Source organism: Coriobacteriia bacterium (genome assembly GCA_041658765.1).
In the GTDB taxonomy this organism is placed as follows: domain Bacteria; phylum Actinomycetota; class Coriobacteriia; order Anaerosomatales; family JBAZZO01; genus JBAZZO01.
In genome coordinates, this window is the sequence record JBAZZO010000003.1 from 110,247 (window position 1) to 167,917 (window position 57,671).

Sequence of the window (57,671 nt, forward strand, 5' to 3'; positions counted from 1 at the left end):
GGCCACGAGCGAGACTCTGCGTTTCACCGTCACTCCCCTCTCCACTCGCCGAATGCCGCGACCGACTGGCGGGGTCGGGTGAGGGCGGCCGGACGCCGATTCATGGTACTATATCCCGGTTGTCCCACGACCGCCCCGCACGAGGCCGCGGTCGCGTGCCGGAAGAGAGGCCCCACCCGGATGATCCGCCGAATCGCCCTCGTGACGCCCCCTTACCACAGCGGCGTCGTTGAGACCGCCGGCACGTGGCCGAACGTCGCGTTCGTTTACATCGCGGGCGCTCTGCGCGCGGCCGGTCTCGATCCCGTCATCTACGACGCGATGGCCGCGAACGACGACCTGGAGACGATCGTCGCCAAGCTGGGTGACATGAAGCCCGACATGGTGCTCACCTCGGCGTACACGTCGAGCTACCCGAAGGCGGCCGCACTGCTGCGACGGGTCAAGGAGACCCTCCCGGGCACGGTCACCGGTATCGGCGGCGTGCACGCGCACTTCATGTACGACGAGGTACTGTCGAGGGACGGTGACGCCATCGACTTCGTCCTTCGCGGCGAGGGCGAGATCACCGCTCCCGATCTGGTGCGGTGCCTGAACGCAGGCGACGACCCCTCGAAGGTCGATGGGATCGCGTTCAACCGGGACGGTGGCGTCGTGGCGACGCCGGCGCGACCCTACATGCACGGTCTCGACGGCCTTCCGACCGCTTGGGACCTCCTCGACTGGGATCTGTACAACTACTACCCGATCCCGGGTTCAAGACTCGCCATCGTGTCGTCGTCCCGCGGCTGCGACCAGGCGTGCTCGTTCTGCAGTCAGCAGGCGTTCTGGCAGCGTACCTGGCGTGCGCGCAGCGCAGAGGACGTCGTCGACGAGCTCCAGATGCTCCGCGACCGATTCGGCGTCGGGGTCATGATGTTCTCCGACGAGACTCCCACACTCGACGCCGCCAGATGGTCGCGCATCCTCGACCTGCTCATCGAGCGCGATCTCGGGCTGCACCTCCTGATGGAGACCCGTGTCGACGACGTCATACGCGACGAGGCCATCATGCCCCGTTACCGTGCCGCCGGGATCCAGCACCTCTACGTGGGCGTCGAGCGCACCGACCAAGCGACGCTCGACCTGTTTAAGAAGAACACCGAGGTGCAGATGGGCAAGAAAGCCCTCGACCTCATCAACTCACACGACATCATCTCGGAGACGAGCCTCGTCCTGGGTCTTCCTAACGACACCGCCGAGTCGATCCGCGCCACATTCGACCTCGCCGTGCACTACAACCCGGACCTGGCGTTCTTCCTCACCATCGCGCCGTGGCCGTACGCGGACATCTACCAGGACCTCAAGCCGCACATCATCTCCTACGACTACGAGGACTACAACCTCGTCGCGCCGGTCGTGAAGCCGACGGCGATGACCGTCGACGAGCTCATGAAGGAGATCATCGACTGCTACCGCCGGTTCTACATGGGCAAGCTGAAGCAGGTCCCGAAGATGTCGAAGGTCAAGAGGGACTACTTCGTGGTGACGATGAAGCTGCTCATGGAGAACAGCTACTTGAAGCAGTTCATGGGCGGTCTCGGCACGATGCCCAAGGACGTCGACACCCTCATGAAGAAGTGGCTCTAGCTAGTAGATGCCGCTCTCAGCCGCTTCCTGCGGCGTGACGCCGAGCTGTCGCACCTTGATCTTGAAGTCGTGCGAGTTCGTCGACATCGCGACGGCGTCATCCATCGTTATCCGGCCGTCCTGATAGAGCGCGACCAGAGCCTTGTCGAAGGACTGCATCCCGTAGAACTCGCCTTCCTCGATGGCGTCCCGCAACTTGTAGGTCTGCTCCGAGTCGAGGATGTACTCGCGCACCGTGCCCGTCATCACCAGGACCTCTACCGCCGGGACGAGTCCTCCGTTGATCGCCGGCAGCAACCGCATCGACACGATGCCCTTGAGTGTCGATGCGAGCATGAGTCTCACCTGCTTCTGCTGGTAGGGCGGGAAGAAGTCGATTATCCGGTTGACGGTCTCCGTCGCGTCGATGGTATGCAGCGTCGAGAGGACGAGGTTGCCTATCTCGGCCGCTGTCAGAGCCGCGGAGACGGTCTCGTGGTCGCGCATCTCACCGATGAGCACGACGTCGGGGTCCTGACGGACGACGTGGCGTAGCGCGTCGGCGTAACTCTCGGTGTCGATGCCGATCTCGCGCTGGTTGATGATGCACCGGTCGTCCTCGTGGAGCACCTCGATAGGGTCTTCGATCGTGACGATGTGCCCATCCCGAGTGTGATTGATGTGATCGATCATCGCGGCGAGGGTCGTCGTCTTGCCCGAACCGGCGGTGCCGGTGACGAGCACGAGGCCACGCGGCTCGTCGGCGAGGCCGCGGATGACCGTGGGCAGACCGAGTTCCTCGATCGTGGAACGCTCCATGGAGACGCGCCGCATGCTGATGCCGACGCTGCCCCGCTGGCGAAAGACGTTCACGCGGAAACGGGCGGTGCCCGGTGCCGAGTACGCGAAGTCGAGCTCCCTATGGGACTCGAAGATCTGCCTCTGGCGACCATCCATCATCTCCAGCGCGAGCGCCTGGGTCGCCTCGGATGTGAGCGCGGGGAGTTCCCGCATGACCACGAGCTTCCCGTTGAGGCGCACCGCGGGCGGAGAACCTACCTTGATGTGAAGGTCGGAACTGCCGCGCTCGGCCATCATCTTCAGCAGGCCGTCGACCTGGGCCATCGGTGCCGCCCCCTTGGGATCGCGTACCGGTCTTCACCCTCCTACTATAGCGCAGCCACCCGCGCTATCCTCGGCTCCCGATCTCGGTCACTCTTCGCGCAGACCCGGCATGCCGAGCCCCACCAGACCCGCCCCGAACACGATCGCCCCCACCGCGGCGACGGCGACCGGGATGCCGACCCGCTGCGCGAGCGCCCCCGCGCCCACGAACCCCACGACCGTGAAGACACGGCTGATCGCCGTCCGAGCGGAGAGCACCCGGCCGAGCAGGGCCGTTTTCGCCGCCCTCTGGACGAGGGTGATGAGCGGCACGTGGTACCACATGTTCGCTATCCCCGCGAGGAACAGCAGTGCCATGGCCACCTCGAGACGCGGCGCCATCGCGATCGAACCGAAGAGCAGCCCGAACGCGATCATGCCCTGGATGAACTTCCGGCCCACCCGGGCCGACCCGCTGCGTCCGACAGCGATGCTGCCCAGGAGCACCCCTCCCGTCGCGGCGATATCGAGCAACGCGAGACCCACCGCCCCGGCATCGAAGTGGCTCAACGCCAGTGCGTAGCAGAGGGTGACGGATGCCGCCACGCCGGCGGCCGCGACGCAGTAGAGGGCCATCGCCTCGCGCAGAGCGGGGACGTCTCGGATGTGGCGCAGTCCCTCTCCGACGTCAGCCCATACCCCGCCTACGTGCTCCGCGGTCGAACGACTCCGGCGCGGGAGCCGGATCGAGGCGACGAACACCGCCGAGACCAGGTAGGTCACGGCATCTAAGGCGAAAGCGCGGACATACCCGACCCCGGCGACCAATCCGCCCGCCAAGAGAAGGCCCACGATCTCCGCTGCGGCGCTGGTGGTCCCGTCGAGGGAGTTGGCCGCCATGAGTTCCTCGGAGGGCACGAGTTCGGGTATCGACGCGAGCTTCGCCGGCTCGAAGAAGAGCGAGACCGTCGAGACGGCGAAAGCGACGACGTAGGCCGCAGCGACGTTGAGGCGCGCCGCGAACGGGATGACGAGAACGAGGCCCGCGCGAAGCAGGTCGGAGCCGACCATCGTCCGTCGGCGGTCCCAGCGATCGACGTACGCTCCGGCCACGAGGCCGAAGAGCGCGGCGGGTAAGGTCGTCACCGCCAGCATCACGCCCATCTGGAGCATGGAGCCCGTGAGGCGATATACCATGACGGCCATGGCGATCTGGTCGACCTTGTCGCCGAAGACCGAGACCGTCTGCCCGATCCAAAGACGCCGATAGCCTGGATGGCGCAACGGCGCCAGGAGAGACTCCCCCATCATCACGACGCCCCCAGAAGGGCGCGCGGCGCTCAGGGCCGCGCGGCGCCCGCGTAATCGCCGCGGTCCATCGGGGAGATGCGAACGACGTCCCCGCTGTGCGGCGCGTGGATGTACTGACCGTTCCCAACGTAGATGCCCACGTGATGGATCCGGCTTCCGCCGAAGAAGACCAGGTCTCCTGGGGCAAGATCATCGCGTCCGACGCGCTCTCCGCAGCCGATCTGAGCCCGCGAGCTATGAGGCAGCGAGACGCCGACCTGTGCGTACACGAACATGGTGAACCCGCTGCAGTCGAACGAGCCGGGACCGGATGCTCCCCAGGAGTACGGACGTCCGAGATAGCGCTTGGCTACGTCCACGATGCCCGCTCGCGGTTCGCGGACCGGACTCCCCCAGTCCCAGCCGCCGCTCTCGCCTCTGGAGGAGATCGTCGAGGAAGCGTGACGCCGTGCCGCTGCGCGAGCCTCTTCGGCACGCTCGAGAGCGGCCACCTCGGCCTCGAGTCCGTGAAGGAGCCGGGTGCGCTGCGCAAGGCTGCTTCGGATCGCCTTCTTCCGCCGAGCCATGTAGCTCAACTCGGCCCGCGCTTTGGACGTCGCCCGGACGACATCGCTCTTCGCCGCGCTCGCCTCGGCGCGAGCGGTCTCGAGTCGCCGTACGGCGCCCGCGTCGGTGTCGCTCATGTCGGTGAGAACGTCCCACGTGGTCGCGAAGTCCTCGAAGCTCTTCGCCCCGAACAGCACCTCGACGAATCCGAGAGGGCCGGTGCGATACATCTTCCCGACCCGCGTGTTCAGGTGACCCTGGAGAGTGTCCATCCGCGCGCGGATACGGCCGAGACGCTTCGTAGCGGTCCGAGTCCGTGCGTCGAGACGCACGTAACGCTCGCGGGCAGCATCGTAGTCCTCGACCGCGTTCTCGAGGCGCACATCGAGTGCGTCGACCTGAGCCTTGACGCGGCGAGCCTGCTCCCGTCGAGAAGATGACGGAAGCGCGCACGCCACGGCGGGCATGTATGTGGGGAATGCGAGCGATGCGGCCAAGACGAGGGCCGCTATCCTCGTACGCGGGGTCGTCAGGGTCGTTTCCTCCCTCTGGCGATCTCGTCGAAGGGCGCTGTGCAACCCGGTTATGGTAGCACGGAGCCCGAGGCCTCGGCCAGCCACGCGCACACGCCGTCCAACAGCCCGACCGCGATACGCTGCAGCGCGCGTTCGTCATCGTCGGCCGTCCCGTCCACATCGACGGCGATCCGCAGCGGAGCACCCTTCGCGGCGGCAAGGGCGGTGACCACCCTCGCCGCGAGGCCTGGGCCGACCTCAGAACGGGCACTTGCGAGGGGGATGGGAGCAGCCACGCCGACTCGCGACATGCCCGATGCGATGTGGACCACGAGGTCCGCTTCGACGGCTTCGCCCGGTAGCGCGACACCCACTCTAGCGGCCTCGCAAGCGGCGGTAGCCACGCTGACGAAACGCCGCGCGACGTCACCCCCGACGTCGTCCTCGGCCAAGACGACGATGCGCAGGGTCGCAAGCACCTCGGCCGCGCGCGCTGGCGCCACCATGAGTGCGACAGGCGCGGTCGGGTCCTTGTCGGCCCAGACGTGACGCAGACCCGAGAGGGCGTGGACGGTCTCCATTCCCGCGATCCCGTCCGGCGGCAACCCGACGTTTTGCTGGAACTCTCTCACCGCGCGCTCGGCGAACGTGCCGAAGATGCCGTCCGGGACTCCCGACGCGAAACCGAGGGCGTTCAGCGCGCCTTGCAGAACACGGACATCGCGACCGTGGAAGTGCGGGACCTTCAGGTACAGCAGCCGATCGCCGAGCATGAACGTCTCGTCGACGAGTGCTGACCACGTGTCGTGACCTATGAGACCGTCCTGCGCGAGTCCATGCCCTTCTTGGAAAGCCCGCACAGCACGCAGCGTCTCGCCCAGGAACACGCCGTCGACGCCAGTGGGACCAAGATCGTGCCCGAGAGAGAGCAGCCTTCGCTGGACGTCCTCGACGGCCGGCCCTCGATCCCCCTCTCGGATGATCGGGAAAGCGGCTGCGTGGGCCACGGTCGCGCTCACCTCGACGCGAGAACGACGCGGTTCTTGCCCGCCCGCTTCGCCTCGTACATCGCGCGGTCGACGGTCTCGATCAGACGCGCTTGAGTCACCGCGTCGTCGGGATAGACGGCGACGCCCACCGAGACCGTCTTGTGCACCGGCGGCAGCCCCTCACCTCCGACGAACGCGCAAGCCGCCACGCCCGCCCTGATCCGCTCGCCCACCGCACGGGCCCCTTCGGCGTCGGTCTCAGGCAAGACGACGACGAACTCCTCACCACCGTAGCGAGCGGCCACATCGATGTCGCGCAGGTTCTCCCGGATGATGGCACTCACAGCCTGCAGGACCCGGTCGCCCCGCGGATGGCCATATGTATCGTTGAACTCCTTGAATCCGTCGATGTCGAGCATGATCACACCCAGACGGTGACGGAACCGCTCCGCGCGCCCGATCTCCTCCTCTAGACGCTGCATGAGGTACCCGTGGTTGTACATCTCCGTGAGCCCGTCGGTGACGGAGAGTCGCTCGAGTTCCTCGTGCAGCAGCGCGTTCTGCAACGCAAGCGCCGACTGGTTGCCGATGACCACGAACCTGTCGACCTCGGTCGCGTCCAGCTCGCGCGGCATATTGCCGGCAACCGCAAGTACGCCCACGATCGCGTCTCCCGAACGCAGCGGTAGCGCCGCATGCGATCGGATCTCCCCGGAGGCGCAGAACCATTCCGCGGACTCCGCCCCATCGGCAACGTCCTCCTCCTGCACGAACCCATCCCGGAAGGCCCGACCTAGGATCGTCTCCGAGACCGGCACGCCCGGCCGGAACAGATCCTCCGGCCGTCCTTGGCTCGCGCGCAGGCGCAGCGTCCACTCGGACTGATCGAACAGGTAGACGCAGGCAATCTCCGCTCCGAGGATGCCGTTGGCCCCGTCGACGATGAGACTCGTCACGTCGTCGACGGACGAGTAGCTCGTGAGCGCCTTGAAGAACTCGTGGTTGAAGAAGATCTCGGCCAGCCTGCCCTCGAGCTCCCGATTCGCCGTCTCCAGGGCCTCCTTGCCGGTCTGGAGACGGCGCTCATGGCTGCGGATCTTGTCGTATGCGACCTGGAGCTCGACGAAGAGCTTCTCCTGCTCCTCGCCGCGCTTCTTCGCGATCAGGAGGTCCCACACGAGTTCGGAGCCGCGAGCGCCGATGACCTCGACGGTTTCCGGCTTCTGCGAGAGGAGATGCTCCCGCAGCACGGGATCCTCGGCCATATCGATGATGACGTCGAGGCCCGGCAACTGGTACAGCTCGCTCACGTCCGTCGTCGTGAAGACGCCGACCTCATCGGCGAGGCGTAGCGCCGGAGCGGAGCGAGCCGCGGCGAGACCGACGACGACGAGGCTCTCGACCTCGTTCAGGAGGCGCAGCATCGACGCCGCGCGAAGCCCCCCGCCGGCGATGGCCACGCGCAGCGGAGACTGGCGCTGTCCGTCTCCGCGACCCGCTCCCCGTTCGTCACGCGCGTCCCGCTCCACCTCGACTCACAGCTCCCTGATGCCATGGAGGTAACTGCGGACGACGAGGACGCCGGTCCGCAGGTGCAATTCTACGGTACGCGCGTGACTCCCGCCCGTATCCTGCGCGACGACCGGCACTCTGAGGTCGGAGAGACGTTCCAGGACCTCCTCGAGATTCCGCTGCCCGATGGAGGCCAGCACGGAATCCCCCCCGCGGAACATCGCCGCGCCACCCGCGAGCTTCGCCTGCAGCCGCCGCCGCTTACCCCCGCGCTCCTCGATCCCTTCGACGAGCGCGGGCACCGCGAACGATGCGAAACGCGCGGGCTCACCCATCACGACTGTGTCCAGAGGACTCGGCAGCATGACATGCGCGAGCCCGCCTACCTCCGCCTTCGAGTCCCACAGAGCGACACCGACGCAGGAGCCTAGGGCCTCGGTCAGAAGCACCGCCGGCGCGTCGGCGACGGCAAGACGTCCGGCACCGACCTCGATGACGTGCTCGCCAGCGAGCGTCCGCGCGTGCGACATGGTCACCTCCGCGGTCTGCGGAGACGGGTCGTTCACGATCACACGACCCCCAGTCTGCCCAGCAGGACGTCGAGGCTGTCGGGGTCCGGCAGGAAGAGCAGCACCGCGTCCACGGAGACCTCAGCGTCGTGGAAACGAGTGCGCACGACGAGCGCGTCGCTCGCCTTCGTCCCGAGATCCAGCATCGCCACCTCGAGGATCGCACCAGCCATGTCGAGCGCGAAGGCGGGAGACGACGGCAGGAGGCTCAAGTCGGCCAATCGCGCGACCGCCGAGAGGTACGCGGAGACCACGATCGCGGCCGCGTGTCCGAACAGCGACTCCTCCTCGGGCCTGAACGACTTGTAAGTGCCGAGCGGACGACCGCGCAGCAGATCGAGCAAGGCGAGCGAAGCGGTCCGCGAGGCGACGAAGAGTATCGACCCCCCTATGTCCCCGAGCAGCCTGCAGTACACGCCCGCTACGAGCTGCTCGGGCCCGCCGAAGATGTGCGGGACCTCCCCGATGGGGAGCAGACCGATAGTCGGCACGTCGAGCGAGATGGGACGGTCCACGAGTTGCGAGAGCGCGGTCGCGGCATGACCCGCGCCGATCCCGCCGACTTCGCGCAGGGCGTCCATCTGCATCTCCGAAAGATGTTCCGGCCTCATGCGCCCTCCTCCATCGCGAACAGACCCCGGGGGTCGAGGATCATGGCGACCCTTCCGTCTCCCAACACGGTCGCGCCACCGAGGCCCTTGATCTGCTTGAACATCGCCGACAGCGGCTTGATGACCACCTCGCGACGGCCGAGAAGATGGCCGACGGCGAGTGCACGGACCTCTCCGGAGACCTCGAGGAGGACGATGTGGTTCCCCGTGAGCGGAGTAGCGGCACCCTCTTCGATACCCAGCACGGAATCGAGGCGGTGCAGCGGCACCACCTGCCTATCGCGCAACACGACGACCGGACTCCCGTCGACCGTCTTGACCTCGACCTCGTCGAGACTGAGCACCTCTCCTACCGATCCGAGAGGGATGGCGAAGACCCGATCGGAGATGGCGACGAGCAGCGACTGGATTATCGCGAGGGTGAGGGGCAAGGTCAGCACGAACTCGGTTCCTTGGCCCAAGCCCGTGCGGATGGCGAGGGAGCCGCCCAGATACTCGATCTTCCCCTTCACCACATCCATCCCCACGCCGCGTCCCGAGACCCGGGTGGCCTTCTCGGCCATGGAGAATCCGGGGATGCACGTCAGGAGGAGTACGTCCTTCTCCGAGTAGTTCTCCCGATGCGTGGGATCGACAAGGCCGATCTGGCACGCCTTCGCCCAGATGCGGTCGAGGTCGATGCCGCGCCCGTCGTCGGAGACGACGATCACGACCTGGTCCCGCTCGCGACTCGCCTCGAGACGCACCGTCCCCTTCGAGGGCTTCCCCGCGGCCTTGCGCTCCTCCGCCGTCTCGACGCCATGGTCGACACTGTTGCGCAGGAGATGGACGACAGGGTCGCCGATCTCGTCGAGCACGGTCCGATCGAGTTCGATCTCGAGCCCTTCCATCTCGAAGCGGATCTCCTTGCCGAGGTCGCGAGCGAGGTCGCGGACCATGCGAGGGAACCGGTTGAAGATATTGCTCACGGGGACCATGCGCGTCTGCATGACCTCGTGCTGCAACTCGGACGAGACGCTGTACAGGTCCTCGAGCGCCTCGTCGAGCTCGCGTGACTCGAAAGCGCGCGCCACGGACTCCATCCTGGACCGCAGAATCACGAGCTCGCCGACGAGGTTGACCATGGTGTCGAGGTGGCCGATGGATATCCGCACCGTCTGCGTCTCGGAGAGCTTGGGTATCGGGCGCCGGTCCTCACGCGAGCCGGTCTGGATCGCCGGGGCGGCCTGCGCCTCGGTGACAGCGATGTCCTCGACCTCGGAGATGGAGGCGAGCGAGCGGGAGATATCTTCGGGTGTGCCTCTGGTGCTCACGACCGCCTGGAAGCTGCGACCGAAGGCCTCGTCCTCGATCTCGCGCGCCGACGGGACGGTCTCCAGCACGGTCCCCATGTGGCTGAGGCGCTTGAGCGCCATGTACGCGCGGACGGCCTTGAGCACGCACGTCTCCTCGAGGGTGACGGAGATGCGGTAGACGGTCTCGCCCACTCCGACGGCGATGACGGGCTCCTCCGTTTCCGGATTCCCGTCCTCCTCGGCAGTGGTGACGGCAGCCTTCTTCTCGGCTGCCGCGCGGTCGATGTCGGTGAGCAGCTCGGTCACATCCGCAGGAGCGCCTCCGCCTGATTCGGCCTCTATGAGGAGCTTCACGGCGTCGGCCGCGCGGAGCATGAGGTCGACGAGCGACGCGTCGATCGTATGCTCGCCACGGCGTACGGCATCCATGAGCCCCTCCATGCGATGCGTGAGGTCGGCCGTGCGCTCGTACCCCATCGCCGCAGCCATGCCCTTCAAGCTGTGGGCGCCCCGGAACACGACCTCGATAGGCTCGCGATCATGCGGATCGGCCTCGAGCGAGAGGAGCCCGTCCACGACGGCCTGAACGTATTCGGCGCTCTCGCTGAGGAAGACCTCCCGATACGCACCCATCTCATCCCCGGTCATGCGCCACCACCCCCTCGGATCGCGCGTCGGACTTCCGCAGCGACGAGTCCGACGGGCACGACACGACGGGCCGCACCGCTTCGAACGGCGGCTCCGGGCATCCCCCAGACCACACTCGTCTCCTCATCCTGGGCGATGGTGACTCCTCCCGCCCGCATGATGCTCTCGAGTCCTGCGGCGCCATCTGCGCCCATCCCCGACAGCACCACGCCCACACCGCGTCGGCCGAACCGCTCGGCGATACTGAAGAAGAGCGGGTCGGCGGCGGGCTTCACCCCGTGCTGGGAAGGACCGTCCTCCAGGGAGATCCTCGGTTCGCCCCCGAACTCGGCGACCCGCATGTGCATGCCGTGCGGGGCGAGGAACGCGTGGGCGGGTTCGAAGGACATCCCGTCCGCCGCTTCCGTCACCTCGATATCTGTCACCTTCGAGAGACGCCGAGCGAGGGATGCGGTGAACCCCGGTGGCAGATGCTGCACGATGAGATAGGTCGCCGGGAGTCCGGAGTCGAGACCGGAGAACATGCGCTCGAGTGCGGGCGGCCCTCCGGTCGACGCCGCGACCGCCACGATCCGCCGAAGCGTCCTGGCGGCGCGTCTCGCCCCGGCGCTGCGGACACGCGGCGCCACCTCGCCCCCCACGGCGAGTCGCTTGGCCGGGTCGATCCGGTATGCGATCTTGATCTTCTTTATCAGATCCTCCGAGAGCTCTGTCAGCGACGTCGCGACGCCGGCACGCGGTTTGGGGATGAAGTCGACGGCGCCCGCGGAGAGCGCCTGGTAGGTCGTGTCGGGGTCGTCGATGGAGCTGAGCATGACGATCCTCGCCTGAGTCGCCTTCAGCAGGTGCGGCAGAGCCTCGAGTCCGGTCAGGTCCGGCATCTCGATGTCGAGCGTGATCACGTCGGGGGCTAGATCGCGAGCCTTCTCGATGGCTTCGACGCCGGTCCGCGCGACGCCGACGATCTCCATCCGGGGATCCAGACGAAGCGCACCGACGAGCATCTGCCTGATGAGGGCGGAATCGTCTACGACGAGGACTTTGATCGTCGAGGGCATCGAGGCCGCCCTAGGGTACGGCCTGCAGGCACTTCTTGACGGTCTCGAGCACCTTGGTCGGCTGGAACGGCTTGACGAGGAAGTCCATCGCACCATACTCGAGCGCGTCGACGATCATCTTCTGCTGGCCCATCGCGCTCACCATGAGGACCCGCGCGCCCGCGTCCTTCGCGCGGATCTCGCGCAGTGCCTCGATGCCGCCCATCTCCGGCATCGTGATGTCGAGAGTCACGAGGTCGGGGCGCAGCTCGACGTACTTCTCTACAGCATCCCGACCGTTGACCGCCTCGTGGATGACGAACCCCTCCTTCGAGAGGATGTCCCGGATCATCATCCGCATGAACGCGGCGTCATCGACGACGAGGATCGAGCTAGACATTCAGGCCGCCTTCCTGTGCCGCGATGCCGACGTAGTCGCTGCGCGGCAGGGCCTTGTCGAGATTCAGGATGATGATGAGCCGTCCGTTCGTGTCGGCGACCCCTTCGAACGCATCCGCTGTCTCGGCGACGAGGGCCGTCTCGGGCGCCGGGCGTATGTCGGCAGCCGGGATGGTCGCCACCTCCAGCGTCGCGTCGACCGAGAGTCCCACCGTCCCCGCTTCTCCCTCCGCGACGATGATCCTCGATGCGGAGTCCCGCTCGCCGGTCGTCCCGAGGAGACGCGATCCGAGGTCGACGACGGGGATGACCTTTCCCCTCAGGTTGATGACCCCCTCGACGAACGCTGGCGCGCGCGGCACCGGCGTCGACTCCTCATACCGGATGATGCTGCGCACCTTCTCGATGGGCAGCCCGTAGTGTTCGGCCGAGAGCCTGAAGATCACGAACTGGCGCTCGCCGGCGCGCTCGGCGGGTTCCATGCGCGCCTCCTAGCCCACTTCGAACATGTGCACGGAGTCCTCTAGGCGCCGGGACATGTCGGCGAGTTCTTGCGCGGAAGACGATATCTCCTGCATGCAGGCGGTCTGCTGTTCCGCGGCGGCCGCAGTCTCCTCGGCGGACGCGGCGTTCTGCTCGACGACGGCCGCGATGTCGTGCATCGCCCTGTCGACCGAAGACGTCTTGCCGGCCTGCTCGGACATCATACCCGCGATCTGATCGGCGAGAGCGGAGGTGCGAGAGACGGCGTCCGTGATCTGACGCAGCGCGTCGCCGGTGCGGCCGACGACCTCCGTGCCGCGCTGGACCTCCGCTGTCCCGATCTGCATGTACTTGAGCGCCTTGTCCGTCTCCTCCTGGACTTCCTTTATGAGTTCGCCGATCTGCTCGGCTGCCTTCCCTGAGCCCTCCGCGAGCTTGCGGACCTCCTCGGCGACGACCGAGAAACCGCGCCCGGACTCACCCGCGCGAGCGGCCTCGATCGCCGCGTTCAGCGAGAGGAGGTTCGTCTGATCCGCGATGTTCGTTATGACGTCCACGATCTTGCCGATCTCGTGGCTCCGGAAGCCGAGTAGCTCGACCGAGGTCGCGAGGGTCTCGATCGCGTCGCGTATCTCGGCGATCTTCGCGACGGCCTGTCCCGTCGCCTCCTCACCCTGCATCGAGAGGCGGGCTGCCTCCTCGCTGGTACGCGCCGTCTCCTCCGCCGTGCGCGAGACATCCGTCACGGTGGCGGTGATCGACTCCATCGCCGAGGAGGTCTCCTCCACCTTGCGCGACTGCAGTTCCGCACCGTGCGCGATCTGCTGCACCGATGACGAGATCTCCATCGTCGACGAGTTGATCTCCTCAGAGGAGGCGGACAGCTGCGAAGCGGCGGCCGAGACGGCCTCGGCGGAACGTCGCACACCCGACGCTATACGCTGGAGCGACGCGACGAGACTGTTGCACTCCTGCGCGAGCACGCCGATCTCGTCGTCGCGGACGATGTCCGTTCTCACCGTGAGGTCGCCCTTGCCGGCCTCTAGCATGACGTATCCGAGGTCGCGCAGCGGTCGCAGTATGTGCTGCTTGAACTGATTGCGCCAGATGAGGGTACCGGGGACTGCGCACACAGCCATCGCGATGCCGCCGACGATGACCACCGGCACGACGTGGGACGAGTCGATGCCGCGGCTGAAGATGGCGTAGAATGCGGTCGCGCCAAGTCCGACGGCCACAGCGGGGGCTATGGACAGCCAGGTGACGACGGTGAACCGGAACGACAGGCCGCCGCGCATGGCGCTGTGGCGGTGCTCGTTCGGCATATCAGGCCCTCCTCGGGGACGTGCGCCGCACCCGCGATCCCGGTAGCGACGCCTCACAACGGCTTGCCGGTCGGCTTCCTATAGATGCGCTCCCGTGAATCGACGAGCTCCAAGCGTCCCGCGAGCGACGGGGCCAGCTTCTCGCTGCGTCCGAGGATGAGATAGCCTCCCCGAGACAACGCCGACCAGAACCGCTCGAGTATCTGTTCCTGTTGCGAACGCCCGAAGTAGATGAACACGTTCCTGCAGAAGAGCATGTCCACCATGCGCACCGGTTCGTCGTCGAACAGGTTCAGACGCCGGAACTTGACGTGCCGCGTCACGACCGGCAGGAAAGTGAACGTCCCGTCGGCGACATCAATGTATCGCATGCGGTCCCGTCTCGGAATACGTCCGATGTCACTCATCTCATATGTGGCCGATTCGGCGACGGCCAGGGCGACCGGATCGATGTCGGTAGCCGTCATCGAGACGGTGAAGTCGTCGATACGCGGACCGAGCAGGTCGAGGAAGGCCATCATCACCGAATACGGTTCCTCGCCGGTCGCGCAGCCGGCCGACCACAGCCGGATCACGCGATGACGCTGCGCGGACTTCGCGGCGATGACCTGCGGGAATACGCGGTTGCGCAACACGTCGTAGAGTCCCGGGTCGCGGAAGAAGTCCGTCACGTTGATGGTAAGGGTGTCGAGAAGCTGCTCGTACTCGCCGGGATGCGCGTCGATGAACGCGACGTACTGGCGATACGTATGTAGACCGAGCGAGCGCAGTCTCGCGGCGACCCGGCGTTCGACATATGGCCGCCGGAACTGATGCAGATCGAGACCCCGCTCCTCGAGCACCTTCGCGAGGAGCTTGTCAAGGTTCCCGCGGTAGGTGTCTGTGCTCTTGGGCTCCATCAGACGTCCAGGGCTGTGGTGTCGCTCGGCTCCATAGTAAGATAGTATGCACCCGCCGACCGGCGGACGCCGCATCGCCCGCGCGGAAGGCCTTTAGAGTATGGATCGCGCGCACTCTTCGCTCCGTATCCTCGCCGTCATCGGCGCGGTCCTGGTCATGTCCCTCTCCATGGGATCGGCCTGGGCGGTCGTGGACGACTACACCCGGCGCGATGTCGCCCCTCTCGGCGTCACGGTCGAGGGCCATGACGTCGGCGGACTGCAGCGTATCGCCGTTCGCGACGTGATCGAGGACACCGTCGCCCGACCCTACCTCGAGCCCCTCGCCGCGACGTACCGCGGCCGCACGTTCGTTCTTCCGGCGGCGGACTACGTCCGGGTCGACGTGGATGGGATGATCGGCGAGGCCCTCGCGCCCCAGACCGGCGCCTCGATCGCACGGCGCCTCTACCTGCGCGTGACCGGGCGACCGGTGACCACAGACGTCGCCATCCGGGTATCGGCGGACGAGACCGCCCTCCGGCGCTGGGTCACGGAGACCGCATCCGCCATAGACACGAGGGCCGTCGACGCGACGCTGACCATGAACGGAGACCGACTCGTGGTCAAGCGGGACCGACTCGGACACCGGGTCCGCGTCGACGACAGCGTCACCGTGCTCTCGGACGCGCTCGAGCATGGAGTCAAGACGGTCGAGCTGCGCGCCGACCTCATCACGGCCTCCGTGGAGGCCTCGTCGTTCGGGCAGACCCTCCTCGTGCGCAAAAGCGAGCGGCGGGTCTACCTCTACGACGTCGACCGCATGGTGAAGTCCTACCCCTGCGCGATCGGGACGCCGGGCTGGCCGACACCGAACGGATGGTTCCGCATCGTGAACAAGCGGAAGAACCCTTCGTGGAGCAACCCGCACAGCTCGTGGGCGACCGGCATGCCCGACTACATCCCCCCGGGCCCCGGGAACCCGCTCGGAACGCGCGCGCTCGACCTGAGCGCCGCGGGGATCCGCATCCACGGCACGACGAAGGACTGGTCGATCGGTCAGGCGGCCTCACACGGCTGCATGCGGATGCACCGCTGGGACATCGAGGACCTCTTCGACCGCGTCCGGGTCGGGGCACGCGTCATCATCGTGCGCTGACCCGCGACGCGCGGCCTCTTCTAGCGCACCGTCACGTAGCGGAACGCAGACGAACCCGCCAAGAAGGCCGGCTCTGCCGCATGGTACGCGCGCACTCGCCAATACCCGCGCCCCAGGGTCACCGCGGCGCTGTAGCGGCCACTCGCCACCCGTGCCGGTACCGACCGGCGCAGCACCCAAGTAGTACCGACCCGCTGCCAGCATTGCACCGCGACACCGGTCACCCGAGCCGGCGAGACCGCCCCGGCGACCGACACCGCGCGCCACGCGCGAGGCGTCGAAGCGAAAGCGGGAGTCCCGAAGGACACCCGCACGGCGACCGGCTGCGTGCCGTACGCGACCTGCCTCGGAACGCCGTATCCGGTCCCGGATCCCGAGTCCCAAGCCTGGACGATGTACATGTACGCGCTGCGCGGGTTTGCTGCAACGTCGACGTAGACCGCATCATCGCCCACGGCGGCGACACGTCCGGTCGCGGTGAGCTCGCTCCACGCGTAGGAGAGCGCCGGGCGGCGCCACAACCGGTAGGTGATGGCGCGTTCCTCGGTCGCGGTCGCTCCGACGGCCCGCAGGGGCCGCGCCCAGGACACCACGACCCCCGGCGATGCCTCCGAAGCCGCGAGAGACCGCACGGGGCCGTAGCGATAGCCGGTCACCGCCACGTCGTCCACCGCGGGACCACGGGCGGTGATCGGCCTCTGGAGCGGGCCCTCGGCGAAGTCATGCCACCGGAAGAGGACACTCCCCGGCGAGCGCGAGAGTCGGGCCTGCGACGACGCGGCCATATCGAAGCTGCGGGTCGACCACGCCCCTGCCGCCGTCAGCGGGAACGGATAGTGGACGTCGAGACCGCTGCCATCGGTGCCGGTCCTTCGCCAGCCGACGATGAAGGAGGATGCATCGGCCGCACCGACACTCGGCATCGAATACGCGAACGACAGGCTGGCGTTGTAGTAGCCCGCGAGTTGCGGAAGGTCGATGAACATGTCTCCAGCGGAGTTGCGAGTGTACGTCGGCCAAGCGGCGGTATTCGACCCGGCGCACCACAGGGAGTAGCCTCCCGTGCGGGCGAGCGCGGACGTGCGCCCCCACCAGACGGGCGCCGAGGGGTAGGCCGAGATGCGCACGTCGGATGCGAGTGAGGCCTCGAACCCTTCGCGCCGAACGGTCATCGGTCCCGTCGTCGGCGCCGCAAGGGTCCGCATCGGGACGACAAGGAGCGCTGCGAGAGCCATCGAGAACACGAGCTTCTGACTTGCGTGCCGCATGGCCGGTCTCCTTCTCATGGCATGCTGGTCGGGAAAGCCCCGCCGATGGCGACAGCGGTCGAACGCAGGGCGGCCGGCCTGCCGCCCGCAGTGGCGATCACGACCTCGAACGCATACCTTCCACGAGCGAAGGCGAGCGTCGCGAGAGCGCGACCGTCGGTTCCGAAGTACGCCTCCGTCCCGCGAACGGTGACGGCGGCGGCATCGCGCCCATAGACGCGACGGCTCACGGTGGAGATGAAACGAGCCGCGGACGCTGTCGAGCCTCGGTCATGTATCGAGACAAGCACGCGAGATGCCACTCCATCGTATATGCCTCCCGGCGCGGGGTCGAACGGCTGCAGGGCCTCCGCTCCACCGCCGGTGCGCTGACCGGCGACGAGTCCGGGCACGGATCGCGGCAGCAGGACGGCGACGTCGGACAGGGCGCGCACGAACGCCGCGTCAGGATCGGGCGCAGCCGCCCCGGAGGCTGGAGCCCCGTCTCCGGGATCCGGCTCCACCGCAGGCGCGACCGTCACGACGAGCGAGGCGAGAAGTCGCCGAGCCTCATCGTTCGTGGGATCCGCGACGAGCGCGGCACGCAACGCCTCGCGGGCACGGTCGACGTCGCCGCTGTCGATCGCGGCCCTCGCGGCGGAGACATCGGCACGAGACACGTCGGCGAGCAAGGAGACGTCCTCGGTCGGGAGTGCCGACTTGCGGGGAGCCGAGAGGGACGACGCGACGAGGATGACGGCGGCGAGCACGACCACGCCGAACGCGGCGCCGACCCACGCGCCTATCCGTCGCCGGCCGAGCCTCTTCGCACCCGCGCGAGCCTGTGTCCGCTCACCCACGTCCATCCCTGCTCTCACGGCCTCGTGTAGGTCTTGCTCGTACCGTCGTGGCACGCGTTCAGGCACGACCCGCCGTTCGCTCCATGCGTGAAGCCGGAGTCCGGTCGGAGCAGATGCGGTAGCGTCTGCGAGCCGTGGCTCACGTGACAGACCTCGCACCCGAACCCCATCTGGGATCCTGTCTCCCCGGAGTGGAAGGCATGCAGAGCGGGGTGGAGCAGGTCGCCATCGTAGAAACGGCTGAGCGAGCCGGCGAACGTGGATGCATACACATCCGCCTTGTGACAGCGGAAGCACAGCCCCGCGGGGTTGGAGGACCGCACGCCGAGGTACGCGCCCCTCAGCAGTGGTCCGGCGGTGGATGCGTGCGAACCGCGAACGAGCGAGTCGTCCGTGGCGCCATGACAGTCGCCGCAGTACAGCGTCGACCCGTTCGTCCAGCTCGCCTCGAACGACCCCTCGAGCGCCTCGCTGCCCGTCGCCGTCGGCTCGACCGCATGCACCGACGCGTTGCGGGTGTTCAGCTCCGACGCGATGTCCCGGGCGCCATCGAGCCTCGCCCACGGGGAGTGGCACTTGAGACACAACTCGTACTCGGCCGCGACGCCGCGCGTCTCGACGTACGTTACTAGAGAGCCCACGCCGTCATTCGTCACGGCGACGCCCCAGGCCCCGGATAGCGCACCGGGGACCGCGGGTGCGGCGGCGACCGTGGATGTGGCGAGGTGCGGATCGTGGCAGTCGACGCACTCGACGTGACGCTCGAAGAGCGCGACCTCGGTGGAGACATGCGCGCGCGGCACCCCGCCCACCGGATGCCTCGATGGCCCCACGGCACCGAAGTCCGCGACGGTGAGCGCGGGCGGCGTGCCCGCGATCTCCACTCCGCCGCCCCACAGGACGGTGACCCCGGACGGGTCGAGCGCGGTGCCCCCGCCGTTGGCGTGGAGCACCCTCAGACTCGGCGGGACCGCGGTCGGCTGGTAGCCCGCGTCACCGACGACGAGTTCGGCGTCACCGTCACCGTCGAGGTCGCCCGCCGCCAGACTCCCGCTCCCCGTGCCCGTCGCATAGTAGAGCCGGTCACCGGCGTCGAAACCGCCGCCGACGCGCTGCGGGAGCACGTTCACCGCGCTCGAGCCGGACTGATCCGACATCACGACGACGACCTCGTCACCCGACGTACCGGACCTCGTCACACCGGGCAAGACATCGGCGACGAGCGCAGCATAGGGGATCGCACCGCCGGGGTTGGTGAGCGCCGAGCTCGCGAGAAGGGATCCGTCCCCAGCGTGGACCTCCAGGATATCCGTGGGCTCGTCCTGCGCGACGAGGACGACCTCATCGCGCCCGCCCGGGTACGCGTCACCGATCGCCGGTCCGCGCGGCCCCCCGCCCGTTCCGTACGGCCCGTGGACATCGATCGCCCCCGAGACCGACATGGACTCGGAGAGGATGCGTAGTTCCGCCCCGGTCTCGGCCGTGACCGCGATGTCGCCGGCTCCCGAGCCCGTCACATCCCCTACTGCGAGACCTGATACTCCGGTACCGACGGAGATCGGCCCGACCGCGGTCGCGAGGACGCCGCCCTGATGCGCGCCCGAGTAGCGGTAGATCCACAGCTTCCCGGCAACACGGTTCGCCACGATGATCTCGGGACGCCCTGAAGCGTCGGGGAAGACGTCCGTCACCGCGAGATAGTCCGCCGCGAACCCTGCGGGGATGGCGAGCACCCCCGGACCCGAAGCGATGGACAGCCCCTTGAGCGGGTCGGGGGAGAGTACGCTCAGCTGCGCGACACCCGGATCCCCGGCCACGAGGTCGACGGAACCGTCGTCATCGAGATCACCCGCGGCCAGCGCCCCGGCGCGTCCGCCTGCGGCATACTCGCGCGGACCGACCAACGGGCGCGGTACGGAAGTCGCCGCTTGAGCGTAGACGGCCACACGGCCGAACGAGGCGGTGGCGGTGGCCGGAGCCCAGCCCGCAGCGACCTCGAGCCACCCTGCGGCTCCAGACGGATAGCCTGTCGCACTGACGTCGGCCGACGCAGGCCCGTCAGAGTCGTGACAGCCGTCGCACAGCTTCCTGCCCTCTCGGCTGACGATCTTCGGGAGTGCGCTTCCCGACCCGTCGGAACTCCCCATGGGGTCGTGACACGACTGACACTCCCCGACGGCGCGGCTCGACTCGGCGGACGCATACTCGGCGCCGATCGACGCGGTCTTCGTCGACAGCGCGTGCGCGGATCCGGCGTACGCCGGCCCGCTCGGGTATGTCTCCGAAGCAGCCATGTGACACACGAGGCAGAATGTCCGGTCGTTCGCCGTGACGGAGACGGTCGCCGGCGCGGCGGGCGGATACAGAGCGCCGACGATGAGCGGAGCCGCCGGCGAGCCGTGCGGGTCGTGGCATGTGGAGCACACGATGCCGGTCCCAGACACGGGAGCCGGCACATCCCGCGCATGCGCCGTCGTCCCCCACACGCCGATCCCCGCCCATAGCGATACCGGCCGCGCCTCGTGACACGTGGCGCACAATGCGTCACCGGAGAAGACCTGCGCATTCGAGGCGTTGTAGGCGCGGAGCAGGGCCGGGTACGGCGTGCCGCTCGCCGTGCGGGCGGTCCCGTGGCTATCGTGACAACTGCTGCACTGCTTCTGGACCGGCCCGAAGGCCGACTCGGTCGGAGCGAGACTGTGGGTCGACGTGGACCCGAAGGCGGTCCCCACATCCGTACCCGAACCTAGCGCCTCTGTCCCATGACAGGCGAAACACAGAGCACTGTCACCCGGTGTCGACGGATCGGCGATGATCAGCGCGCTCCCCACGAGCGCCGACGAGTCGAGGCTCCTATACCGTGTCTGGGCAGGGGCAGAATGGCCGCGATGGCACATCGCGCACACGGCCGTCTCGGGCTGGTCGGTGACGTGAGGTGCCGTCAGCCCCGTCGCCGGACCCGGGACCGCTAGCGCGCACGCCAGTACGAGCGCCGCGAGGAGCGGTGCACAGGTATCGAGGCGAGCGTCGCGTGTCCGGCGCGGCATCGTCGATCGCGGCCTATCCGTCCCGGACCGCAAGACCGGCGTCCACGGCCGCACCGTCGATACGGCCGACACGACGTTGGGCGGCGTCGCCGATCGCCGCCGACGCCATCCGGACGAACACCTCCAGGCTTCCTCCGCAAGCCGCCGCCAGCCTCTCGAGCTCCGGTGAACCGGCTAGGGACTTCGCACCGGGTATCGTCCCGTCGGCGAGCCAGGCGCCCACGACCCCGGCGTCGTAGCGCGGGTCGGCACCCTCGATGCTCTCGAGTTCGGCGAAGTCCCATGCGACTCTCACGCTGGCGGCGAACTGCTCCTCGACCTCCGGAGCCTGACCCGGCGAAAGGGAGAGCACGATCGAGCCGCCCGCATCGGCCAGCGACCAGCGCAACTCGCTCAGAGTGCCGACCACCTTGGAGCGAAGGTCCTGCGGCATCGTCGTCCACATGTCGAATCGGTCGTAGAGCAGAGCGACCCGGCGGTACCTCGCCGTCGCGAAGCGCACGAGAGCGGCGAGCGTCTTCTTCGGAGCCTTCGTGATCTTGAGTTCCTGTGCTACCGCGGACGTCCCGCGCGATCGATACGCACGCACCGCGCGCGCGACGACAGGAGAGAGGTGCTCCTTGATGTGTGCCGCTACGTATGCGGCGATGAGGTCCGCGGGCGTGGGCCCCGAAACCAGCTCCCGGTCCGCGGTCTCACCCGCGAGCGCTTCGGCGAGAGGATCGTCGACGAGATCCTCCGGGAGGGTGTCGTCTTCGAGTGGGTCCGTCTCGAGGCGGTCCTGACGTAGGGAGGAGACTCGCATGAGCGTCTCGGTGTCGTCCGACCCCTCGCGCTCAGGCTCGCACACCCCATAGACGCCTGCCAGCGCCTCACGCGCGTCGTCGGCAAGAGCCGCGAGGAAGACCGGGACGTGCTCGCGCACGCTCTCCCATTCCGGAAGCGAGGCGTCCGGCGCTTCTAGCGCCCCACGCACGTACGCGGCGAGCGTCAGGTCGAAGGTCGCGTTCGCGACATGCTCCGAAAGGGAGGACAGAGCGCTGCGGACACGACCGAGCGCGAGCATGTCGAGCGGGATGTAGACGATGAGCACCCCGATGCCGTCCCCTTCGGAGAGGACCTCCATCACTTCGGCAAGAGCGCCCAGGTGATAGTAGCGCGGGATCGCGCCGTCCTTCTCGATGAGGATGGGCTGAGTGTGGTCCTGCCCGGCGACGGCGTCGAGCGCCGCCAACAGACGGACCGCGGCGTGATGGATCGCGAGGCGCACGCCGACCGGGTCGGCGTCGTCCGGCGATGCAGGTGGTACCTGGAACGGGTCGGCGACCAACCCAAGGGCCCGGTATCCCGGATCGCCAGGCGCCGGCCGAGTCGTGACAGTCATGTAACGCGCCGCCTTCCAAGGGGCCGTGTCATCGCAGCCGCATACGATGGATACGCAGCGACTCCAGTGCCAGTATAGTCGGTCGGAGCGCTCGAGGGACGCGAGCGAGCGGGAGCCCCGGACCGAGGTGCGGTCCGAGGCTCCCGTCGAAGTGCTCACGCGTAGCGCTTCCCGTGGCTGGGTTCTACCTCACGCTACTTGTTGTGGCACCGCTCGCATACGCCGCGATTATCCGCGCGCAGCAGAGCGCTCGAGTTGTTCGGGTTGACCCCGCCGGTGACCGGCTGCACACGCAGCTCGGGGTACCACGTCACCACAGCCCCACCCGAAGAGACGAGGCTCGCCTCGGCCCAACCGGTCATGTCGACCGAGGTGCCGTGGGCACGGTGGCAGGTCAGGCAACCCAGGTAGTCGGTGTAGTCCCACTGACCGCCGCGGATGGTGCCCACGCCGCCGACCCTGTCGGGATCGGCTTCCAGCGGGAGCACGGCGTCCGTGACGACCTCGGCGGTGAGCGCACGACCTGCGCCGCGCCCCGCGACCAACGAGATGTTGACCGGGTGGCGATGGCGAGCGCGAGCACCCATGCTTGCGCTTGTGGCGCCGCTGACGTACTGCTCACCGTTGCCGTAGTTGTAGGTCTGGCTCAGCGTGACGTCGTTCTTCTCGTCGTAGCGCTCATGGCACGCGGAGCACCAGGTCGACATGGACCGGAATGCTCCAGCCGCGTCGGGCTGGTACGCATACTCCGGAGCCGTGTAGTTCGGGCGATACGCGAGCATCTCGGCGGTGCCGCTGGCATGCTTGCTCCAGCCGTTCGCCGGATAGCCGACCTCTGCCGAGATGACGTAGGGCGTCGGTGCGCCGGAGGTGTCGTAGCCGCCGACGGTGTTGTCGTTCACGACGTCCTTCAGGAGCCGGTAGTTCGAGCTCCCGTGCGGATCATGGCAGTCGGTGCACGTAAGGTTCGTTCCGGCCGGAGCGGAGGATCCCGCACCCCACATGGGGTCGGTCGCGCCGCCCACGTCCATGTTGTGCATCGAGGTCGTTCCGTAGAACATACCGCCGTTCAGCGTGGCGTTGAACGACGACGATGTCTGGTACTGGACCGAGACGCCGCCGTTGTTCTGGCCGGGCGTCTGGCCGATGCGGCCCGAGGGGCCCGCATCGTAGACGCCGATGTAGACGTTCGTCGACGCGCCGGGCGCGTCGTCGCCGTGGCAGGCGTAGCAGAACTGGCTCATCGTCTGCGCGGACGAGACGAGCAATGCGGAGTGGTCGTTCCCACCCTGGTCGGCCCACGTGACCGCAGACGCGGACGAATGTGCGCGGTGACAACCGGCACATGCATCCGTGTCCTGCGAGTACCCACCGTGAGGCCCGAAGTTGGCGAACGCGACACCCGTGGAAAGCAGCGTGACCGCGATGGCCAGCACCAGGACGAAGCTCATCTTCCTCAACGTATTCACCTCCGTGGGCTCTAGTGGACCGCGCACGCGATGCACGGGTCGAAGGACTGGGCTACGCGCAATGCCTCGACGCCGCTGTACGAGTTGGCGTCGGTGGCTCCATCCTGCTTCGTGTAGCTCGACTTGAAGTTCTTGACCACGACACCCATCATCGCCTTCTCGATGGGACCCTGGACGTCCGAACCGTCCTTGGGAGACCCGTTCCAGGTCGTCGGTACGACGCACTGGTACTTGTCGATCTTGCCGCGGTTGATCGTGATGAAGTGTGCGAGCGCGCCGCGCGGGGCTTCCGTAGCGCCGAAGCCCGAGACACTGCCGAGCGGCACTGACTTGTGGATGTAGGTGGATCCGGTCGCGGAGCGCAGGGTACCGACCCAGCCGCCGTGGCTAGGCCACGTCAGCGGAGCGAGCCCGGTCGCGCCCTTCGTGAAGCTGCCGATCATGAGACCGACGAGCACCAGCGACTCGAGACCACGGGCACGGAGCCGGTCCATCGTGGACAGACCGCCCTTGAGCCCGTAGATCCAGTCGGTGACGGCGCCCATGATGACGGCGGTCGCGTCGTTGTAGTGCGCGATCGCGTCGGCGCGGGTGGTGTATGTCGTGCCGCCGACCTTGATGGAAGCCAACCCCGCCGAAACGAGAGCCACGGCCAGGTCGGCCGAGACCATCGCGGGGTCGAGACCGATGTTGCCTCCCGAGTTCTTCACGTAGGAGGTGTAGCCGGGAACGATGGAGGCGAGCGTTACGTTCGTGACCGGATACCAGCCGTTGACGACGAGGCGTGCGAGAGGACCGACCTCCATCGGGTTGCCGTTCCAGCGCGGAGCCTTGAGCCACGAGTACTTAGTCGTGGCCACGCCGCGCTTCGGCTTGGTGCGGGACACGTTGCCAGGATAGGCGTTGCCCGCGTCGCTACCACCGAACTCGTTGTTGAAGTCCGCGTAGCGGGAGTGCTTGATGTGCTCCCTGAGGCTCGCAGCCATGGTCACCTTCGCCGCGGCTACATCCGACTTCCCGCTGATGAGTAGCGAGACCGCGCCGCCGGAGAGCTTCGTGCCGCCCTTGATGGCGAGCGTCTGGCCTGACGGGTCCGGGAACGCGCCCCAAGCCAGGAAGTTGCCCCAGCCGGCGCCGTAGCCCAAGCCGCCGTTGTTCACGTTGTCGAAGTTCGGGTAGAACACGCCGAGTGCGAGTACGAGCGGTACGTACTCCTGGACGATGAACGTGCCGACTTCCTTCAAGAGCGCCTCGTACTTGTCACAACGCGTCTGCAGACTCACGGACGAGTCGAGAGTGACGCCGCCGGCGACGAACGATGAGGTCATCGGCATGCGACCCGCGAAGAGCGCGGCACCCTCGAACGTGAGGCGGCGGATGCGCAGGGCCTTGACGTACTGCTTGATGATCGCGGACCAGACGTCCTTGGAGAAGCCGTCGGCCTCGTTGGCGGGAAGGGTCCCGCCGGTCCCGGCACCAGTCAGGTTGCCGGTACCCTTGCCGTCGGAGAGCAGCGCCGTGTGGTAGTAGCTGCCGTTGAAGTACGGCGTCCAGGGCGGGATGTTCGGGCCCTGAATGTAGCTCGGTGCCGCCAGGTGGTAGAAGTGGGTGATGCTCGACATCAGGAATTCGGCTGAGAGCACGAGGTTGCGGGCATGCACTGCCTTGGTGGGAACGCCAAGCCCGTCGTTGTCGCCGTCGCCGTAGGTCTGGAAACCGTCGCTGTAGCCGAGCACGTCTTCGACCGCGTACGTGGCCGTGGTGCCGTGGGGTACCGGGCACACGCCGCAGATGCGCTGCGTGAACGTTATCGCGTCGTTCGGCTCGCGACCGATCAGGAAGTTCTCAAAGCCGCGCCACAGGTTGCCATGTGCCTGGGCGTCCGTCACGACGCCGCTGGCGTCGGTCGTGAGCCTGACGCCGAGGTGTCCCTCGATGCGAGAGATCGGGTCGACTTCGAATGTCGCGCTGATTCTTTCGTTAGCCATCTGTTCTTGTCCCTCCTTCCTTCACCTAGCGCACCACGAAGGGCACGAATGAGTCCGGATAGCCCTTCTCCGTGCAACCCATGCACGGGGCGCCGGCGCTCACGCAGAACCCGCCGCGGTTGTAGCGGCCGTTCTGGTTGAACGCGGCGATGGACTGGTCCCAGGTCGTGTCGTTGTGCGGCTGCTGACCGTTCCAGCCGTGGAGACCGCACAGCGAGTTCGTACGCGGGCCCTTGCACCCGACCAGCTGCAGGCAGCCGGTGGCGCCGGGGCGGGTGGCGAACCTGCCGTTCACGAAGTCCTGGTAGCGCGGGCACATCGGACCGTGGACCGAGGTGCCGTAGACCTTCTTGAGCCGGCGGGTGGAATCGACCGCCGCCGGGTCGATCGCGAGACCGGTCGTCAGCACGCCGACGACACTCGAGCCGCCAGCGAGCAGCGACGTCGCGTCGATGAGCCACAGAACGACCGTCAGGATGAACCACCACGGGTTCGTGGGGCATCCCGGAACGTTGATGACCTTGCCGCTCAGTGAGCCGGCCGGGGCCTCGTGGGCGCACAGGAAGTCGTAGACACTCTGGGCTCCCGTCATGGATGCGCCGAGCGTCGGGGACACGGCGGCGGGATAGCCGCCGAACGAAGCGCACTGGCCGATCGCGACGACGGCCTTGCAGTTGGACTTGTTCGCGAGGTCGAGGACCACGTCGTCGAACGAGAGCTCGTCAGTCCCGGCGTCGTTCATGCCGATCGAGCACCACGGATACGTGGTGTTGGTCTCGTTCCAGTAGCCCGTCTGCGCCTTGTCCTGGACGGCGCCTTCCACGACGAGCACGTACGGCTTCGCGTTGGCGTGATCCGCGTTGTGCATGTTGTCGTGGAGCACCGAGTACGCGAGCTCTCCGCCCATACCCATGACCGTCTCGTGGTACTGCAGGTCGATGAAGTCGATGAGCACGTCCGCGATGTTCACGGCTACCGTCGTGCTGTTGCCGCTGTTATCGAAGTCGGACCCGGTCACCGAGGCGCTATTGTTCAGCGTCCTGTGGCCGTACGGGTGGTTCGTGAGACCGTCACCGTTCGCGGGCGTGACCCGCTTGTTGGTGCCGTCGCCGCCGACGGAAAGGTCGAGGGCCATGAGAGTCGTGATCGATGTGCCCTCGACGGCCTTACCCGTGGCGTCTTCGAACAGTCCCAGCAGTGAGGTCGAGCAGCCTGTGCATTCGGCGCCGTGGACCCAAACCACCTTCGGCTTGAGGGTCCAGGCACCGCCCGCCCATGCGCCTGCCGCTCCGCCGTGCGCGAACGCCTCGGTGACCTTCGCGAGGTCGACCTGGCTCACGCCCAGCGCGGCTGCAAGGGTGCCCAACCTGGTAACAAACTGTCGCCTGGTTATCGCCATGCCTTTCAATCCTCCTTCTCCATGCTCGTTGAAGGTCTTCCACGCGGAGAACCGGCGAAATGAACGAGCCACCTCCTTCCACGCCGTTTCCACGGTCGCGAGAAGGGGTGGCTCCGAGAATTCCAGTCGAGACAGGTGTCCCTTACCCCATGGTGAGGGCGATCCTTGTCGGTAACTGGGCGGAGTGCCGGCCCCGGCCCGCGTCGTACTTTGTATGGTGGGACACTGTTCCGAACAATGTAACAGTAGTTACATATGTAGCTTACGCTGTGGAACTCCCTCCGTCAAGAGGGGATCCCTCGTCGGTCACTCTTTCTCTCCGCCCCGTCCGCGTGCGAAACGCGCCGCGAACTCGTCGCTGCTGACGACGTCGATCTCGAGGACCTTCGCGAGCCGGCGAAGACCGGCGTTGTCCGTGCAGAAGACGGAGGCGCGCTGAGCGAGCGCCAGCACCGTCGCGGTGCTGTGGTCGAGTTCGAGACGGTCCATCAGGCCGCGCACGTCGGACTCGGAGTGCTCGACGGCCTCCACCAAGTCGACGAGGTGCCCCTCGCCCGCCTTGCGATCGCCGAGATCCGACAACGCCTCCGGGGTCACGAGCCATACTCGGCGCGGAGCGGTGAGCTCGCCGACGAGACCGAGTGCTATCAGCCCCTCGAAGAAGTCCGGGGTGGCGAAGAACTTCTTGCGGCGGCGCAGCAACAGGAGCGGCAGGAAGAGCAGCGGCGACAGACACCAGCCCCACTGGGCGCCGGTCGGCAGCGGGATCGGGTTCGTCTTCTCGGGCCAACCCCAGACCTGCACGCGGCCGTTCGCCATATCCGTGACGAAGATGCGGCTCTGCGGGCCTACGGCCAGGTCGTTGGGGTAACTGAACTGGCCTTCCAGGACCCCTTGACCTCCGAAGCTGGTGAGCTTCTGTCCCTTGGAGTCCCAGATCGTCACGTCGTGGGCGAGAGTGTCGACCAGCGCCAGCCTCAAGGTCTTCTTCGCGCCCTCGACGGGCAGGAAGTCGAATCCCCGGGGCAGACCCTCGGTCGGCACGATCCGCTTGAACGCACCCGTCAGGTCGAAGACCTGCAGACGCCGGTTGTTGCTGTCGGATACCCAGACCTCGCCTGTATGGACCTTCACGCCGTTCGGGAATTGGAATACGCCGGGAGACGACTTCGCGTCGTTGACGAGTCCCGCGGTCCCGACGCTCTTCTTGAATCTCCCGTCCGGACCGAAGATGAGCAGACGGTGGCCGTTGAGGATCTCGGTCACGAAGAGCGTCCCGTCGGAGGCGAACGCCAGCGCCACTGGAGCCCAGACCGCACCGCCGGTGTCGCCCGGAGGCAGTTGCGCCTTCGGCAGCCGCGGGTCGAAATCGCGCAGGTAGCGATCATCCTTGTCGAAGATGTGGATCGAACGGGTCCGGCGGTCGGTGACGTAGAGCTCCCCGGTCTTGGGGTTCCGGGCGAGGTAGAGCGGCACGACGACCCTGTCAATCCCGACATCGCCGACGAGACGTCCGTCCGGCGCGAACCGGTAGATGCGCGCCCTGCGCGAATCGGTGACATAGACGCGGTCGCTCTCGGCGAGCACCCCGAGCGGGCGCTGCATGCGATCGGCGTCGGTGCCGCTGAACGAGAAAAGGTATTGGGGCGGCGGGAAGACCTCGACGGCCTGCGGACGGAAATCGAAACCGAACCGCTTCGTCGCCCGGTAGTTCACGAGTAGCGCGACGAGCAGCATGACCAGAGCGGCCAAAACCGCGATGATCGCGATCTGTCTCTTGCGACGTCTGGTCACCGGTGCATCCTCACCCTCGCCGCTTCGGGGTCAGGCGTCGCACGGCGGCGGCCGCGGCGGCGTCCTTGGGCGCGAGTTTCGCGGCCTCACGCCAGGCCGTAAGAGCTCCCGCCTTGTCGCCCTGACGCTCGAGGACGGCGCCGAGGAGCGCGTGCGGCGCTGCGCTCAAGGGATCGAGGGCCTTCGCCATCCGCGCAGCCTTCTCAGCGGTCTTCAGATCGCCCGCCGCGAGCGCGGCGCGCCCCTTGGCGAGCCACTCCGCAGGCGTGCCGAAGGCTTCGAGCGCCTCCGCCGGCGGGTCCGCGTCCGGAGCGAGGCGGGCGGCCTCGCGCACGTGGGTGGCGGACAGTATGTCGTCTCCGGTGCGCTTGTACAGCTCACCCAGGAGCAGGTGGGCCTGCGCGTAGTTCGGGTCGAAGGCGAGCGCCGCGCCGAGCTGCTCGATAGCCTCGCCGTCGCGCCCGAGCCCGCGTAGCGCCAGGGCCAGGTTGTAGTAGGAGTCCGAGGCGTCGCGACGGATGCGGATCGCCGCCTTGAAGTATCCGGCGGCCTCCTCGTAGCGGCGGTCGGCTAGAGCTATGGAGCCGAGGTAGTAGAGGGCGAGTTCACGACGCTGGTTCACGTTGGCGTAGTCAGCGCCCTCGGTGAGATCGACGACCTTCTTGAAGTAACCTGCCGCGACCTTCGGCTGCTTCTGGTCGTAGGCGATGAGTCCTAGGTCCAGGTAGGCGCCCGTGTGCTTGACGTCGATCTTGACCGCGACCCTGAGCTGCTCCACCGCATCAGGCAGCAGTTGCGCGGATGCGAGGGCCTCGCCGAGGCGCACGCGCAGAGCCGCGTCGCGCGGCGCCGCTTTCACCCGCGCCGTGAGATCGTCGATGGCCCGCATCGCCGGAGACGAGAGCCTGTCGGCCCGCCGCTCGACGTAGACAGTCCAGCCGAGGTAGCCCCCGACCGACAGGACCAGGACGACGAGGAGCGCGATGACGACGTCGAGGGTGCGGTCGGAACGCGCTCGCACGCGTACGGACGAGCCCGGGCGGATGTCTTGGGCCAAAGCCTCTACCCCATCGATCGGTTCGCGCCGGGACCTGCCGGGGTCTCTTTCCGACACGCGAGTGGCAGAAGCGATGTTAGCGAACGCCGTGCCGCTCGTCCATCCGTACCGGCGCCGCTCATCGGGCGAGCACCGCCGCTATCCGGGAGAGATCGTCACGCAGCGCGGAAGGGTCGCCGCCGTCGGCCCTCATGTCCAGCCTGACGAACGCGTTCCCGCGCACGAAGGCCACAGTCGCCGTCGAGGCACGGCTGGTGACGAAGTAGCCGGTGACACCGCCGAGAGGCACGTCCGACAACGGCGATACCGCGTCCTCCGAGAGCTCCGTTCGCAACGCCCTCGCCGCCGCGGTCCCGCTCGCAAGTCTCCGAGCGTCGACGACCAGGGTGCAGGTCAGACTCGGGTCCGTGGGCACATAGTCCCGACGCAGGACCCCCGTGCCTCTCTCGAGCGCGAATGCGGTGAAGCCTTCGAGGTCGAGGGGCACGAAGCGACGCAGCGGGTCCTTGGCCGCGCTCGCCTCGGACGCGCGCGCCACCGTCCGCGTCGCCGTGCCGGAGACACCGGTCATCGGGCCACTTCCCGCGACGGAGCCGAGAGAGCAGCCGGCCAGCAGGAGGATCATCGCAGCGGAAGTGGCGACCACCGCGGCGCGACGGTCGCGCAGAAACCGGACCAGCAGCCCGGCGACGGACAGCCCCACCGCGGCGATCTGCCACGGCGTGCGAAGCCGGGAGAAGACGATCCGGGCGTACTCGGAACCATAGTCCTGCTGGACCTCGTAGGGCACGCGCCCGCTCCACGTGTGGAGCGGGATCCCCGCAAGGACGAGCCATCCGGCCGCGAAGACGAACACTCCCGCCGCCCAAGCGAACGCGGCTCCGCGCCCGCGCACCCCTCCGGCGCACAGGAGGCCGAGTGCGCACGCGAACGCGAGCCACCCCCCCGCGGTCTCGTATCCCGCCATGGCGAACGAGGATCTGTAGGCGGACCCGTCCGAGAGCGATCCGCTGACGACCGCGCGAAGTGACGGGGCGGCGAACCCGACGCCGGCCGCGATGAGCGCCGCGACACCGATCCACGTGCCGATCCCTGGCGCACCCGCGACGCGCGGACCGTCGCGCCACAGCATCCACACGGCGACGGCGGCGAGCAGGACGAGGACCGAAGCCGGAAGCGCCCTCCCCCAGTCGATGGGAGAAACCCCGCGCGGACCGGCGGCGCTCTCGAAAGCCGAGAGGACGGACAGCGCCACGGGCGCCAGTAGGAACGCCACGCCCAGCCGCCGTGGAGAGGCGGTCTCCAGCACGCGCAGACAGGCTAGCGCCACGAACGCGGAGGCGACCGCGACCGGAAAGAGCGACGCGAGCGTCGCCGGAGAGACCAGGCCCACGAGCGCGGACGGGCTCGTCAGCAGGACGAGCACGATCCCGGCGCCTACGGCCCCTGCCGCCACCGAGCGCATCGCCCCACCCCGACCGCCGTCTGAGGGTGCGCGGCCTAGGAGCGCCACGCCCGCAGTGAACGCCAAGCCAGCGGCGACGAACGCCGCGGACTCGAGCGGGAATCTCACGAACGGGTTGAAGGAGCTCGGCCTCTCCCATACGGCGAGAGCCGCCGCGGCGGCGATCGTCGCGGCGGCGGCGGCAACCGTGCGAGGACCGGACGCGCGACGCGGATCCGGAGTGTCTCCGAGGAGGGTCAGGAACAGACCCCACACGCTCGTCGTGAGGAAGAGGACCACCGTGCCCGAAGGCGCGTCCGTGTAGCGATGGGTGATCACGAGCCACGGAGCGAAGGCGAAGGCGAGAGCGCCCGCCACCAGATAGGGGCGTTCGAGAGGGACGTGCGCCGCGCCTCTTCCGAGCGACAGGAGCCACGCGCCGACGGCGGCCCCGAGCGCCGCGGCGAGCACGACGAGCGCGGGATGGGACTGCGCCAGGGCGAGCGACTGCGCGACGGGCTGGACGGCGAGAGCGACGGCCAGCACCGCGACGGTCATCGGAGTGGCTAGAGTACGCACCGCACCCCTTCGTCCGGCTGCACAGGTCAATCTAGCACCCTCGACACGTCGGCGCACGGGCAAGCCCGTCCCACCCGCATGGTTCGAGGACGCAGGAAGGGCCGGGGGTCGCCCGGCCCTTCCCTCTTCCGTGCCCGTTCGAACCGGGCATCGGACCTGTTACTTGTTGTGACACACCTCGCACACGCCACGGTTGTCGAGGCGGAGCAGGGCGCTGTCGTTGGACGGGTCGACGCCACCCACGCCGGAGTTCGGCTGGAGGCTCGTCGCATCGTTCACGTTCGCATAGCCCGTCATGATCGCAGACGAACCGTGCGCTACGTGACACGCCAGGCAGTCGATCCAGTCGCTGCTGGTGTTGGTGACCGTGCCGAGCTCACTCGCTGCGTTGTGCGCCAGCGGGAGGATGAGGTCGGTCACGATCAGTGACCGGTCGCCGTTGAAGTTGCTCATCGGCACGTTCATCGGGTGACGATGACGCTCGGTGGCGCCCCAGCCGTCTCCCGCGTTGTACGTCGACGTCTTGGAGGCGTACACGGTATGGCATCCCACGCACCAGCCGACCATGCCCTTGGAGGCATCGGACGGCTTGGCGTACTTGGGCTCCGTGTAGTCCGGCGTGTACGTCGGGTACGTGGTGTGCAGGCGGAAGCCGCCCTGCGGGTACCCGACCTCCGCCGACGTCACGTAAGGCGTCGGGGTGGGGTTGTTGGACCCGTTCACGCCACCGTCGTAGCCGCCGACACGCCAGCCGTTGACGTAGTCGTTCAGCAACCGGTAGTTGGAGCTGCCGTGCGGGTCGTGACAAGAGGTGCACGTCATCTCGATGAGGTTGCTCGTGCCGACGTAGATGTCACCGTCGACCGTGATCGTCTCGCCGGTGGCGGCCGTGACGTCAGCGCTCGCGAGATAGTTGAGGCTGCCGGCGAGTCCGCCGCCGTAGGCGCCCCACGACGCGCCGTTGTACATGTGGGTCGACGTCAGGCTCTCGGCCTGGATCGTCGTCTCCCACGAGGACGTCGTGGTGTTGTAGCTGTAGCTGCGCGTGATGATCTGCTCGTCGAGACCGACCGCGGAACCGAAGCCGCCGCCGTTGAGCGGGGCGCTCTGGGTGCCGTAGACGGAGCCCTCGTAGACGCCGTCCTGGACGTTGGTGTCCGCGCCCTGGCTCGCTCCGTCGTGGCAGGCGTAGCAGAACTCGTACATCTCGGTCGCGGACGACACCAGGAGGCCGCTGTGGCTGTTATTGCCCTGGTCGGACCACTGGACGCTGCTCACAGCGGTGTGTGCCCGGTGGCAACCGGCGCAAGCGTCGGTGTCCATCGTGTAGCTGCCATGGATCCCGAAGTTCGCGAGAGCCATGCCCGGCGTCAACACGACCGCGAGGGCCGCGACGCACAGGATCGTCAGGATGCTGATGCGCTTCATCATCACACCTCACCCACTGCGACGGCGTGCGACTCGTCCTCGAGCTCGGCGCGACGCGCGCTCAGTGCGAGCAGGCCTCCGGCGACGAGCGTCGGGACCAACGCGGCCTTTGCGAACGGACCGGACAGGATGTTCGAGACCATCGGAGCGACATGGTCCTCGAAGAACGGATCCGCCTTCGGCGGTACGATGACCGCCTTCTTGCTGACCCAGAACACGCTGCCGTCTCCGACGTAGGAGCGCCACGTGCCGTTCGCGATGCCAGTGCGCATCGTCGAGATGACGCTGGCACGGGTGCCGTACGTCATGGCCTTCGCCGGGCACGTGTAGACGCACGTCGGCTTGTTGCCGGGCAGCACCGAGATCTTGTCGTGGCACAGCGTGCACTTGAACATCTTGGCGCCCGTGATCGTCGGGTCGTCAGTGCCGGATCCGACCTTCGGGTAGCCGCCGCGCTGGCAGTCACGGACGCACTGCCTTGCGCACTGATCCGGCTGACACAGGGTCGGGCTCACGTTGACGGAACCGTCGGACTCTTTGGTGATCGCCTTGAACGGGCAGCGCCGCGCGCAGGGCGGATTCTCGCAGTGCCAGCAGCTATACCGTACGAAGGGGCCCATGTCGACCCGCTTCTGCGACTTGATCTCAAGCCGCTTTGTGGCCAGCACCCGGTGGACGCCGTACGTGCTCGTCGTCACCTTCATCTGCCACGTGCGCTTGCAGCCGACTACGCAACCGTTACAGCGGATGCATTTGTCGACTTCCTGCAGTATGGCCATCTTAGCCATCGTGAATCACCGCCCTTCCCTAAGAGATCTTCTCGATGCGGCACAGGCAAGCCTTGTACTCTGGGATCTTGGTGTTCGCGTCCATCGCGTCGATGCACAGGTCGTTGGCGCGGGAGCCCTGAGAGAGCCCACGATCGCCCCAGTGCCACGGGATGGCCACTACGCCCTGAGCCACGCGCTGGTTCGAAGCAAGACCGACGCCCACGCGAGCCTTGAAGCCCGCTGCGAAGGTATCGGCGGTGCAGGGATCGCTGGCGGTCGAGCCTTCCCTGTTCGTGCGGGTGTTCTGGTTCGACGTGCTGTTCGAACGAGCGGTGATGACGTTCACCATGTCACCGTCGACGATGTTGAAGCGGCGAGCGTCGACCGAGTTGATCTCGACCCACGGCTCCGGCTCTGCCTCGACGTTGAAGGGATTGTTGCGGGTGACGGGGCCGCCCTGGAAATGCTCGACGCACCGGATGGTGGTGAGCACGAGCGGATATCCCGTTGCGACGGAGCCCGTCGGTGTGGTGGCGTGGGTCGTCGACAGGAGATCGAGCGTCGGCGTGCCGCCGGTGGTGTTCTTGCCCCAGACGAGCGCCAAGTCGTCGCGCGGAGTCTCGTACGGCTCGGTGTGAGCCGGGAAGATCCGAGCGAACTCGTGGATGCCGGACCCGTAGCTCACCGACGGCTTGTCGGAGAGCTTCTTGAACTCGCGATAGGTCCACTTGCCGGTCCACTCGACCGGACCCGTCCAGTCGTTCAAGAACAGACGCCCGAGGTACCCGGCGTTCACGAAATTGTCCGCGACGTCCCAGTGCACCTCGGCGTTGTTGTAGAAGACGCGGCGGTTCTTCAGCCACGCCCAACCCCAGCGGTTGTACGTGAGCGACGGACCGGTGGTCGCGTCCCGGTTGCGGGCCTTGACGTTCTTGGTCCAAGCAGACCACGCGAAAGCGGGGCCCGTGTAGCCGTTCGCGGCCTCGTACTGAGACCCGGTTAGGGAGGTGTTGTACGCCTCGTAGTAGATCCACACGGTGCTACCGGCAGTGAGCGCCCCCTCGTCGGTGGCGCCGGCGAACGTCGGGGCCAGTGGCGAGCACATCTCCTTGTAGACGTTCTGCGCGACGACCTCGCTGCCGTACAGGATTCTGCCGGCACCGCCCGCCGTGGCCGTCTCATTCAAGGAGAGCGCCTCGAAGTCGTCGGTCGCTGCCGTAGGAGTCCAGCCGTAGCGCGCGTAGAGCTTCGTCCAAGTCGTCGCGTTGTCGGCCCAACCGTTCGAGACCTTGATGTGCGAGAACGCACTCGCGTCGTTGAGCGCCTTGGCGAAACGGAGCAACCATTCCATGTCCGACTTGCTGCTCTCCTTCGGCGCGCGAGCACGCTCGCGCCACTGGATCCAGCGGCCGGAGTTCGTCACCGAGCCTGCCTCCTCCACGTGCGAGCAGGCGGGCAGCAGGTACGTGACGCCACTGCCCTTGCGGTCGCAGGCGGCCGTCTCGGTCTCGAACATGTCCTGGACGACCAGCATATCGAGGTTCTTGAGACCCGCGCGGACCTTCGCCTGGTTCGGTTCGGTGACCGCGGGGTTCTGGCCCCAGACGTAGCATGCTCTGATGTCGCCGTTCGCCATCTCACGGAAGGCGTTGATGTGGTCGGTACCGTTGCCGCGAGGCCACTGACCGAACCATGCCTCCATCTTGGCTTGGGTGACCTCGCCCGAGGAGCTCGGATTGAGCGTGCGATCGCCGAACCACGCCTGCGTCATGTTGAAGAAGCCCACCTGCTGCATCCCAACATTGCCACCGGGGACGAGGGGGTCCTTGCGCAACCACGGATCGACTGTCCTCGTGTAGCTGCCGGTGGTCTCCGTGCGCCACCCGAACAGCAGGTTCAGGTACTGCGGGAACGTCTGGCCCATGGTCGGGTTGCCGGAATAACCGGGGATCGAGTCGAACAGGTTGCCCATGTCGGTCGAGCCCTGGACGTTGTGGATGCCGCGCAGTGCGTTGATGCCGCCGCCGGCGCGTCCCATGTTGCCCATCATCGTCTGCAGGACGGCGTAGGCGCGGATGTTCTCCGACCCCACCGTGTGCTGGGTGGCGCCCATGGCGTACAGCAGCGTCGCCACGCGATACGTGGACTCGTTGACCACACCGCCGGAAACGCTCGTCGAACTGCAGCGGCTGTTCGCGATGAACGCGTCGCCGACGAACGTGATGTCCTCGGCGGTGCAGCCGCAGATGTCGACGACCGCGGTGGAATCGTAGTGCGACACGTGGTGCTTGAGCTTCTGGTACACGCATGAGGAATCGGTGATGTCCGCCGCGAGATCGAGGATGCCCGTGACCGACTTGCCGCCGATGGTCAGGTTCGTCGTCGAGTACGTGTAGCCCGATGTCTTCACGCGAGCGTCGGTGTACTTGGTCCACGCGCCACCGGAGGCGAGGGTGTTAATGACCTCGGTGCCGTCGTCGGCCGTGAAGGTACGGCTCACCGACGAGTTGTCGTTCAGGAACGCCTTGTAGGCTGTCTTCACGGCATTGCCGTCGGCCAACGCCTCGACGGTCGTGATGATGTAGTTGATGACCCCGTTGATGAACGCGATGTCCGTGCCCGGACGGATCCGGACGTAACGATCGCCGCGCGTGGTGTCGCACTGGAGGGCGGTGCGCGTCTTACGGGGGTCGACGACGATCAGCTTCGCGTTGGGCTTGAGTGGGTTCCCCGACGCCGTGGAGAAGCGGGCGTGGTTGATGTGATTGAAGACCGCTGGATGGTTCTCAGCGGGGTTGCACCCGATGGCGAAGACCAGCGTCGCGTTGGCGATGTCGTTCCAGTGGTTCGTCATCGAGCCTCGTCCGAATGTGCGGCCAAGACCGGCCACGGTGGACGAGTGTCATATGCGGGCCTGATGCTCGACGTTCGTCGTGCCGAAGTTCGCGACGATCTTGCGATACAGGTAGTTCTGTTCGTTGTTCGCGTGAGAGCACCCGAAGAACATCACGCCTTCGTCGGTGCCGTTCGGCCTCGCGCCGTTGATCGTCCCCGACGCGTCGAGAGCGATTGCCCCGCGTGCGCTGACGAACCCGGAGGCGATCTCGCTCATCGCGGTGTCGACGGTTATCGCGTTCCACGCGCCGTTGCCGGTGCGCTTGTAGGCGGCGCCGGACAGTGCGTTCGGATTCGTCGACACGCCGAGCCTGCGCGTGTTGTTGACGAGCTGGAGGGCGCCGGCGCCCTTCGCGCACAGCCCGCCCTGGTTGATGGGCGACGCGCTGTCGCCCCAGATGTCGATGACATCCCCGATCGCGATGCCTCGGGCAGCGCTGGCCGCGGTCGCTACCGCGACCTGCTGTCCGCAACTTGCCGAGCAGTACGGGCACGTCGTGTTGAACGTGGTGTACGCCACGTCCCCGACTGCCCCTAGCGCCGGCTCGGTCCGCGCTATCCAGTCGACGCCCGCCGCCCCTGCGGCGGCCGCAGCCGCGCTCGCCTTGACGAACGCGCGACGCGACAGCTCGAATCCTGCCGGTCCCTTGTCTCGTGTGGCCATACCCTTTCCCTCTCTGTCAGTCCTCGCCCCGCTAGGGGCCGATGAGACTAGCCTCCACACCGTCTGCCGGGATCCCCCGGCGAGATGACGCTCACATTGCCTCCTTCCTCGTCGCGCCGTCCGGTGCGGAGAAAACGAAAGACCGCTCATCGCGTACGCCCGAGAAAGCGCGTAAGCAGAACGGTCTCAGAAACCTCGACGCATAGACTCTCCCTTACCCCAGAAGACACTCACGCCCGGTCGTCGACTTGCCGGCGACGGCCGCGCGCTAGGCTTGGTCTCCTTTCCAAGTGGGGAGGCGCCCGCGTTTCCGCTGACACCCTATCGGCCGGGCGACCATGGCACTTGGCGGTAGGTCGCAGGGCTCGGAGACTCATGCTTACTTATCAACGGCCCGCCGTGTCTGGTTCCGGGACACCGGCGAAACCTTGTAACTCTTGTTACAACCGCACATTACAGGGACGCCCCGGGTTTGTCAATCGCCACCATAGGGAATGGGCGTCCTCACGAGTCGCCCTTCTTCTTCATGAAGCGCTCGGCGAACTGCTCCGCATCGTAGACGTCGATGCCCAACAGGACCGCGATCCGGCGCAGACCTGGGTTCTGCGTGCAGAGCACTCGCGCCTGCTTCGCCATCGCCAGCAGGATCGCGTCGCGCATCGCGATGTCGAGCTTGCCCATGAGGTCGCGGCTGTCGGTCTCCGAGTGCGGCTCGCCGACAATGATCTCGCCGAGATCGACCCCGTCAACCACGCGACCGACGTACGGTTCGTGCTCCGTATCGGGCACCACGAACCGCCAGCGCGGGACCGCCATGGACCTGACCAGGCCGGCGTCCACCATCGCCTGCACGAAATCACCCGTGACGACGAACCGGCGGCGACGGCGCGAGAGCGGGATCAGCAGGAGGAGCAACGGCGACAGGCACCAGCCCCATTGCGCCGCGGTGCGCGGGATGAGCTCTCTCGTCAGCCCGCCCTGCGGCCAGCCCCAGACCTGGATCTGGTTGTTGCCCCGGTCGGAGACGTAGATACGGCCGCGAGCGCCGAGCGAGATGTCGTTCGGAAAGCTGAATTGACCGGGGCCGACGCCCTGCCCGCCGAAAGCCGTGAGCGTATCTCCCTTCGGGGAATAGATGTCGACCTGATGCGACAGCGCGTCGACGACGTACAGACGCCCCTTGTCGTCGAGCGCCACACCACGAGGCACCCCGGTCGTCTGGATGAGGGACTTGAACGCGCCGCGTCGGTCGAAGACCTGTATGCGGCGGTTGCCTCCATCGGCGACGTAGATGGTGCCGTCGGGCGCTACGGCGACGCCGTTGGGGAAGAACAGGTCTCCGGGACTCTGACCCGACTGAGCGACCTGGGTCGTCTTGCCGAAGCGGGCCAGGAGGGCGCCCTTCTTGTCGAAGACCCAGATCTGGTGCTTCTCGGTGTCGAGCACGTCGGTGACGACGAGGTCGCCGCGCGCGTCGAAACACAGGGAGAGCGGTCCCCAATCGGCATCTCCGAGGCCGCTCGGCCGGTAGACGCGCTTGAACGTCCCGGTCGAGGAGAATACGAAGACCTGCTTGAGCCTGCGGTCGCTCACGTAGACGTCGCCCGAGGTCGGCTCCACCGCGATGTGCACGGGATTGTAGAGCGTGGTCGTCTCGACCCCGCGGATAGCGGAGAACGAACCCACCTGCTTCCCCGACGTATTGAAGATCTTCACCTGCCTGTTCCGATCGTCGGTGGCGTAGATGCGTCCTCCGGCGCCCACCGCCACCCCGGTCGGGCGCACGAGGGCGGCGAGCCTTTCGCCTCCGGTTATCGAGAACAGGTACTCGGGCGGTGTCAGGATCTCCCGGGTGGTGGCGGAGGGTAGGGGGAGCCGCTGGTTCGTGGTGAAGTAGTACGCGACCCAGCCGAGGGCGAGGAGCGCGGCGAGCAGCGCCGCCAGCACGAACATCCGGCGGCGTCGAGCGTGCTCGTTCACCGCCATCGCGTTGCGTTCCACACCTTCGTCGAGCGATGCCATTATGGCCTCTATCTCCCTATCCGCCACTGCCGCCTAGCCTCTTCAACGCTGCCCGCACGTCCGGGTCGTTCGGAGCGATGGACAGGATGCGTTGCCACGCGACGAGCGCCTCGTCCTTGCTGCCGGTCCGCTCGTACAGCGAGGCCACGAGCTTCGCCGCGGCGAGGTCACGCGGCTTCAGAGCGCTCGCGATGCGGGCCTCGACAAGAGCTTCCGCGGGGTCGGTCTTCTCCAAGCGTCTCGCCGCCGTCCACCGCACGGAGAACGGTCCGAGATCCTCGAGCGCATCGAGCGGCTTCTTGATGCCGGGAGCGTTGTCCACAGAGCGCCGGAAGTACTCGGCGGCGGACGCCCGGTCGCGCTCGGATAGAGCCAGGACGCCCATGTCGTAGTTCGCCTCCGGCATGTTCACGTCGAAGGCGAGGGTGATGTCGAGTTCGGCCCGGTACTTGTCCATCGAGCCCATGCCCTTGAACGCGTTGGCGAGCAGGTAATGCGAGTCCGATGCGTCGCGCCGGATGCGCAGAGCGGCCTGGAGCGAACGCGCGGCGTCCTCGTATCGCTTGAGTTCGAGCTGTGAGGCGCCCATGTAGTAGTAGGCCTTCTCGAGCCTTTGGTCCTTGCCCGAGTACTCGCCTCCCTCTACCAGGTCGATGACCTTGCGCCAGTACCCCTCGGCGACGGCCCACTGCTTGCCCGTCGTCGCGACCATCGCCAGACCGCTGAGGGCCGAGGCGTTCTCGGGCTGGATCTTGAGCGCCGCCTGGTACTCACGAACGGCTTCGCGATCCCTGCCGACGGAGACGAGCGCGTCAGCGAGCTTGATGCGCGCCCAAGGATCGGCCGGGCGCTTGCGCACGACGGCCTCGAGGTTGCTGATGATCCGCGCCGCCGGGGTGGACCGGCTCACAGCGAGCCTGTGCGAGATGTACGCGTACCCCAGGTACGCGACGACGGCGACGATGAGCGCGACCATGACGCGGATGAGCGTGTCGAGCGTGCGTTGCGATCTCCAGTCGACCACGAGGACCTCCGGGTGAGCGTCCCGAATTCGGGACGGTCAGATGTTCAGGTCGGTATGACACCTCAGGCAGAGCTGCGCGCCGCCGTAGGGCGCGATGAGGATGTTGCGGTAGTCGAGCCCTCCATGACAACCGTAGCACAGCCGGAGGTCATGAGCTTGGGTGAGCGAGGCCTGGCTCTGGGTGGTGCCGAATCCGATGTGGCAGTCGTCGCACACGTAAGGCTTCCCTTTCTTCTTCGCCACGTCGAAATGGACCGCGTGCTCGGCGAAGACCTTGTCCTTGATCGCGGTGGCGGGACGCTTCCGCATGACGCCGTGGCAGGGGACGCAGTTCCGCGCGACGAGCTGGCCGCGCTTGACCTGGTCGTGGTGACACTCCTGGCACCGCCGACGGTCGGTGTGGCAGACGTCGCAGTCCTCCGGGTCCGCCCTGCCCGCTTGCGCGTGAGAGCCCAGCCAGTCGACAGGGTGAGGCATGACGGTCCGGTGACATCGGGTGCACGAAGGCGACTCGTGACATGAAGCGCAAGCACCCCTCTGCCCCAGGAAGAGCGTCCCATGGGCACCGCGCCAGGCGACTTGCTTGTGGTCGGCCGGAACGACCGGCTTGCCACGCGTGCCGTCCTTGCGTTTGCGGCCGCGATGGCACTCGGAGCAGAACTCTGGCCGGTGGCACATGGAGCAGTACGCGCCATCGCGGCTCGCGACGACCTTGTGCTCGCCCTTCTCGAAACGCTTCGTGTGGTCGGGCGGCTTGAGGGTGAAGCCCTTCGGGTGACAGGCGTCGCACGACTCCGTCGCGACGAGACCCTGAGCCGCGTGGGTCAGGCCATGGCATCGGTAGCACGAGCGCATGTCCGGCTTGAGCACCCGCTCGGCTTCGTGCCCGAAGCGCGGATGGCAAGCGGTGCATGGGAAGTTGCGCCTCAGGTGCTCCGCATGCGCGAAGATGATCCGCCCCGGCGCGAAGGCATCGATATCAGGGTGGCAGTAGACGCACTGCCCCATCGAGGTCGCGCGCTCCGGGAAGACGCGCACCGCGGGCGTACGCGGCGTCGCGGGCAGCTGCGTCACGTAGCCGCGAGGCATCGGATCGACGTCCACGTCTTCGCGACGATGGCAGGCGTCGCAGTCCCGGGCGGCCCGATGGCACATCATGCACTGGTTGACGCCGAGCTTGCCGCGCGTGGCGTGTGGCCGGGCCTTCCAGTTGCGCACATGAGAAGCCGGGCGGAGCTTGAACGACGGCGCATGGCAGTCGCGACAGCGCGAGGTGGCGAGCTCGCCCTGAGGCCCGTGACTGATCCCGTGGCAGTTGAAGCAAGCCTCCATGGGCGGGCGGTACGTACGTCCGGACTCGTGCGGACGGCGGTAGTGGCACGCCGCGCAGGAGACCATGAGGTGGTTGCCGTGCGTGAAGATGATGCCGGGCACTTTCGACTCGGCGATCCTTAAGTGGCAAGGAGCGCACTGCTCGGCCTGCACCTCCCCGGTCACCTCGACGGGAGGCGCGATCTCCCCCAGGCCCGCGGAGGGGGGCTCGTGCAGAAGGACGGCGACGGCCAATAGGCACGTCGCCGCCCCCCAGAAAGCTGCACGCTTGAACGTCATATGTTCACTGCCTCACCGGCTCCAGGGCAGCCAGCCCTTCACCGCGGCGACTATGCGCGCGAGCGGGTTCTCTTCGCTCGCCTGCACCTTCTGATGTATCAGCGAACCGGCCTTCGCGCCGAACGACTCCTCCGAACCGCGATGGCACTTTCGGCAGGTCGCCGCCACCTGTTCCGGACTCACCTTCGAGGACGCGTCCGACGAGGGCAGGATGTCGTGCGCCCCGTGACAGTCCCAGCACGCCGGCGCATCCGGAGCGCCGCGCTTGTACGCGGCACCATGGTAGTAGTCGTCGTACGAATCGTACTTGTCCTTGTGGCACCGGGCGCACACGCGCAACGCGGAACCGTGCAGCGCCGCCTTCCCGACCGCTGTGTCGAGCCGCTGGATGTAGTGTCCTCCGTGGCAGGAGGAGCACGTCGCGGTCTTGAGGTTGCCTTCGATGAGCTGTTGACCGTGGATGGACTCCACGTACACGCGTCTGACTTTCTCGTGGTCGTGGCACCCCTGGCATGCGAGCGCCGCGTTCACGCTCCAGACCTTCGTAGAGTCGAGATTGTCGTTGTACTTGAAGTCGACGTGGCATGCTCCGCAGGTGAGCGAACGGTGTGCCGAAGCGTCGACTCCGGTGACCTGGTAGGACTTGAGACCGGTCGGGGAGACGCGGGTCAGGTTCTCGTTGCCGTGGCAGACCTCGCAACCGTTGCGCGCGTCGAAGGTGAACTCCTTCGTCGTGCGCCAGATGATCCCGTCGCGGTCGTGGCAATCGTCGCACCACGCCTTGTCGTGACACATCATGCACTTCGTGCGGAGCTCGCGCTCGCCCGGTACGACGTGAGGCGTCTTCACCCAGTCCCACGTATGGAAGGAGGGACGCAGGCGTTCGCGGGGCGTGCGATGACAGTCCTTGCACTCGCCCGCGGCGATGAGGCCCTGAGGTCCGTGCCGGAGGTTGTGGCAGTTCCAGCACTCCGGCATCCTCGGCACAGCGGTGCCCTCGGGACGGTGCGGGAACGCCGTGTGGCAACTGCTGCACGCGATGAGCAGGTGGTACGCATGCTTGAAGATGATCTCCGAGCTCTTCGAGTCGGCGATGCTCGCATGGCACGGAAGACACTTCTCCGCGAAGACCACACCGCTGATCTCGATCGTCTCCGCCGAAGCCGTCGCAGGCCCGACGAGCAGCGCCGCGAGGGACATCCCGGCGAGCACCAGCGCCACCCGAAAGCCGGTGCGCTTTCCTCCTGCCGCTGCCTTCATCCCTTACCCCTTCCTTCCCCGGCCACGGATGCCGGGCCCCATCTCGCTATGTCACCCAGGACCGGACCGTGCCGAAGATGCCGCCGATGCGGCGTCTCGCGGCGCGGATGAACGAGTAGACCGGGTTGCGCGAGAGCGCCTCCCCCCTGCGATGGATGATCGTCGAGTAGCTGAGGTACTCGTCGTTCACGTTCCGATGACACTGCCCGCACGTGAGCGCGATCCCGGTCTCGTTGAGCCGAGACCGTCTATCGCTGGAGGGCAGGACGTCGTGCCATCCGTGACAGTCCCAGCAAGCGGGGGCGTCGCTCGCCCCGCGACGGTAGGCGGAGCCGTGGTAGTAGTCGGCGTAGCTGTCCCAATAGTCTTCGTGACAACGTCCGCAGATCCGTCGGCCCTGCGCGTGCAGGCTCGCCTTGCCGTCGGGGTTGTCCTTCAGACGCTCGATGCCGTGGGAGCCGTGGCAATCGCCGCAAAGCGGCTTCTGCAGATCCTGGTTCTCGATCTCCGCGCTCGAGTCGGCGGTCAGGCTGTGGACTCCCTGGCCGAAGGCCTGGAAGGCGTCCTTGTGGCAGTTCTTACAGGCGAGCTTCGCTGTCCGGCGCCAATCGGCGTCCGTTCGGTGCGGCGCTGAATACGCGAAATCGACGTGACACCCCGTGCACTGGATCTTGCTGTGCGCGGAGCCCTGCATCACCGCCTCGTCGACCCAGTAGCTGATGAGCGCACCCGAACGGAGACGGACCAGGTTGCGGTCGCCGTGGCAGACGAGACATCCCGACTTGCCGGCTGTCGGCAGCGTGAAGTCCATGTCGTAGCGGCCCGCGGCGGGCGTCGTCGTCTTCGCTCGCGCCGCGGCCTTGGGCTCGGAGGTGCGAGTGCTCGTCACCGCCGCCGAAGCGCTCTTCGAAGGGACGGCGGCGGCCGGGACCGCGCACGACAACGCCGCGGCCACTAGGGCCGCGGTCGTCAGCGTGACACTAATGACACGGGACACCGGTCCATCACCTTCGCGTAGGTCACTCCGCCTCTGTGAGCACGGACGGGGACACGTGGCCGGCCTCCGGGGCCGGGAAGGCCGCCTCTGCCGAGAACGCCGGTGCCGTGTGCCCCGGGGGCTCCTCGTGACCTTGTCCCTCGCCGTGGTCGGCGCGGCCGCGGTCGAGGAAGTTCAGCCCGAAGAAGTTCAGGAACGCCGGTAGGTCCTCGCTCACCGAGAGGTAGACATGGATGGTCGTCAGGATGATGAAGAGCCAGTTCAGCACATAGTGGACCATTCGCGCGTACCAGCCGGCGAGGTCCACGCTGCCGACGAGGGCGCCCAGCCACCAGCCGAGCAGGAGTTCCCTCGGGCTGTGCCCGAAGATGAACGGCTGAGTGAGCAGCGCGAACCCCGTGAGCGCCTGTGCGAACAGCAGCGGAGCGAAGATGATGTATGTCGACTTCTGCATGACGTTGTACTTGCCTAGATGCGGCTTCGAAGGCTTGACGAAGATGTAGTACATGAGCACCTGCGGCATCGTCACCAGGTCGCGCCGGGTGATGGCGAACTCCTTGTAGTCGCGCTGACGCGCGCGGAAGGCGTACCACAAGCGCCACACGAGGTTGATCGTCACGACGATCATCGCGATGTAGTGGACCCAGCGCATCGCGGTGCGGCCGCCGTTGAAGAACGGGAACCGGATGTACATGCCGGAGAAGCCGAGCAGGATCATGCAAGCCACGTGCTGGAAGTGAAGGAACTTGGGCAGCCACGGTATCTCCGGACCCTCGTGGTGCGGCCACTCCCAGTTCACGAAACGCCGATACGCCCGCTTCGAGAGGATGTTGCCGAAGAAATGGCATGCCAGCGCGATGACTATCACCGGATAGAGCGTGGTGAAAATGACATCGAGCCAGACGTTGATCTGTGTCAGTGCTATCGCTGACACCCCCTTACCCGAGTGGAGTCTCCGCGACCGTCACCAGGTCCTGCGCGCCTGTACGCCGGAGGCTTCGCGGACGGCCGTGCGAGTTTGTAACTCTAGTTACGCACAATAGTGACCGGCCGCAGAGGTGTCAACGCGAAGGCGGCGGTCCTTAAGACCCGAAAGCGACGAACGGTCGTCCCGTCACTCACACATCCTCCCAGGCCAGCGGCCCGCTCCAGGGGACTCCCGCAAGGTCGAGCGCGGTCCGAGCGGCGGTGTCGTCGTCGCGCGGCACGCGCATCGCGATACCGCAGTGAGCCCCGAGAGCGTGCGGCGTCGGGACGGGGACGACGCCGACGGATGCCGCACGCAGCGCCTCCTCTCCCCGCAGCGCCTCGTGGGTGGAGGGGAAACCGAAGACGACGAACGGTCGCGTCGCGCGAGCGCTCACGAGACGAGGTCCCGCAGCGCCCCGATGACGAGGTCCACATCGTCGTCAGTCGTCGACCAGCCGAGACCGAGACGCAGCGCCCCCTTGTCGATCGTCCCGAGCGTCCTGTGCACCCAGGGGGCGCAGTGAAGGCCGGCTCGCACGGCGATGCCGTAGCGCTTGTCGAGCAGGAAGGCGAGCCTGTCCGCATCCACCTGGTCGTGCGTCATGGTCACGATCGGGACGCGCGGCTCGCCGGGTACGGGGCCGAGCACGCGGAAGCCGCCGATCTCAAGCACAGCCTCGTGCAGCCTGGCGGTGAGACGCGCCTCGCGGGCTCGAACGCCGTCGCCCTCCTTCGCGAGGAAGGCCGCGGCGGCGCCCAGACCCGCGATGCCGGGCGTGTTCGGCGTCCCTGACTCGAAGCGCTCCGGACGGCTCGAGGGCTGTTCCGGCGAGGCGGACGAAGCGCCTCCCGTACCGCCTTCGACGAGGGGGACGGGCTCGCAGGACGGCGACAGGCAAAGCAGCCCGATGCCCTGCGGCCCGAGCATCCCTTTGTGCCCGGAGACCGCGTACGCGTCCGCGCCGATCGAGGAGAGATCCACGGGAAGATGTCCGCAGGCCTGCGCCCCATCGACCACCATCAGCGCGCCGGCGGCGTGCGCGATGTCGGCGAGGTCGGCCACGGGCTGTATCGCGCCGGTGACGTTCGATGCGTGCTGACAGACGACGAGGCGTGTCGGCGCGGCGCGCACCGCCGCCTCCACAGCGTCGGCGTCGACGAGGCCGTTCGCGTCCGCTTCGACCACTTCGACCGCGACGCCGGCGATGCTCGTGGCGTGCAGCGGACGAACCACCGCGTTGTGCTCGACCGAGGATACGACCACCCTGTCCCCGGGTCGAAGCAGACCCTTGAGCGCCAGGTTGAGCGCGTATGTGCAGCCCGGAACGAAGATGACGTCTCTCAAATCGGGCACACCGAGGAGAGACGCGCACGCTCCGCGGGCACGGTGCACGAGGCGTGAAGCGGCAAGCCCCATCGCGTACGCGCCGCGGCCGGGACTCGCGCCGTGGACGGTGAGGGCGTCCACGACAGCATCGACGACGGGACGCGGTTTCGGCCACGACGTCGCTCCGTGGTCGAGATAGACCGTCGTCTTCGGTGGGCCTCCCATGCCCGCGCCCCTAGCCGTGACCGCCGCCGGCCATCATGTCCGCCGCGTGCTCGAGCTGGTCCGCGACGAAGCCGAACGCCTCGCGCGCTCCCTTCTCGCTCCCGGGAAGGTTCACCACGAGGGTGAGACCGCGCTGTCCCGCCACGCCCCGCGAGAGCATCGCCCTGCCCGTCACCTCGAGGCTGCGCGCCCTTATGGCTTCGGCGATCCCGGGCACCTCCCGGTCGCAGGCGGCGAGCGTCGCCTCGGGTGTGACGTCCCGCGGCCCGAGTCCGGTCCCGCCGGTCGTGAGAACGACGTCGGCACCGATCCCGTCCGCCGCGGCGACTATCGCGCACGAGACGGCCTCCACATCGTCGGGCACGATCTCGCTCGAGACGACCGTCCAGCCGCGACCTTCCGCGAGCGAGACGAGCGCGGCGCCTGCTGTGTCGGACGCCTCTCCCGCGGCGCGCGAGTCGGAGCATGTCACGACGGCGACGCGAAGAGCGCTCACAGCGACCCTTCTTCCCGGTCGCACGTCCCGTCTCCTAGGCTCTCGACCCGGACCTCGTCGCCCACGCGCACGTCACCCGGGACGCGGACGACCGCGAATATGCCCTCCCGCGGCATGACGCAGTCGCCGGCCTGATAGTAGATCGCGCACTTCGTGTGACAGACCTTGCCGATCTGGCTCACCTCGATCAGGGAGTCCTGTCCGACACGCAGAACCGTGCCTATCGGCAGCGAGACGAGATCGATCCCGCTCGTCGTGATGTTCTCGGCGAAATCGCCGGGCCCGACATCGAGCCCCTTCGCGACCATGGTGTCGATGGACTCCTGAGCGAGCAGGCTCACCTGCCGGTGCCAATCGCCCGCGTGAGCGTCCCCCGCGAAACCGCGGTCGAAGACGAGCTCGCCGCATTCTCCAGGCGTCTTGCGTACGGTCTTGCGCTCCGAGAGGTTCACGGAGACCACGACACCGGCGTCCACGCTCATGTCGCCTCCCCGCGCACCCATGTCCCGGACCGGCCGCCTTCCTTGCGAAGCAACATCACGTCCGAGACGACCATCCCGCGGTCGACCGCCTTGCACATATCGTACAGCGTCAACGCAGCTACCGAGGCGGCGGTCAGCGCCTCCATCTCCACGCCCGTGCGGTCGAGGGTCTCGGCGGTCGCCCGCACCCGCACGCCTCCCGTCTCGGGCTTCAGATCGACAGCGACGTGCGTCAGCGAGAGCGGGTGGCACAGCGGGATGAGCTCCCATGCCCGCTTCGCGGCCATGATGCCCGCGAGCCGCGCGGCGGCGAAGACGTCGCCCTTGGGGGCAGCGCCCTCGGCGATCATCGCCAGCGTCGTCGGCGCCATCTTCACGAACGCGCCGGCCACGGCCAGGCGGTGCGTCGGCGGCTTCTCCGAGACGTCGACCATGCGCGCTGCGCCGTTCGAGTCGACGTGCGTGAGACCGCCCACGGCTTCCTCTCCCATATCATCCTCCGATCTGAGACATGCGCCGAGAGGTCCCGACGCGCATCGCATGGCTCTCGGGCTTCGCCGCGAGCGCCTGCCTCACGAGCGCGCGCAACTCCTCGCGGTCCGCGCCGCGCCGCAGGGCCGCGCGGGCGTCTATCTCCTCGTCGCTGAAGAGGCAGAGACGAAGCCTCCCGTCCGCGGTCAGCCGCAGACGGTTGCACTCGCCACAGAAGTGGTGGGACAGCGGCGAGATCACCCCGAGCGTACCCCGAGCCTCGGGGAAGCGGTAGTAGCGCGCGGGCCCCCATCCACCGGGCGCGTCCTCGCGCCCCACGGGCGTGAGGTCCCCGAGGCCGGCGGCCGCGCCGGCGGCGCCCAACCGCTCGAGGATCTCGTCGGCCGGCACGTGGTCGTCGCGCGTCCAACCCGTCACGCCATCGGCCGGCTCGGCGTCGCTCGCGTCGTCGCCGACCGGCATGTACTCGATGAAGCGCACGTGGAGCGGCCTGTCGACGGTCAGGCGGGCGAACGCCGCGAGATCCTGCCCCAGGGAGCGAACGACCACCGCGTTGACCTTGATCGGATCCATCCCGGCATCGAAGGCGGCTTCGATGCCCGCGAGCGCGTCTTCGAGCCGGCCTCCGCGCGTGACCCGCGCGAACACCTCCGGATCGAGGGAGTCGATCGACACGTTCACGCGCCGCAGGCCGGCGTCGGCCAGCTCGCGGGCGAAGCGCGGGAGAAGCGTCCCGTTCGTCGTGAGCGCGATCGACTCGAGCCCGGTGATGTCGCGCAGCCGCCTCACGTGGTCGACGATGCCGCGGCGCACGAGCGGCTCCCCTCCGGTGATGCGGATCTTCGAGATGCCCTCCGCCACCGCCGCATCGGCGAACCGCTCGATCTCCTCGTACGTGAGGATCTCGCCCGGCTCCCTCCAGGAGACGCCGTCCGGCGGCATGCAGTAGACGCACCGGAGGTTGCATCGGTCGGTGACCGAGATCCTCAGGTAGTCGATGCGGCGTCCGAACGCGTCGGTGCCCATCAGAGATCGCCACCGGAGAGGAACGTCCGCTCGATGAGGTCGGCGACGGCCGCGTGATCGTCGAGACCGAACACGGGGGCGTCCCCCGCGGCGAGGTCCGGGGCGTCGGTCACGAGCGCGAACAACTCCTCGGGCCCGCTCACGAGCTCGTCGGAGCGGGCTCGCCGCGCGACCTCGATGCGCACTCTGGCGACGCGCTTGAAACCTTCGGTGAGGAGTATGTCGACGTCGCCCGCGGCCTGCGCGAGTTCGTCGAGCGTGCGCTCGCGGTCGACCGACCGCACGAGAGCGAGACGCGTGGGCGAAGAGACCATCGCGACGTGGGCTCCGGCGCGCGCGTGGCGCCACGAGTCCTTCCCCGGCACGTCGATCTCGACGTCGTGGACATGATGCTTCACGGTCGCGACGCGCCAGCCGCGCCCGACGAGCACGCGCACGAGCCCCTCGAGGAACGTCGTCTTGCCCGAATCGCTCTTGCCGACGATCGATATGATGGGAACCTGCCGCACTAGAAGCAGCCGAGGTCGCAGTTGTGCACCTTCACTCCCGCGCGGTCGGCGGCGGCGCCGGCGACCTTGTAGGGCACGCCGAGGTCCTCGGCGAGTCTGCGCAGCACGGGGCACGTGACGCGCCCGTCGACAGCCTTCGCCTCGACGGCTTCGACCAGTTCGGGGGTGACGGCGTCGGCCCAGCGCGGGTCGACGGTCTTCTCGCTACCGGAACTCATGATGGGGTCCCTTCTTCCATGTCGAGACGGATGCAATCCACGAGCGCGCCCTCGGAGTAGGAGCCTTCACCCTCCGGAAGCACCATGAGGCAGTTGCCTCTATGAGCTGCGGTGAGCAGCGCGGACGACTGGCTCCCGGCGAGGGAGACCTCGAAGCCGTCCGCGATGCGCAAGAGCGAAGCGCGCATGTAGTAGCGGCGGTCCTGCTTCTTGCGCACGTCGTGAGCGAGCCGAGCGGTCGTGCGCGGCCGGTCGAGCGAGGCGAAGCCCTGCATGAGGCGCAGCGCCGGACGGACGAAGACCTCGAATCCGACGAACGTGCTCGTCGGGTTCCCGGGCAGCCCGAAGAAGGGCACGCCGCGGATGGAGCCGAGCGTCTGCGGGTTGCCCGGCCGCATGGCCACCTTGCAGAAGGCGAGCTCTCCGATCTCCTCGAGCACGGGCTTGACGTAGTCGAAGTCGCCGACGGAGACCCCCCCGCTCGTCACGATGAAATCGGCTTCGCCGGCGGCGCGCAGGAAGGCTTCGCGCGTGACGCCGGGGTCGTCGGTCACGACCGGGTACCGCAGCGGGACGCCGCCCGCGGCCAGGACCTGCGCCGCGATGGAGTACGAGTTCGAGTCGCGGATCTTGCCCGGTCCCGGCGTCTCGGCCACGTCGACGAGCTCGCTGCCGGTCGCCAGCACCGCCACGCGCGGACGGCGGAAGACCGATGCCTCGGCATGACCGGTCGAGGCGAGCAGGCCGATCGCGGCCGGCCCGATCACCTCGCCCGCGCGAAGCACCACATCCCCCGCGAGCACCTCCTCGCCGCGGCGGCGCACGTGGTCGCCGGCCTCGGCGCCGTGCAGGACGCGCACCGTCCCGCCGGCGCCGCCATCCGCTTCGCCGGGCTCGGTGCGCTCGACCATCACGACGGCGTCAGCGCCGTCGGGCATCGGCGCGCCGGTCATTATGCGCGAGACCTCGCCTGTGCCGAGCGCGACCGTGGGGCTGTCGCCCGCCGCGATGTGCTCCACGACGCGCAGCGTCACAGGGGCGCCCGCCGTGTCCTGGGCTCGCACCGCGTAACCGTCCATCGCCGAGTTGTCGAAGGGAGACACGTCGATGTCCGAGACCGCGTCCTCGGCGAGGACGCGGCCGAGCGCTTCGAGCAGGAGCACGCGCTCCTGCGCGAGCCGCGCCACGCGAGCGAAGACGAGCTCGCGGGCTTCCTCGACACTCATGACGTTCATGGACGGCCCTCCGTCGTGCGCACCCGCTCCGGATGCGTGTAGACCACGAGCTTCCCTCCGCGCGCGTATCCGACGAGCGTGATGCCCAGCTCGCCGGAGATCTCGGCGGCGAGGTCGGTCACGGCGGTACGGGACACCACGATAGGTACCCGGGCCTTCGCCGCCTTCACCGCCATCTCGTAGCTGATCCGTCCGGTGGTGAGCAACACGGCGTCGCCCGTCGACAGGCCGTCGAGCCAGGCGCGGCCGAACAGCTTGTCGAGCGCGTTGTGCCGTCCGACGTCTTCCCGCAGCAGTACGAGCGCGTCTCCGCGGGCGAGAGCGCAGGCGTGCATGCCGCCCGTGTCGCGATAGGCCGCGGCCTCGCGCGACATGAGGCGCATGAGCCCGTAGAGAGCGTCGGCGTCGACGGGGCCGCCGCCATCGACGTGCTCGAGGTCGCGCGCATGCCCCACGGAGGAGAACGTCACGCCCGTCCCACACCCCGACGTGAGGTACCGCGTCTTGTGGACGAGGTCGTCGGGGACGGACTCGCTGCTGGAGACCCATACCATCCCGCGCTTCGTGTCCGCCTCGACACTGCGGAAAGCGGCGCGGTCGGCGAGGAGCCCTTCGGAGACGAGGAAGCCGACGGCGAGTTCGTCGAGGTCGGCGGGGCTCGCCTGCACCGTCGCGACCTCGACGTCGTTGAGATGGATGGTGACGGGGCGCTCGCTCGGCAGACCGCGGGGACGGCGCGTCGCGGTCTCGAAGACCGACAGTCGCACCGGCGCCTCGGGACCGAGCGGCGCCGAACCGTCGCGGACCTCTGCAAGGTCTTCGGGCGTGTTGACGTTCACGAGACTGCGAAGATCGGGATCGACGGCGCGCAGGTCTTCGACGGAGACTTCGACGACCGGTACGCTCCCGAAGAGCGTGACGAGACGGCGACGCCCCGTCGCGAGCGCTTCGCGCGCGGCCTCGAGGCATTCGACGTGATAGAGCGCGAGAAGCGGTTCGGGGCCCTTCTCCGTCACGGGAACGACTATGCGCGCACCGTCGCGAGCGGCCCACAGGGCTCGCACGACCCCAGCGCTCAACCACGGCATGTCCGCGGCGACGGCCAGCACCCAGTCGTCGCTCGCGTTCGCGAGCGCGGTCACGAGCCCGCCGAGCGGTCCTTGGTGCGCGACCTCGTCGACATGGATCTGCACGCCCGCGGAGAGTCCGGCGTCCTCGACCGCCTCGGGGCGGTTGGTGACCACCATCGTGTGCGCGCACACTCCCGCGACCACCTCGACGACTCTAGCCAGCAGCGATTCACCGTCCACGGTGAGCATCGTCTTGTCGACACCCATGCGCAGGCTGCGGCCCCCCGCGAGCACAGCGGCGGTGACCGGGATGCGGTCGTCGGTCGTATTCACGTCAGGATCGCCTCCTCGTACCATCGCTCTACGGTACCGCGAGGGCGCTGAGATGCGCCACGCGGACCGCCGTCGCCTTGAAGACCGCGAGCACGGGAGACCCGGGTGCGAGCCCGAGTTCGCCGACCGCCGCACGCGAGACGCTGGCAGCAAGGCGCACGCCACCGACATCCACACCCACCTGGAAGGTCGCTCCCCTAGGAGTCACTTCGACGACCACCGCCTGAAGCCGATTGCGCGCCGACGAGACCGGCGGCACCGACCACGGCTCGAACAGCAGCACATCCTCGGGACGCACACCGAGCGAGACCGCGGAACCGACGGCGACGTCGGCCACGGCCGCGATGGTCGCACCGCCGCAGTCGACCTCGATGAGGCCGTCGAGGGACGACACGACAGTGCCGAGGAGCGCGGGCGCCACGCCGAGGAAGGACGCGGTCCACGGATCGGAGGGCACCCCGACGACGTCGTCGGCCGCGCCCTCGGCGACGATGCGGCCGCCGTTCATCACGGCGATGCGGTCGGCGACCACCAGCGCCTCGTCCTGGTCATGCGTGACGTAGAGGGTCGTCACGCTCTCGCCGCGCAGGATGTCGGCGAACTCGCGGGCGAGCCGTCGCTTCAGGAGCGGGTCCGCCGACGCGAGCGGTTCGTCGAGCAGAAGCACCCGCGGCTCGACCGCGAGCGCGCGGGCGAGCGCGACTCGCTGCGACTCTCCGCCGGAGAGCGTGGCGACCGACCGGTCGCCGAAGCCCGAGAGCCCGACTCGGCCCAGCGCGCGCTCCACCGCGTCTCGCCGCCCGCCGGTGTCGGCGCCGCGAAGCCGCAGACCGTACGCGACGTTGTCGGCGACAGTCCCGCGCGCGAGCCACGGCCGCTGGAAGACGGCGGCCATCGCCAGGCGCGCGTCCCGGTCCCTGGAGGTGACGGCCCGCCCGCCGAGGAGTACCCGGCCGGCGTCGGGCTTCTCGAGGAGCCCGAGCAGGTGCAGCAGAGTGGACTTCCCCGAGCCCGACGGCCCGAGCAACGCGGACGTGGTGCCCGCCGGGACCTCGAAAGCAGGGACGTCGAGTGCGAACCCTCCGCGGAACGCCAGTCGCAGACCTTCGCAGCCGATCGAGACAGGGGAAGCCATCGGCTATCCCCTCTCCCAGCGCTCGCCGGACGTCTGCAGCCCGGTGAGCGCGATGTTGACCATCACGACGAGGAAGAGCAGCACGGCGCCGAGCGCGAGAGCGGCGCCGTAGCGGCCCATCCGGGAGTACTGGACGATCGCGGTCGTCATGACGCGCGTCTCGCCCGCGAGGTTGCCGCCGACCATCATGACGGCGCCGACCTCGGAGATGATCGCGCCGAAACCCGCCGCGACCGCGGCGACGAGTCCCATCCTGGCCTCGCTCAGCGCGAGGAGCGCCTCCTGCACCGGCCCCGCCCCCAGGGAGCGCGCCTGCAGCCGCAACTCCCGGGGCACGGCGGCCACCGCGGCGGCGGATACCGCCGCGACGACCGGGAAAGCGATGATCGTCTGGGCGATGATCATCGCCGGACGCGAGTAGAGCAGCCCCAGGCCGCCGAGCGGTCCGCGTCGCGACAGCGTCATCGCGACGACGAGACCGACGACGACCGGCGGCAGCCCCATCCCGGCGTTCGCGAGGACGAGCATGGCGCGGCGCCCGAACGAGCGGCGCGTTCCCAGCACGTATCCCGCGGGGATACCGAGCGCGAGAGCGAGGACGGCGGCCGTGAGCGAGACGCGCAGCGACGTCGCGACGACGCCCCACACGTCCAGGTCTCCGGAGCGCAGCAGGACGATGCCCTCCCGCGCCGCGTCGACGTAGATGCCCACGACCGCCTCTCTCCTACTTCGCGTTCGGGATGAAGAGCTGCTGCCCGTACTTCTCGACGCCGTACGAGCCGACGACCTTCTGCCCCTCGACGCCGATGATCCAGTCGGCGAACACCTGCCCGCCGGCCTGGTTCTTGGCGTCGGTGACGACGATGACGCCGTACTGGTTGAGCAGCGACTTGATGCCCTCGAGGAGGACCTCCATGTCGACCGTGTCCTTCATGGAGAGATAGGTCGCGCGGTCGACGAGCGTGTAGCCGCCCTTCTCCGAGGCGACCTTGAGGGTCTCGCCCATGCCCTGGCCGGTCGAGAGGTACCACGCGCCCGCGGGCTCGATCCCCGCCGCCGTCCACAACTTCTTCTCCTTCTTGTGGGTGCCGGAATCGTCGCCACGCGAGACGAAGACCGCCTTCGCCGCGACTATCGCGTCTAGCGCGTCGGTGGTGGTCTTGGAGCCCGCGATGCCCGCGGGATCGGCGGCCGGACCGACGATGATGAAGTCGTTGTACATCACGTCGCGGCGCTCGACGCCGAAGCCGCTCGCGACGAACGACACCTCGTCCGCCTTGCTGTGGACGAGGAGGACGTCGGCGTCCTTGGTCTCGCCGAGCTTGAGCGCTTCGCCCGTGCCGACGGCGATGACCTTGACCTTGTACTGCGGGAACGCCTTCTCGAAAGCCGGGATGAGCACGTCGAAGAGGCCGGAGTCCTGCGTCGAGGTCGTCGACGCGAGCACGAGCTCGGTCAGCTCCGGAGTGGGCTTCCCGGTCGTGGGGGCCGGTTTGGCGGCACACCCCACCACAGAGAAGAGGAACACGGCGGCGAGCAGGACACTCGCCGCGCGCCTGAGGACAGGCGCGACGGTACGATGGTGCATGTGCGTCTCCTTTCCGAGCGCGGGAGGCCGGAGGGTTTCCCCACCGACCCTATCGGTCCGGGCTCCATGGCCGTGGCGCCTGCAGGCGCGCCGTGGCGGTAGGCTCACCGGACTCGGAGAGTTATGCGCCGCGCTATCGCGCGGCATGGCGACAGGATAGCACGCCCGCGGGTCAGAGCGTGTCGCGCAGGTGGTCGAGGAACGCCTCGGCGGCACGAGTCGGAGTCGTACGCGGCACGACCGTCCACAACGGGCGCACGACCGGGAAGTGCCCCTCCGAGACCAGGGCGACGCTTCCGAGCTCGATCGCCTTGCTCGCGACCCAGCTGCTCACGACTGCGAGTCCGAGACCGCCCTCGACGGCGCTCACGATCGCCTCTCCCGTGCCGAGCTCGGCGACGACCCGCAGCTCGCCGGGGTCGAGCCCCGCCCGGCGCAGAGCGTCCTCGGAGGCGATGCGCGTCCCCGAGCCCTGCTCGCGAACGACGAAAGGCTCCTCGGCCAGCGCCGAGAGCTTGACGCCCTCGGTGGTCGCGAGCTCATCGCCGGGCGGGCAGATGAGCACGAGGTCGTCGCTTCCTCGTTCCTCGTACGCGACTCGCTCGCCCGGCATGCGGGCGCCGACCATTCCCAGCTGCGCCTCCCCCTCCTCGACGGCGCGCACGACCGCGGCAGTGTCCATTACGCGCAACTCGACGCTGACGTCGGGATGGTCGCGAAGGAACGCGCCGAGGAGCTTCGGCAGCACGTACTGACCCGGCGTCGTGCTCGCAGCGATGACCAGATGGCCCGAGACCGTTCCCGCGAGGTCGACGATAGCCTCGCGCGCGGCCTCGATCTCGTCGAGGACCTTGCGTGCGTGCGGCAGCAGCAGGCGTCCTGCCTCGGTAAGCTCGACCCGGCGGTAACGGCGCTCGAGCAGCGCCGCGCCGAGGTCGGCCTCGAGGCCCTGGACCTGCATGGTGACGGCCGGCTGAGAGACCCCGGTCACACGCGCGGCCCCGGAGAACGAGCCGTGCTCCACGACGGATACGAACGCGCGCAACTGCGGGATGTTCATGGCCCCTCCTTCGGGATAATGATACCTGATACCGCGCGAGACACAGGGCGCGCGGCCGGACGCCCGCCGCCGTGGTACATTCCGTGGCTAGGAGTGGGAATGGTTCCCACCGGGAGAGCGCGGAAGGCGGGCCTGTGTCGCACATCCACATCCCCGACGGCGTGCTCCCCGCTTGGCTGTGGGTGTCGGGATGGGCGCTCGCTCTCGGTCTGGTCTGGCTGGCGTCGCGGCGCGCGGTCGCGACCGACGCCCGACGCCGCGTGCCGCTGCTCGGGGTCGTCTCGGCACTCGTGCTGGTCTCGATGTCGAGCGAGATCGTGCCGCTCGCGTACCACGTCAATCTCACCGTCGTCGCCGGCGTTCTGCTCGGACCGTGGCTCGGTCTGGTCTCGGCGTTCGTGGTCACTCTCGTGCTCGCCCTCCTCGGCCACGGCGGCGTCACGGTGGTCGGATTGAACGCGCTCCTCATCGGAGCCGAGATGGTCGTCGGGGGGACGCTCTTCCGGCTGCTGGCGGGCGCAAGCGCGAGTTCGCGCCGCGTCCGGGGCGCGGCGGCCATCTCCACCGTGCTCACGCTG

Annotated in this window: 51 protein-coding genes and 2 riboswitches (2 of these 53 cut by a window edge); of the genes, 3 read left to right on the forward strand and 48 right to left on the reverse strand. The window is 67.8% G+C overall.

Annotated features, from left to right (window positions below; genetic code table 11):
- Positions 1–27, reverse strand: the start of a protein-coding gene (locus WC971_03125; protein ID MFA5843803.1) for a DMT family transporter. It extends 882 nt beyond the left edge of the window; only the first 27 of its 909 coding nucleotides appear in the window; it begins with the start codon at positions 25–27; its stop codon lies beyond the left edge, outside the window.
- Between the two features lie 153 nt (positions 28–180).
- On the opposite strand from WC971_03125, the gene WC971_03130 reads away from it, so the two are divergent.
- Positions 181–1,629: a radical SAM protein gene (locus WC971_03130; protein MFA5843804.1), complete on the forward strand. Its 1,449-nt coding sequence runs from the start codon at positions 181–183 to the stop codon at positions 1,627–1,629.
- Here WC971_03130 and WC971_03135 read toward each other — a convergent pair whose 3' ends face one another.
- From WC971_03135 to WC971_03195, 13 genes are all read right to left on the reverse strand, one after another.
- Entirely contained in the window at positions 1,630–2,733 is a 1,104-nt protein-coding gene (locus WC971_03135; protein ID MFA5843805.1) for a PilT/PilU family type 4a pilus ATPase, read from the reverse strand. It lies immediately after the preceding gene.
- 87 nt (positions 2,734–2,820) lie between these two features.
- Positions 2,821–4,023 (reverse strand): MFS transporter, encoded by a 1,203-nt coding sequence (locus WC971_03140; protein MFA5843806.1) that lies wholly within the window; start codon positions 4,021–4,023, stop codon positions 2,821–2,823.
- A 29-nt stretch (positions 4,024–4,052) separates the two neighbouring features.
- On the reverse strand, positions 4,053–5,066 hold the full coding sequence (locus tag WC971_03145) for an NlpC/P60 family protein (protein ID MFA5843807.1): 1,014 nt from the start codon (positions 5,064–5,066) through the stop codon (positions 4,053–4,055).
- A gap of 86 nt (positions 5,067–5,152) precedes the next feature.
- Entirely contained in the window at positions 5,153–6,091 is a 939-nt protein-coding gene (locus WC971_03150; protein MFA5843808.1) for a peptidoglycan-binding protein, read from the reverse strand.
- Positions 6,092–6,099: 8 nt separating this feature from the next.
- A complete protein-coding gene (locus tag WC971_03155) occupies positions 6,100–7,602 on the reverse strand; it encodes a sensor domain-containing diguanylate cyclase (protein MFA5843809.1) in 1,503 nt (500 codons plus the stop codon).
- A 6-nt stretch (positions 7,603–7,608) separates the two neighbouring features.
- Positions 7,609–8,115 (reverse strand): chemotaxis protein CheD, encoded by a 507-nt coding sequence (locus WC971_03160; GenBank protein ID MFA5843810.1) that lies wholly within the window; start codon positions 8,113–8,115, stop codon positions 7,609–7,611.
- A gap of 38 nt (positions 8,116–8,153) precedes the next feature.
- The gene (locus tag WC971_03165) at positions 8,154–8,765 is read right to left on the reverse strand and encodes a chemotaxis protein CheC (protein MFA5843811.1); all 612 of its coding nucleotides are present in this window, start codon (positions 8,763–8,765) and stop codon (positions 8,154–8,156) included.
- Positions 8,762–10,708: a chemotaxis protein CheA gene (locus tag WC971_03170; GenBank protein ID MFA5843812.1), complete on the reverse strand. Its 1,947-nt coding sequence runs from the start codon at positions 10,706–10,708 to the stop codon at positions 8,762–8,764. Before WC971_03170 ends, WC971_03165 begins: the two co-directional genes overlap by 4 nt.
- Entirely contained in the window at positions 10,705–11,766 is a 1,062-nt protein-coding gene (gene cheB, locus WC971_03175) for a chemotaxis-specific protein-glutamate methyltransferase CheB (GenBank protein MFA5843813.1), read from the reverse strand. The genes WC971_03170 and cheB overlap by 4 nt, the downstream gene beginning before the upstream one ends.
- A gap of 10 nt (positions 11,767–11,776) precedes the next feature.
- Positions 11,777–12,145 carry a response regulator gene (locus WC971_03180; GenBank protein ID MFA5843814.1) on the reverse strand — a complete coding sequence of 123 codons (369 nt, stop codon included), beginning with the start codon at positions 12,143–12,145 and terminating at the stop codon, positions 11,777–11,779.
- A complete protein-coding gene (locus tag WC971_03185; GenBank protein ID MFA5843815.1) occupies positions 12,138–12,626 on the reverse strand; it encodes a chemotaxis protein CheW in 489 nt (162 codons plus the stop codon). The genes WC971_03180 and WC971_03185 overlap by 8 nt, the downstream gene beginning before the upstream one ends.
- 9 nt (positions 12,627–12,635) lie before the next feature.
- Complete coding sequence (locus WC971_03190) at positions 12,636–13,952, reverse strand: HAMP domain-containing methyl-accepting chemotaxis protein (protein MFA5843816.1); 1,317 nt, start codon at positions 13,950–13,952, stop codon at positions 12,636–12,638.
- 53 nt (positions 13,953–14,005) lie between these two features.
- The gene (locus tag WC971_03195; GenBank protein ID MFA5843817.1) at positions 14,006–14,851 is read right to left on the reverse strand and encodes a protein-glutamate O-methyltransferase CheR; all 846 of its coding nucleotides are present in this window, start codon (positions 14,849–14,851) and stop codon (positions 14,006–14,008) included.
- A gap of 100 nt (positions 14,852–14,951) precedes the next feature.
- Here WC971_03195 and WC971_03200 point away from each other — a divergent pair, with 100 nt between their 5' ends.
- Positions 14,952–15,989, forward strand: coding sequence for a L,D-transpeptidase/peptidoglycan binding protein (locus tag WC971_03200; protein ID MFA5843818.1), 1,038 nt, complete (start codon positions 14,952–14,954; stop codon positions 15,987–15,989).
- Positions 15,990–16,009: 20 nt separating this feature from the next.
- Here WC971_03200 and WC971_03205 read toward each other — a convergent pair whose 3' ends face one another.
- The 34 genes from WC971_03205 to WC971_03370 all read right to left on the reverse strand — a co-directional run bounded on the left by WC971_03205 (position 16,010) and on the right by WC971_03370 (position 57,093).
- Positions 16,010–17,257 carry a hypothetical protein gene (locus WC971_03205; protein MFA5843819.1) on the reverse strand — a complete coding sequence of 416 codons (1,248 nt, stop codon included), beginning with the start codon at positions 17,255–17,257 and terminating at the stop codon, positions 16,010–16,012.
- 14 nt (positions 17,258–17,271) lie between these two features.
- Positions 17,272–18,096, reverse strand: coding sequence for a tetratricopeptide repeat protein (locus WC971_03210; GenBank protein ID MFA5843820.1), 825 nt, complete (start codon positions 18,094–18,096; stop codon positions 17,272–17,274).
- A 14-nt stretch (positions 18,097–18,110) separates the two neighbouring features.
- Complete coding sequence (locus WC971_03215; protein ID MFA5843821.1) at positions 18,111–21,143, reverse strand: cytochrome c3 family protein; 3,033 nt, start codon at positions 21,141–21,143, stop codon at positions 18,111–18,113.
- Between the two features lie 13 nt (positions 21,144–21,156).
- Positions 21,157–22,527 (reverse strand): hypothetical protein, encoded by a 1,371-nt coding sequence (locus WC971_03220; protein MFA5843822.1) that lies wholly within the window; start codon positions 22,525–22,527, stop codon positions 21,157–21,159.
- 194 nt (positions 22,528–22,721) lie between these two features.
- Positions 22,722–23,978, reverse strand: coding sequence for a cytochrome c3 family protein (locus WC971_03225; protein ID MFA5843823.1), 1,257 nt, complete (start codon positions 23,976–23,978; stop codon positions 22,722–22,724).
- 29 nt (positions 23,979–24,007) lie between these two features.
- Positions 24,008–25,984: a nickel-dependent hydrogenase large subunit gene (locus tag WC971_03230; GenBank protein ID MFA5843824.1), complete on the reverse strand. Its 1,977-nt coding sequence runs from the start codon at positions 25,982–25,984 to the stop codon at positions 24,008–24,010.
- A gap of 25 nt (positions 25,985–26,009) precedes the next feature.
- Positions 26,010–27,383: a hypothetical protein gene (locus tag WC971_03235; protein ID MFA5843825.1), complete on the reverse strand. Its 1,374-nt coding sequence runs from the start codon at positions 27,381–27,383 to the stop codon at positions 26,010–26,012.
- A gap of 306 nt (positions 27,384–27,689) precedes the next feature.
- Positions 27,690–29,177 carry a hypothetical protein gene (locus tag WC971_03240; protein MFA5843826.1) on the reverse strand — a complete coding sequence of 496 codons (1,488 nt, stop codon included), beginning with the start codon at positions 29,175–29,177 and terminating at the stop codon, positions 27,690–27,692.
- Positions 29,178–29,187: 10 nt separating this feature from the next.
- Positions 29,188–30,234: a tetratricopeptide repeat protein gene (locus WC971_03245; protein MFA5843827.1), complete on the reverse strand. Its 1,047-nt coding sequence runs from the start codon at positions 30,232–30,234 to the stop codon at positions 29,188–29,190.
- A gap of 118 nt (positions 30,235–30,352) precedes the next feature.
- Complete coding sequence (locus tag WC971_03250; protein ID MFA5843828.1) at positions 30,353–32,236, reverse strand: hypothetical protein; 1,884 nt, start codon at positions 32,234–32,236, stop codon at positions 30,353–30,355.
- A gap of 180 nt (positions 32,237–32,416) precedes the next feature.
- Positions 32,417–33,688 (reverse strand): cytochrome c3 family protein, encoded by a 1,272-nt coding sequence (locus WC971_03255; GenBank protein MFA5843829.1) that lies wholly within the window; start codon positions 33,686–33,688, stop codon positions 32,417–32,419.
- The gene (locus WC971_03260; protein ID MFA5843830.1) at positions 33,688–34,473 is read right to left on the reverse strand and encodes a 4Fe-4S dicluster domain-containing protein; all 786 of its coding nucleotides are present in this window, start codon (positions 34,471–34,473) and stop codon (positions 33,688–33,690) included. The genes WC971_03255 and WC971_03260 overlap by 1 nt, the downstream gene beginning before the upstream one ends.
- 19 nt (positions 34,474–34,492) lie before the next feature.
- Positions 34,493–37,309, reverse strand: a complete 2,817-nt coding sequence (locus WC971_03265) for a molybdopterin-dependent oxidoreductase (protein ID MFA5843831.1) — start codon at positions 37,307–37,309, stop codon at positions 34,493–34,495.
- A 48-nt stretch (positions 37,310–37,357) separates the two neighbouring features.
- Positions 37,358–38,014, reverse strand: coding sequence for a twin-arginine translocation signal domain-containing protein (locus tag WC971_03270; GenBank protein MFA5843832.1), 657 nt, complete (start codon positions 38,012–38,014; stop codon positions 37,358–37,360).
- 263 nt (positions 38,015–38,277) lie between these two features.
- A riboswitch (molybdenum cofactor riboswitch) is annotated at positions 38,278–38,397 on the reverse strand.
- Positions 38,398–38,518: 121 nt separating this feature from the next.
- Positions 38,519–40,063 carry a 6-bladed beta-propeller gene (locus WC971_03275; protein ID MFA5843833.1) on the reverse strand — a complete coding sequence of 515 codons (1,545 nt, stop codon included), beginning with the start codon at positions 40,061–40,063 and terminating at the stop codon, positions 38,519–38,521.
- Positions 40,053–41,060 (reverse strand): tetratricopeptide repeat protein, encoded by a 1,008-nt coding sequence (locus WC971_03280; GenBank protein ID MFA5843834.1) that lies wholly within the window; start codon positions 41,058–41,060, stop codon positions 40,053–40,055. Before WC971_03280 ends, WC971_03275 begins: the two co-directional genes overlap by 11 nt.
- 36 nt (positions 41,061–41,096) lie before the next feature.
- Positions 41,097–42,671 (reverse strand): cytochrome c3 family protein, encoded by a 1,575-nt coding sequence (locus tag WC971_03285; GenBank protein MFA5843835.1) that lies wholly within the window; start codon positions 42,669–42,671, stop codon positions 41,097–41,099.
- Positions 42,672–42,683: 12 nt separating this feature from the next.
- Positions 42,684–43,931, reverse strand: coding sequence for a hypothetical protein (locus tag WC971_03290; GenBank protein MFA5843836.1), 1,248 nt, complete (start codon positions 43,929–43,931; stop codon positions 42,684–42,686).
- A 46-nt stretch (positions 43,932–43,977) separates the two neighbouring features.
- The gene (locus WC971_03295) at positions 43,978–44,928 is read right to left on the reverse strand and encodes a hypothetical protein (GenBank protein MFA5843837.1); all 951 of its coding nucleotides are present in this window, start codon (positions 44,926–44,928) and stop codon (positions 43,978–43,980) included.
- A gap of 22 nt (positions 44,929–44,950) precedes the next feature.
- Positions 44,951–45,862, reverse strand: a complete 912-nt coding sequence (locus tag WC971_03300; GenBank protein MFA5843838.1) for a cytochrome b/b6 domain-containing protein — start codon at positions 45,860–45,862, stop codon at positions 44,951–44,953.
- A 184-nt stretch (positions 45,863–46,046) separates the two neighbouring features.
- On the reverse strand, positions 46,047–46,292 hold the full coding sequence (locus tag WC971_03305; GenBank protein MFA5843839.1) for a DUF3343 domain-containing protein: 246 nt from the start codon (positions 46,290–46,292) through the stop codon (positions 46,047–46,049).
- A complete protein-coding gene (locus tag WC971_03310) occupies positions 46,289–47,449 on the reverse strand; it encodes an aminotransferase class V-fold PLP-dependent enzyme (protein ID MFA5843840.1) in 1,161 nt (386 codons plus the stop codon). Before WC971_03310 ends, WC971_03305 begins: the two co-directional genes overlap by 4 nt.
- Before the next feature lie 10 nt (positions 47,450–47,459).
- The gene (locus tag WC971_03315) at positions 47,460–47,945 is read right to left on the reverse strand and encodes a MogA/MoaB family molybdenum cofactor biosynthesis protein (GenBank protein MFA5843841.1); all 486 of its coding nucleotides are present in this window, start codon (positions 47,943–47,945) and stop codon (positions 47,460–47,462) included.
- Complete coding sequence (locus WC971_03320; GenBank protein MFA5843842.1) at positions 47,942–48,427, reverse strand: MOSC domain-containing protein; 486 nt, start codon at positions 48,425–48,427, stop codon at positions 47,942–47,944. Before WC971_03320 ends, WC971_03315 begins: the two co-directional genes overlap by 4 nt.
- A complete protein-coding gene (gene moaC / locus WC971_03325) occupies positions 48,424–48,918 on the reverse strand; it encodes a cyclic pyranopterin monophosphate synthase MoaC (protein ID MFA5843843.1) in 495 nt (164 codons plus the stop codon). Before moaC ends, WC971_03320 begins: the two co-directional genes overlap by 4 nt.
- Before the next feature lies 1 nt (position 48,919).
- Positions 48,920–49,945 carry a GTP 3',8-cyclase MoaA gene (moaA, locus tag WC971_03330; protein MFA5843844.1) on the reverse strand — a complete coding sequence of 342 codons (1,026 nt, stop codon included), beginning with the start codon at positions 49,943–49,945 and terminating at the stop codon, positions 48,920–48,922.
- Positions 49,945–50,454 (reverse strand): molybdopterin-guanine dinucleotide biosynthesis protein B, encoded by a 510-nt coding sequence (mobB, locus tag WC971_03335; GenBank protein ID MFA5843845.1) that lies wholly within the window; start codon positions 50,452–50,454, stop codon positions 49,945–49,947. The genes moaA and mobB overlap by 1 nt, the downstream gene beginning before the upstream one ends.
- Entirely contained in the window at positions 50,454–50,672 is a 219-nt protein-coding gene (locus WC971_03340; GenBank protein ID MFA5843846.1) for a hypothetical protein, read from the reverse strand. Before WC971_03340 ends, mobB begins: the two co-directional genes overlap by 1 nt.
- On the reverse strand, positions 50,669–51,907 hold the full coding sequence (glp, locus tag WC971_03345; protein MFA5843847.1) for a gephyrin-like molybdotransferase Glp: 1,239 nt from the start codon (positions 51,905–51,907) through the stop codon (positions 50,669–50,671). Before glp ends, WC971_03340 begins: the two co-directional genes overlap by 4 nt.
- The gene (fdhD, locus tag WC971_03350; protein ID MFA5843848.1) at positions 51,904–53,310 is read right to left on the reverse strand and encodes a formate dehydrogenase accessory sulfurtransferase FdhD; all 1,407 of its coding nucleotides are present in this window, start codon (positions 53,308–53,310) and stop codon (positions 51,904–51,906) included. The genes glp and fdhD overlap by 4 nt, the downstream gene beginning before the upstream one ends.
- Before the next feature lie 28 nt (positions 53,311–53,338).
- Positions 53,339–54,445: an ABC transporter ATP-binding protein gene (locus tag WC971_03355; protein ID MFA5843849.1), complete on the reverse strand. Its 1,107-nt coding sequence runs from the start codon at positions 54,443–54,445 to the stop codon at positions 53,339–53,341.
- A gap of 3 nt (positions 54,446–54,448) precedes the next feature.
- Positions 54,449–55,156: an ABC transporter permease gene (locus WC971_03360; GenBank protein MFA5843850.1), complete on the reverse strand. Its 708-nt coding sequence runs from the start codon at positions 55,154–55,156 to the stop codon at positions 54,449–54,451.
- 13 nt (positions 55,157–55,169) lie between these two features.
- Positions 55,170–56,033 (reverse strand): substrate-binding domain-containing protein, encoded by an 864-nt coding sequence (locus WC971_03365; GenBank protein MFA5843851.1) that lies wholly within the window; start codon positions 56,031–56,033, stop codon positions 55,170–55,172.
- Positions 56,024–56,164, reverse strand: a riboswitch (molybdenum cofactor riboswitch). It overlaps the preceding gene by 10 nt.
- Before the next feature lie 41 nt (positions 56,165–56,205).
- Complete coding sequence (locus tag WC971_03370) at positions 56,206–57,093, reverse strand: selenium metabolism-associated LysR family transcriptional regulator (protein MFA5843852.1); 888 nt, start codon at positions 57,091–57,093, stop codon at positions 56,206–56,208.
- Between the two features lie 134 nt (positions 57,094–57,227).
- Between WC971_03370 and WC971_03375 the strand changes: the two genes are divergently transcribed.
- Positions 57,228–57,671: the 5' portion of an energy-coupling factor ABC transporter permease gene (locus WC971_03375; GenBank protein ID MFA5843853.1), read on the forward strand. It continues 357 nt past the right edge of the window; 444 of the gene's 801 nt are visible here — the first part of the coding sequence; its start codon is at positions 57,228–57,230; its stop codon lies beyond the right edge, outside the window.

Excerpts from the sequence above, each read along its gene's own strand:
- moaC (MFA5843843.1), bottom strand. The coding sequence starts at position 48,918 with ATGGGAGAGGAAGCCGTGGGCGGTCTCACGCACGTCGACTCGAACGGC.
- WC971_03140 (MFA5843806.1), bottom strand. The coding sequence starts at position 4,023 with ATGATGGGGGAGTCTCTCCTGGCGCCGTTGCGCCATCCAGGCTATCGG.
- WC971_03355 (MFA5843849.1), bottom strand. The coding sequence starts at position 54,445 with ATGGCTTCCCCTGTCTCGATCGGCTGCGAAGGTCTGCGACTGGCGTTC.
- WC971_03160 (MFA5843810.1), bottom strand. The coding sequence starts at position 8,115 with ATGTCGCACGCGCGGACGCTCGCTGGCGAGCACGTCATCGAGGTCGGT.
- WC971_03260 (MFA5843830.1), bottom strand. The coding sequence starts at position 34,473 with ATGGCTAAGATGGCCATACTGCAGGAAGTCGACAAATGCATCCGCTGT.
- glp (MFA5843847.1), bottom strand. The coding sequence starts at position 51,907 with ATGAACGTCATGAGTGTCGAGGAAGCCCGCGAGCTCGTCTTCGCTCGC.
- WC971_03135 (MFA5843805.1), bottom strand. The coding sequence starts at position 2,733 with ATGGCCCAGGTCGACGGCCTGCTGAAGATGATGGCCGAGCGCGGCAGT.
- WC971_03185 (MFA5843815.1), bottom strand. The coding sequence starts at position 12,626 with ATGGAACCCGCCGAGCGCGCCGGCGAGCGCCAGTTCGTGATCTTCAGG.
- WC971_03370 (MFA5843852.1), bottom strand. The coding sequence starts at position 57,093 with ATGAACATCCCGCAGTTGCGCGCGTTCGTATCCGTCGTGGAGCACGGC.
- WC971_03265 (MFA5843831.1), bottom strand. The coding sequence starts at position 37,309 with ATGACGAACCACTGGAACGACATCGCCAACGCGACGCTGGTCTTCGCC.
- WC971_03225 (MFA5843823.1), bottom strand. The coding sequence starts at position 23,978 with ATGAGCTTCGTCCTGGTGCTGGCCATCGCGGTCACGCTGCTTTCCACG.
- WC971_03170 (MFA5843812.1), bottom strand. The coding sequence starts at position 10,708 with ATGACCGGGGATGAGATGGGTGCGTATCGGGAGGTCTTCCTCAGCGAG.
- WC971_03310 (MFA5843840.1), bottom strand. The coding sequence starts at position 47,449 with ATGGGAGGCCCACCGAAGACGACGGTCTATCTCGACCACGGAGCGACG.
- WC971_03165 (MFA5843811.1), bottom strand. The coding sequence starts at position 8,765 with ATGAGGCCGGAACATCTTTCGGAGATGCAGATGGACGCCCTGCGCGAA.
- WC971_03220 (MFA5843822.1), bottom strand. The coding sequence starts at position 22,527 with ATGACTGTCACGACTCGGCCGGCGCCTGGCGATCCGGGATACCGGGCC.
- WC971_03180 (MFA5843814.1), bottom strand. The coding sequence starts at position 12,145 with ATGTCTAGCTCGATCCTCGTCGTCGATGACGCCGCGTTCATGCGGATG.
- WC971_03255 (MFA5843829.1), bottom strand. The coding sequence starts at position 33,688 with ATGATGAAGCGCATCAGCATCCTGACGATCCTGTGCGTCGCGGCCCTC.
- WC971_03340 (MFA5843846.1), bottom strand. The coding sequence starts at position 50,672 with ATGAGTTCCGGTAGCGAGAAGACCGTCGACCCGCGCTGGGCCGACGCC.
- WC971_03195 (MFA5843817.1), bottom strand. The coding sequence starts at position 14,851 with ATGGAGCCCAAGAGCACAGACACCTACCGCGGGAACCTTGACAAGCTC.
- WC971_03200 (MFA5843818.1), top strand. The coding sequence starts at position 14,952 with ATGGATCGCGCGCACTCTTCGCTCCGTATCCTCGCCGTCATCGGCGCG.
- WC971_03290 (MFA5843836.1), bottom strand. The coding sequence starts at position 43,931 with ATGAAGGCAGCGGCAGGAGGAAAGCGCACCGGCTTTCGGGTGGCGCTG.
- moaA (MFA5843844.1), bottom strand. The coding sequence starts at position 49,945 with ATGGGCACCGACGCGTTCGGACGCCGCATCGACTACCTGAGGATCTCG.
- WC971_03205 (MFA5843819.1), bottom strand. The coding sequence starts at position 17,257 with ATGCGGCACGCAAGTCAGAAGCTCGTGTTCTCGATGGCTCTCGCAGCG.
- WC971_03250 (MFA5843828.1), bottom strand. The coding sequence starts at position 32,236 with ATGACCGTCGCGGTGCTGGCCGTCGCTCTCGCCGTCCAGCCCGTCGCG.
- WC971_03235 (MFA5843825.1), bottom strand. The coding sequence starts at position 27,383 with ATGGCGATAACCAGGCGACAGTTTGTTACCAGGTTGGGCACCCTTGCA.
- WC971_03365 (MFA5843851.1), bottom strand. The coding sequence starts at position 56,033 with ATGCACCATCGTACCGTCGCGCCTGTCCTCAGGCGCGCGGCGAGTGTC.
- WC971_03130 (MFA5843804.1), top strand. The coding sequence starts at position 181 with ATGATCCGCCGAATCGCCCTCGTGACGCCCCCTTACCACAGCGGCGTC.
- WC971_03215 (MFA5843821.1), bottom strand. The coding sequence starts at position 21,143 with ATGCCGCGCCGGACACGCGACGCTCGCCTCGATACCTGTGCACCGCTC.
- WC971_03285 (MFA5843835.1), bottom strand. The coding sequence starts at position 42,671 with ATGACGTTCAAGCGTGCAGCTTTCTGGGGGGCGGCGACGTGCCTATTG.
- WC971_03270 (MFA5843832.1), bottom strand. The coding sequence starts at position 38,014 with ATGGCCACACGAGACAAGGGACCGGCAGGATTCGAGCTGTCGCGTCGC.
- cheB (MFA5843813.1), bottom strand. The coding sequence starts at position 11,766 with ATGCCCTCGACGATCAAAGTCCTCGTCGTAGACGATTCCGCCCTCATC.
- WC971_03190 (MFA5843816.1), bottom strand. The coding sequence starts at position 13,952 with ATGCCGAACGAGCACCGCCACAGCGCCATGCGCGGCGGCCTGTCGTTC.
- WC971_03320 (MFA5843842.1), bottom strand. The coding sequence starts at position 48,427 with ATGAGCGTGGACGCCGGTGTCGTGGTCTCCGTGAACCTCTCGGAGCGC.
- WC971_03230 (MFA5843824.1), bottom strand. The coding sequence starts at position 25,984 with ATGGCTAACGAAAGAATCAGCGCGACATTCGAAGTCGACCCGATCTCT.